The 57671-nt window shown below is 42.0% G+C and carries 57 protein-coding genes (1 of these 57 running past the window's edge); 30 read left to right on the top strand and 27 right to left on the bottom strand.

Annotation, left to right across the window (positions count from 1 at the left end; genetic code table 11):
* Positions 1 to 1240, bottom strand: the 5' portion of a protein-coding gene (locus Q0037_RS09030; protein WP_297517335.1) for a TonB-dependent receptor. The gene continues 1130 nt to the left of window position 1, outside the view; the window shows 1240 of its 2370 coding nt (coding positions 1-1240); it begins with the start codon at positions 1238 to 1240; the stop codon falls past the left edge of the window.
* Positions 1241 to 1367: 127 nt separating this feature from the next.
* Between Q0037_RS09030 and Q0037_RS09025 the strand changes: the two genes are divergently transcribed.
* Positions 1368 to 2075: a hypothetical protein gene (locus Q0037_RS09025; RefSeq protein WP_297517333.1), complete on the top strand. Its 708-nt coding sequence runs from the start codon at positions 1368 to 1370 to the stop codon at positions 2073 to 2075.
* Positions 2076 to 2121: 46 nt separating this feature from the next.
* On the opposite strand, the gene Q0037_RS09020 is transcribed toward Q0037_RS09025, so the two are convergent.
* From Q0037_RS09020 to trmD, 3 genes are all read right to left on the bottom strand, one after another.
* A complete protein-coding gene (locus Q0037_RS09020; RefSeq protein WP_297517331.1) occupies positions 2122 to 3345 on the bottom strand; it encodes an NADP-dependent isocitrate dehydrogenase in 1224 nt (407 codons plus the stop codon).
* A gap of 217 nt (positions 3346 to 3562) precedes the next feature.
* Positions 3563 to 3913, bottom strand: coding sequence for a 50S ribosomal protein L19 (gene rplS / locus Q0037_RS09015; protein WP_073364894.1), 351 nt, complete (start codon positions 3911 to 3913; stop codon positions 3563 to 3565).
* A 159-nt stretch (positions 3914 to 4072) separates the two neighbouring features.
* Entirely contained in the window at positions 4073 to 4750 is a 678-nt protein-coding gene (trmD, locus tag Q0037_RS09010; protein ID WP_297517328.1) for a tRNA (guanosine(37)-N1)-methyltransferase TrmD, read from the bottom strand.
* 106 nt (positions 4751 to 4856) lie between these two features.
* Here trmD and Q0037_RS09005 point away from each other — a divergent pair, with 106 nt between their 5' ends.
* Both Q0037_RS09005 and Q0037_RS09000 read left to right on the top strand, forming a co-directional pair.
* A complete protein-coding gene (locus tag Q0037_RS09005; RefSeq protein ID WP_297517325.1) occupies positions 4857 to 5789 on the top strand; it encodes a peptidylprolyl isomerase in 933 nt (310 codons plus the stop codon).
* 59 nt (positions 5790 to 5848) lie between these two features.
* Positions 5849 to 6151 (top strand): cytochrome c, encoded by a 303-nt coding sequence (locus Q0037_RS09000; protein ID WP_297517323.1) that lies wholly within the window; start codon positions 5849 to 5851, stop codon positions 6149 to 6151.
* A 36-nt stretch (positions 6152 to 6187) separates the two neighbouring features.
* Here the strand turns inward: Q0037_RS09000 and Q0037_RS08995 are convergent, their stop codons facing one another.
* Complete coding sequence (locus Q0037_RS08995) at positions 6188 to 6562, bottom strand: PUR family DNA/RNA-binding protein (protein WP_297517349.1); 375 nt, start codon at positions 6560 to 6562, stop codon at positions 6188 to 6190.
* 67 nt (positions 6563 to 6629) lie between these two features.
* Positions 6630 to 8393: an ABC transporter ATP-binding protein gene (locus tag Q0037_RS08990; RefSeq protein ID WP_297517321.1), complete on the bottom strand. Its 1764-nt coding sequence runs from the start codon at positions 8391 to 8393 to the stop codon at positions 6630 to 6632.
* A 194-nt stretch (positions 8394 to 8587) separates the two neighbouring features.
* Here Q0037_RS08990 and Q0037_RS08985 point away from each other — a divergent pair, with 194 nt between their 5' ends.
* The 3 genes from Q0037_RS08985 to yajC all read left to right on the top strand — a co-directional run bounded on the left by Q0037_RS08985 (position 8588) and on the right by yajC (position 11005).
* A complete protein-coding gene (locus tag Q0037_RS08985; RefSeq protein ID WP_297517319.1) occupies positions 8588 to 9691 on the top strand; it encodes a Glu/Leu/Phe/Val dehydrogenase dimerization domain-containing protein in 1104 nt (367 codons plus the stop codon).
* A gap of 117 nt (positions 9692 to 9808) precedes the next feature.
* Positions 9809 to 10711, top strand: a complete 903-nt coding sequence (gene nusB, locus Q0037_RS08980) for a transcription antitermination factor NusB (protein ID WP_297517317.1) — start codon at positions 9809 to 9811, stop codon at positions 10709 to 10711.
* Between the two features lie 18 nt (positions 10712 to 10729).
* A complete protein-coding gene (gene yajC / locus Q0037_RS08975; protein WP_297517315.1) occupies positions 10730 to 11005 on the top strand; it encodes a preprotein translocase subunit YajC in 276 nt (91 codons plus the stop codon).
* 407 nt (positions 11006 to 11412) lie between these two features.
* On the opposite strand, the gene Q0037_RS08970 is transcribed toward yajC, so the two are convergent.
* The 9 genes from Q0037_RS08970 to Q0037_RS08930 all read right to left on the bottom strand — a co-directional run bounded on the left by Q0037_RS08970 (position 11413) and on the right by Q0037_RS08930 (position 25076).
* Positions 11413 to 12399, bottom strand: coding sequence for a hypothetical protein (locus tag Q0037_RS08970; RefSeq protein ID WP_297517313.1), 987 nt, complete (start codon positions 12397 to 12399; stop codon positions 11413 to 11415).
* Between the two features lie 314 nt (positions 12400 to 12713).
* Positions 12714 to 13961: a peptidase T gene (gene pepT, locus Q0037_RS08965; RefSeq protein WP_297517311.1), complete on the bottom strand. Its 1248-nt coding sequence runs from the start codon at positions 13959 to 13961 to the stop codon at positions 12714 to 12716.
* Positions 13962 to 14078: 117 nt separating this feature from the next.
* Entirely contained in the window at positions 14079 to 17420 is a 3342-nt protein-coding gene (secA, locus tag Q0037_RS08960) for a preprotein translocase subunit SecA (RefSeq protein ID WP_297517309.1), read from the bottom strand.
* 100 nt (positions 17421 to 17520) lie between these two features.
* Positions 17521 to 17742: a DUF2795 domain-containing protein gene (locus tag Q0037_RS08955; RefSeq protein ID WP_073362738.1), complete on the bottom strand. Its 222-nt coding sequence runs from the start codon at positions 17740 to 17742 to the stop codon at positions 17521 to 17523.
* Positions 17743 to 17887: 145 nt separating this feature from the next.
* A complete protein-coding gene (locus tag Q0037_RS08950) occupies positions 17888 to 18457 on the bottom strand; it encodes a cob(I)yrinic acid a,c-diamide adenosyltransferase (RefSeq protein WP_297517307.1) in 570 nt (189 codons plus the stop codon).
* Between the two features lie 99 nt (positions 18458 to 18556).
* Complete coding sequence (locus Q0037_RS08945; RefSeq protein WP_297517347.1) at positions 18557 to 21475, bottom strand: pitrilysin family protein; 2919 nt, start codon at positions 21473 to 21475, stop codon at positions 18557 to 18559.
* A 52-nt stretch (positions 21476 to 21527) separates the two neighbouring features.
* Entirely contained in the window at positions 21528 to 22217 is a 690-nt protein-coding gene (locus tag Q0037_RS08940) for an ABC transporter ATP-binding protein (protein ID WP_297517305.1), read from the bottom strand.
* Between the two features lie 84 nt (positions 22218 to 22301).
* Entirely contained in the window at positions 22302 to 23087 is a 786-nt protein-coding gene (locus Q0037_RS08935; protein WP_297517303.1) for an O-methyltransferase, read from the bottom strand.
* A gap of 123 nt (positions 23088 to 23210) precedes the next feature.
* Positions 23211 to 25076, bottom strand: coding sequence for an ABC-F family ATP-binding cassette domain-containing protein (locus Q0037_RS08930; RefSeq protein WP_297517301.1), 1866 nt, complete (start codon positions 25074 to 25076; stop codon positions 23211 to 23213).
* Between the two features lie 112 nt (positions 25077 to 25188).
* Here Q0037_RS08930 and Q0037_RS08925 point away from each other — a divergent pair, with 112 nt between their 5' ends.
* Together Q0037_RS08925 and Q0037_RS08920 are read left to right on the top strand one after the other, a co-directional pair.
* Positions 25189 to 26316, top strand: coding sequence for a glycosyltransferase family 2 protein (locus tag Q0037_RS08925; RefSeq protein WP_297517299.1), 1128 nt, complete (start codon positions 25189 to 25191; stop codon positions 26314 to 26316).
* Positions 26317 to 26400: 84 nt separating this feature from the next.
* Positions 26401 to 27720, top strand: coding sequence for a dihydrolipoamide acetyltransferase family protein (locus tag Q0037_RS08920; RefSeq protein WP_297517297.1), 1320 nt, complete (start codon positions 26401 to 26403; stop codon positions 27718 to 27720).
* A gap of 38 nt (positions 27721 to 27758) precedes the next feature.
* On the opposite strand, the gene Q0037_RS08915 is transcribed toward Q0037_RS08920, so the two are convergent.
* A complete protein-coding gene (locus tag Q0037_RS08915; RefSeq protein WP_297517295.1) occupies positions 27759 to 28169 on the bottom strand; it encodes a hypothetical protein in 411 nt (136 codons plus the stop codon).
* A gap of 9 nt (positions 28170 to 28178) precedes the next feature.
* Positions 28179 to 28565 carry a hypothetical protein gene (locus tag Q0037_RS08910; RefSeq protein ID WP_297517293.1) on the bottom strand — a complete coding sequence of 129 codons (387 nt, stop codon included), beginning with the start codon at positions 28563 to 28565 and terminating at the stop codon, positions 28179 to 28181.
* Between the two features lie 675 nt (positions 28566 to 29240).
* Here Q0037_RS08910 and Q0037_RS08905 point away from each other — a divergent pair.
* From Q0037_RS08905 to Q0037_RS08865, 9 genes are all read left to right on the top strand, one after another.
* The gene (locus tag Q0037_RS08905) at positions 29241 to 30014 is read left to right on the top strand and encodes a 3'-5' exonuclease (RefSeq protein WP_297517291.1); all 774 of its coding nucleotides are present in this window, start codon (positions 29241 to 29243) and stop codon (positions 30012 to 30014) included.
* A gap of 46 nt (positions 30015 to 30060) precedes the next feature.
* Complete coding sequence (locus Q0037_RS08900; protein WP_297517289.1) at positions 30061 to 30672, top strand: fumarylacetoacetate hydrolase family protein; 612 nt, start codon at positions 30061 to 30063, stop codon at positions 30670 to 30672.
* Between the two features lie 24 nt (positions 30673 to 30696).
* Complete coding sequence (locus Q0037_RS08895) at positions 30697 to 31041, top strand: Hpt domain-containing protein (RefSeq protein WP_297517287.1); 345 nt, start codon at positions 30697 to 30699, stop codon at positions 31039 to 31041.
* Positions 31042 to 31059: 18 nt separating this feature from the next.
* Positions 31060 to 32310 (top strand): CinA family nicotinamide mononucleotide deamidase-related protein, encoded by a 1251-nt coding sequence (locus Q0037_RS08890; protein WP_297517285.1) that lies wholly within the window; start codon positions 31060 to 31062, stop codon positions 32308 to 32310.
* Positions 32311 to 32383: 73 nt separating this feature from the next.
* Positions 32384 to 32617, top strand: coding sequence for a 50S ribosomal protein L28 (rpmB, locus tag Q0037_RS08885; RefSeq protein ID WP_073362759.1), 234 nt, complete (start codon positions 32384 to 32386; stop codon positions 32615 to 32617).
* A 25-nt stretch (positions 32618 to 32642) separates the two neighbouring features.
* Positions 32643 to 32825 (top strand): 50S ribosomal protein L33, encoded by a 183-nt coding sequence (gene rpmG, locus Q0037_RS08880; RefSeq protein ID WP_073362761.1) that lies wholly within the window; start codon positions 32643 to 32645, stop codon positions 32823 to 32825.
* A 46-nt stretch (positions 32826 to 32871) separates the two neighbouring features.
* Positions 32872 to 33024 carry a DUF4295 domain-containing protein gene (locus tag Q0037_RS08875; RefSeq protein WP_073362763.1) on the top strand — a complete coding sequence of 51 codons (153 nt, stop codon included), beginning with the start codon at positions 32872 to 32874 and terminating at the stop codon, positions 33022 to 33024.
* A gap of 97 nt (positions 33025 to 33121) precedes the next feature.
* A complete protein-coding gene (gene ftsY, locus Q0037_RS08870; RefSeq protein ID WP_297517282.1) occupies positions 33122 to 34075 on the top strand; it encodes a signal recognition particle-docking protein FtsY in 954 nt (317 codons plus the stop codon).
* A 1-nt stretch (position 34076) separates the two neighbouring features.
* Positions 34077 to 34274 (top strand): hypothetical protein, encoded by a 198-nt coding sequence (locus Q0037_RS08865; protein WP_297517281.1) that lies wholly within the window; start codon positions 34077 to 34079, stop codon positions 34272 to 34274.
* Between the two features lie 9 nt (positions 34275 to 34283).
* Here the strand turns inward: Q0037_RS08865 and Q0037_RS08860 are convergent, their stop codons facing one another.
* The gene (locus Q0037_RS08860; RefSeq protein WP_297517280.1) at positions 34284 to 35366 is read right to left on the bottom strand and encodes a serine hydrolase; all 1083 of its coding nucleotides are present in this window, start codon (positions 35364 to 35366) and stop codon (positions 34284 to 34286) included.
* 102 nt (positions 35367 to 35468) lie between these two features.
* On the opposite strand from Q0037_RS08860, the gene Q0037_RS08855 reads away from it, so the two are divergent.
* Positions 35469 to 35888: a lipocalin family protein gene (locus Q0037_RS08855; RefSeq protein WP_297517279.1), complete on the top strand. Its 420-nt coding sequence runs from the start codon at positions 35469 to 35471 to the stop codon at positions 35886 to 35888.
* Between the two features lie 2 nt (positions 35889 to 35890).
* Positions 35891 to 36184 (top strand): DUF721 domain-containing protein, encoded by a 294-nt coding sequence (locus tag Q0037_RS08850; protein ID WP_297517278.1) that lies wholly within the window; start codon positions 35891 to 35893, stop codon positions 36182 to 36184.
* A 191-nt stretch (positions 36185 to 36375) separates the two neighbouring features.
* On the opposite strand, the gene Q0037_RS08845 is transcribed toward Q0037_RS08850, so the two are convergent.
* The 3 genes from Q0037_RS08845 to bshC form a co-directional block, all read right to left on the bottom strand.
* Positions 36376 to 36795, bottom strand: coding sequence for a nucleoside-diphosphate kinase (locus Q0037_RS08845; RefSeq protein ID WP_297517277.1), 420 nt, complete (start codon positions 36793 to 36795; stop codon positions 36376 to 36378).
* A 126-nt stretch (positions 36796 to 36921) separates the two neighbouring features.
* Entirely contained in the window at positions 36922 to 38079 is a 1158-nt protein-coding gene (locus tag Q0037_RS08840; protein ID WP_297517276.1) for a T9SS type A sorting domain-containing protein, read from the bottom strand.
* Positions 38080 to 38179: 100 nt separating this feature from the next.
* Entirely contained in the window at positions 38180 to 39775 is a 1596-nt protein-coding gene (gene bshC, locus Q0037_RS08835) for a bacillithiol biosynthesis cysteine-adding enzyme BshC (protein WP_297517275.1), read from the bottom strand.
* A gap of 97 nt (positions 39776 to 39872) precedes the next feature.
* Between bshC and Q0037_RS08830 the strand changes: the two genes are divergently transcribed.
* From Q0037_RS08830 to Q0037_RS08790, 9 genes are all read left to right on the top strand, one after another.
* Entirely contained in the window at positions 39873 to 42053 is a 2181-nt protein-coding gene (locus tag Q0037_RS08830) for a radical SAM protein (RefSeq protein WP_297517274.1), read from the top strand.
* A 118-nt stretch (positions 42054 to 42171) separates the two neighbouring features.
* Positions 42172 to 42960, top strand: coding sequence for a T9SS type A sorting domain-containing protein (locus tag Q0037_RS08825; protein ID WP_297517273.1), 789 nt, complete (start codon positions 42172 to 42174; stop codon positions 42958 to 42960).
* Positions 42961 to 43350, top strand: a complete 390-nt coding sequence (locus Q0037_RS08820) for a hypothetical protein (RefSeq protein WP_297517272.1) — start codon at positions 42961 to 42963, stop codon at positions 43348 to 43350.
* A 2-nt stretch (positions 43351 to 43352) separates the two neighbouring features.
* Entirely contained in the window at positions 43353 to 44210 is an 858-nt protein-coding gene (locus Q0037_RS08815; protein WP_297517271.1) for a DUF5777 family beta-barrel protein, read from the top strand.
* An 11-nt stretch (positions 44211 to 44221) separates the two neighbouring features.
* The gene (locus Q0037_RS08810) at positions 44222 to 44581 is read left to right on the top strand and encodes a hypothetical protein (RefSeq protein WP_297517270.1); all 360 of its coding nucleotides are present in this window, start codon (positions 44222 to 44224) and stop codon (positions 44579 to 44581) included.
* Positions 44582 to 44592: 11 nt separating this feature from the next.
* Complete coding sequence (locus Q0037_RS08805) at positions 44593 to 45126, top strand: YceI family protein (RefSeq protein ID WP_297517269.1); 534 nt, start codon at positions 44593 to 44595, stop codon at positions 45124 to 45126.
* A gap of 137 nt (positions 45127 to 45263) precedes the next feature.
* Positions 45264 to 45752, top strand: a complete 489-nt coding sequence (locus Q0037_RS08800) for an acetyl-CoA carboxylase biotin carboxyl carrier protein subunit (RefSeq protein WP_297517268.1) — start codon at positions 45264 to 45266, stop codon at positions 45750 to 45752.
* Between the two features lie 5 nt (positions 45753 to 45757).
* Positions 45758 to 47200, top strand: a complete 1443-nt coding sequence (accC, locus tag Q0037_RS08795) for an acetyl-CoA carboxylase biotin carboxylase subunit (protein WP_297517345.1) — start codon at positions 45758 to 45760, stop codon at positions 47198 to 47200.
* A 10-nt stretch (positions 47201 to 47210) separates the two neighbouring features.
* Complete coding sequence (locus Q0037_RS08790; RefSeq protein WP_297517267.1) at positions 47211 to 48752, top strand: acyl-CoA carboxylase subunit beta; 1542 nt, start codon at positions 47211 to 47213, stop codon at positions 48750 to 48752.
* A 92-nt stretch (positions 48753 to 48844) separates the two neighbouring features.
* On the opposite strand, the gene Q0037_RS08785 is transcribed toward Q0037_RS08790, so the two are convergent.
* On the bottom strand, positions 48845 to 49534 hold the full coding sequence (locus Q0037_RS08785) for a response regulator transcription factor (RefSeq protein WP_297517266.1): 690 nt from the start codon (positions 49532 to 49534) through the stop codon (positions 48845 to 48847).
* Positions 49527 to 50792 carry a sensor histidine kinase KdpD gene (locus Q0037_RS08780; RefSeq protein WP_297517265.1) on the bottom strand — a complete coding sequence of 422 codons (1266 nt, stop codon included), beginning with the start codon at positions 50790 to 50792 and terminating at the stop codon, positions 49527 to 49529. The genes Q0037_RS08785 and Q0037_RS08780 overlap by 8 nt, the downstream gene beginning before the upstream one ends.
* A gap of 173 nt (positions 50793 to 50965) precedes the next feature.
* Here Q0037_RS08780 and Q0037_RS08775 point away from each other — a divergent pair, with 173 nt between their 5' ends.
* The gene (locus tag Q0037_RS08775; RefSeq protein ID WP_297517264.1) at positions 50966 to 51382 is read left to right on the top strand and encodes a DUF1573 domain-containing protein; all 417 of its coding nucleotides are present in this window, start codon (positions 50966 to 50968) and stop codon (positions 51380 to 51382) included.
* A gap of 65 nt (positions 51383 to 51447) precedes the next feature.
* Here Q0037_RS08775 and Q0037_RS08770 read toward each other — a convergent pair whose 3' ends face one another.
* The 4 genes from Q0037_RS08770 to Q0037_RS08755 all read right to left on the bottom strand — a co-directional run bounded on the left by Q0037_RS08770 (position 51448) and on the right by Q0037_RS08755 (position 55925).
* Complete coding sequence (locus tag Q0037_RS08770; RefSeq protein ID WP_297517263.1) at positions 51448 to 51897, bottom strand: hypothetical protein; 450 nt, start codon at positions 51895 to 51897, stop codon at positions 51448 to 51450.
* A gap of 28 nt (positions 51898 to 51925) precedes the next feature.
* Entirely contained in the window at positions 51926 to 53227 is a 1302-nt protein-coding gene (gene rimO / locus Q0037_RS08765; protein WP_297517262.1) for a 30S ribosomal protein S12 methylthiotransferase RimO, read from the bottom strand.
* Positions 53228 to 53336: 109 nt separating this feature from the next.
* Positions 53337 to 54869, bottom strand: a complete 1533-nt coding sequence (locus Q0037_RS08760; protein ID WP_297517261.1) for an OmpP1/FadL family transporter — start codon at positions 54867 to 54869, stop codon at positions 53337 to 53339.
* 33 nt (positions 54870 to 54902) lie between these two features.
* Positions 54903 to 55925, bottom strand: coding sequence for a hypothetical protein (locus tag Q0037_RS08755; protein ID WP_297517260.1), 1023 nt, complete (start codon positions 55923 to 55925; stop codon positions 54903 to 54905).
* A gap of 101 nt (positions 55926 to 56026) precedes the next feature.
* Here Q0037_RS08755 and proS point away from each other — a divergent pair, with 101 nt between their 5' ends.
* On the top strand, positions 56027 to 57505 hold the full coding sequence (gene proS / locus Q0037_RS08750; RefSeq protein WP_297517259.1) for a proline--tRNA ligase: 1479 nt from the start codon (positions 56027 to 56029) through the stop codon (positions 57503 to 57505).
* The last annotated feature ends 166 nt before the right edge of the window (positions 57506 to 57671 follow it).

The raw sequence follows: 57671 nt of genomic DNA, 5'->3' as shown, positions 1-57671 counted from the left end.
TGCCTGAGTCCTCCCGTGAGGGTTCGATAGTCCCAGGGTTAAAATCGTAGTAAATTCCATTAACGCCATAATACAACTTAATTTTATCATTGACATAATGACGAAAGTCGTATTTGATGTGGTAGTTTTTGATGCCTGATTCCCAGTTGAATCCTACGAAATCCAAATTTAAACCGTAGTAATAATCGCTATAAATAAGGGATAGATTGGAAAACAGTTTGTCTGAATACAAATGGTTCCAACGCAGATTTAAGGTCGAGTTGCCATACGTGTTTTGAAAACTCTGATTGATATCAAAGACATCGCGTCCAAAATAACCCGAGAGGTAAAGGGTGTTGTTTTTATTGAACTTGTAATTGAGTTTTGTATTCAAATCATAGAAATACGCTGAATTGGGATTGTCGGCCAATTGTAAAAACAAATGCGCATACGAAGCACGCCCTCCAATAAGAAAGGACCCTTTGTCTTTTTTCAACGGTCCTTCGGCCAAAAGGCGTGAGGAGATCAAACCGATACCGCCATTTACTTGAAAGTTTTTGTTATTTCCTTCTTTTTGATAGATGTCCAACACTGAGGCGGCTCTCCCTCCAAATCGCGCAGGGATTCCGCCTTTATATAATTTTAAGTCTTTAATCGCATCGGGATTGAATACCGAGAAAAAGCCAAAAAGGTGCGAGGAGTTGTAAATTGTTGCCTCATCCAATAAAATTAGGTTTTGGTCGGCGCCTCCCCCCCGCACATTAAAGCCCGATTGTCCCTCACCCGCATTGGTTACCCCGGGCAAAAAAAGGAGCGATTTGATGATGTCGACTTCGCCAAGTACCACTGGGATTTTTTTAATGGTGGCGACCGATAGTTTATTGACGCTTATTTCGGGTTTTCGTATGTTGGTTTTGGTTTCTTGGGTGGAAATGACTACCTCCTCCAAAAGTTCCCCTTCCTCTTTCAATTTCATGTCCATTTTTTGGTCTTGATTGAGGTTAATGGCGACATTTTGGGTTTCATATCCCATATAACTAATGACTAGCGTATACTCACCACGAGGTAGTGTAAGGGAAAAAAAACCATATTCATTAGTCACAGCAAATGACTTGGTCCCTTTTACAGCAAGATTCACTCCAATTAAGGTTTCATTGTTTTTTTGGTCGGCGATGGTTCCACTGAGGGTAAACTTTTCTTGGGCAGATACCAATGCGGTGAAGCATAGAAAAAGTAAGGTGAATCTAAAAAGTTTAGGCATGGTCTTTGTTAATTTTTTTGCAAATTTGACGATTCAAAGTACAGGTTGTTAGGTGACGAGTGTTAATGTAAGGTTAAACTCGCTGTGGCCCAACAAAATCCAAATAATTTTAACCCAAAATTACGACATGAAATTCCGCATCATTCTCCTATTATTTCTGGTCACCTTCTCGGGGTGGTCTCAGTTGGAGTCGCGTCGTAAGAAAATCAAAATCAAAGCGGTTCCAGACAAATTAGCGCAAAAAAAAGCCGAGGTTGCGACAACGCCTACCGTGTTGCCTGCCTTTAAATTTGATGCTCCCAAAGCGCGAACCTCCGATGACATCATCATGCAAAGTTTGCCCCAGTTACCCAAAGTAGGGGATACTCCCGATGTACAATATCCCGTGCGCAATCCTGCTGAATTGTATACGGATCAATTCAATAATAAGTTGAAGGAGGAGGGCGTGAGTCCCGAATTATTTAATCGTGATATGGATTTGGGACGGGTAATTGTTTTTACCCAAACGATTCACTTAGCTACGCGGGATTACGGTTTGATTGATGGCGATAACATTCGGGTATGGCTCAATGGTGTTTTGGTTAATCCCTCAATTGTGTTGCGTGACGATTTGCAACAATTTAGTGTGCAACTCAATCCGGGTATGAATATTATTGAAATTGAAGCCTTGAATTACGGGCAAATTTCACCCAATACCGGTCAATACGATTTTAAAGATGCCAATGGCGTGCTGTTTTCCCAAAAGTATTGGAATTTAGGGATTGGATACAAAGCGCGACTGCAAGTGGAGTATGTTGAAAAAATGGATAAATCCAAAACGGAACCCCAGAAATAAAAAAAGACGGTCATTAAGAACCGTCTTTTTATGTTTAGGAATTTCTTTACGCCAATTTGCGGTCGAGATTTTCTTTCAAGGTTTGTAAAAAATCTTCAGTTGTAAGGTAGTCAGCCTCGGTTAGGCCTTTGGGTTTAACGAGCATGGCCAAGTCTTTCGTCATTTTTCCACTTTCTACCGTTTCAATACACACGGCCTCCAAGGCATGGCAAAAATCGATTAAGGCTTGATTGCCGTCTAATTTTCCGCGGTGTTCCAAGCCTCGTGTCCATGCAAAGATAGACGCTATCGGATTGGTGGAAGTTTTTCTCCCTTGTTGGTGTTGACGGTAATGACGGGTAACGGTTCCGTGAGCTGCTTCTGCTTCTACGGTTTTTCCATCGGGTGTCACTAACACCGAAGTCATCAATCCTAACGAACCAAATCCTTGTGCTACGGTATCCGATTGCACGTCGCCATCGTAGTTTTTACAAGCCCAAACAAATCCTCCATTCCATTTCATCGCGGATGCCACCATATCATCAATCAAGCGGTGTTCGTAAACGATGCCTAAGGCTTCAAACTGACTCTTGTAATGTTGCTGATAAACTTCTTCGAAAATATCTTTGAAACGACCATCGTAGGCTTTTAAGATGGTGTTTTTGGTAGAAAGGTACAACGGCCATTTTTTGGTCAACGCCATTTGAAATGAAGAATGTGCAAAGCCGTAAATCGATTCGTCGGTGTTGTACATGCACATGGCTACCCCGTCGCTTTTAAAATTGAACACTTCCCAAGAGGTAGTTTGTCCGTTTTCATCGGTAAAGGACATGGTGAGCTTTCCTTTTCCTTTAATTACTTTATCGGTGGCTTTGTATTGATCGCCAAACGCGTGACGGCCAATGACAATCGGTTGGGTCCAACCTTGTACATAACGCGGCACATTTCTCATAATAATCGGCTCCCGAAATACCGTTCCTCCTACAATATTACGAATGGTTCCGTTGGGAGATTTCCACATTTCTTTGAGTTTGAACTCCTCTACACGGGCTTCATCGGGAGTTATGGTGGCGCATTTAATACCCACATTGTAGGTTTTAATTGCTTCTGCGGCATCAATAGTTACTTGGTCATTGGTAGCATCGCGGTGTTCAATGCCTAAATCAAAATATTTAATATCAATATCCAAGTACGGTAATATCAATTGTTCTTTAATAAAACTCCAAATAATGCGAGTCATTTCGTCGCCATCCAATTCAACCACAGGATGGGCCACTTTAATTTTTGCCATATAATCAGTATTAGTTTGTGTAAATAAACAAAAGCCCACAAATATATAAAGATGCTAGCGACATTGGGCAAGTTTGGACTTCGAAATCGATTGAATTATCAAATTGCTAATTAAACGATTACAAAAAATAAGATTACAAATTTTAAGCTTGTTTTTTTTTCAAAAAAAAGTCCCGAAAATAAGATTCGGGACTTTTTTATGGTACATCGGGAAACGATTAATAACGTCTCTCTTTGATTTTTGCTTTTTTACCAGTCAATTCACGGAAGTAGAAGATACGTGCACGACGTACTTTACCACGTTGATTCACTTCGATTTTTTGTAAAGCAGGCATGTTCAATGGGAAGATACGCTCTACCCCAACAGCACCTGACATTTTACGGATGGTGAATGTTTCAGTAACACCAGCGCCTTTACGTTGGATAACGACCCCTTTAAAAAACTGGGTTCTTGTTTTTTCACCTTCTTTAATTTCGTAATACACCGTGATCGTATCACCAGCTCCAAATTCAGGGAAGCCTTTTTTTGCTACGAATTCGTCTTGTACGAATTTTAATAAATCTGCCATTGTAACTAACATTAAGTGTTTTCTCAGAGCAACATTCACGATTCTCGTCAGAGGTTGGTCCAATGCGGGTGCAAATCTAATTAATTATTTTAAATTAGGAATGATGAATTTTAAATTTTTTGCACACACTCCTTTTTGCAATCAAAAAAAGGTAAAAGCTTATCGATCAAGCAAGTCGGGGCGACGGTTTTTGGTGTGTTCAAAGGCTTTCTCTTCGCGCCATTGGTCGATTTTGGCGGCATGACCACTCAACAATACGTCGGGAACTTTCCACCCTTTGTAGTCGGCGGGTCGGGTATAAATAGGAGGGGAAAGCAAATTATCTTGAAAGCTATCCGTCAATGCCGAAGTTTCATCACTCAATACGCCCGGAATCAGTCGAATCAAAGCGTCAGCAAGAACCAAGGCGCCAAGTTCACCGCCTGAAAGTACATAATCGCCAATTGAAATTTCTTTCGTGATAAAATGGTCACGTACGCGTTGGTCTACTCCTTTATAATGTCCACAAAGAATAATGATGTTTTCATACAACGACATCGCATTTGCCATCCCTTGGTGTAAGGTTTCGCCATCGGGCGTCATGTAGATGATTTCGTCGTAGTCGCGCTCGCTTTTTAATTGGGTAATGCATTTATCGATGGGTTCAACCATCATCACCATCCCCGCGCCACCACCATAAGGGTAATCGTCAACACTTTTATATTTATTGGTGGTATAATCCCGAAGGTTATGAAAATGCACTTCAACCAATCCTTTTTCAATAGCGCGTTTCATAATCGAAGCTTCAAAGGGACTGCGAAGAAGTTCAGGAACTACAGTGATGATGTCAATGCGCATGGGCCATTTTTTGGACAAAGGTAATAAAGCAATTGGATTGGAATGGGTATTTTTAAAGTTGGCAGAATAAGTTTACCTTTGCCGCTTTATTTTTAATAGTTATACAATGGAAAATGGTATATATGCTAAATTCAACACCTCTCGCGGTACGATTTTAGTAAAATTGACACACGAATTAACGCCCGGTACCGTAGGTAATTTTGTAGGTTTGGCAGAAGGACAACTAGAGAATGAGGCGCGTCCCATGGGGAAACCCTATTACGACGGATTTAAATTTCACCGCGTCATTCCCGATTTTATGATTCAAGGAGGTTGTCCGCAAGGCATTGGTTCTGGCGGTCCAGGCTACCAATTTGATGATGAGTTTCATCCCGATTTAGTACACAGCGGTCCCGGTGTGTTGTCGATGGCCAATGCGGGTCCAGGCACCAACGGCTCTCAGTTTTTTATTACGCATGTGGCGACTCCTTGGTTAGACGGCAAACATACGGTTTTTGGTCATGTCGTGGAAGGACAATCGGTAGTCGATGCCGTGCAACAAAACGATGTAATCGATAGTATCGAAATCATTCGTCAAGGCGACGAGGCGCAACAATGGAATGCCATTGAGGCGTTTCGTACGTTTGAAGGATCGCGTGAAAAGCGTCTTGCCGAGGCTAAACGTCAAGCGGAAGAAGCGGTAGAAAAATTAGCAGCCGGTTTTCAAAAAACGGACAGTGGATTACGTTACCAAATCATTCAAAAAGGGACCGGTAAAAAAGCCGAAAAAGGAAGTACAGTTTCGGTACATTATACAGGAGCATTAGACAATGGAAAAGTATTCGACAGTTCCTACGGACGCAAAAAACCTATTGAGTTTCCGCTCGGAAAAGGGTATGTAATCGAAGGATGGGACGAAGGGATTGCTTTGCTTCATGTAGGCGATAAGGCTCGTTTTGTCATTCCGTCCTATTTAGGGTATGGTGCAGCAGGTGCTGGAGGGGTGATTCCTCCCGATGCTACCTTAGTCTTTGATGTGGAATTGATGGATGTAAAATAAAAAAGGGAAAAGCGGTTTTATAGCCGCTTTTTTTGTAGTTTTAGGGTATAATGTAGAGTATGATGAAAACAAAAATTTGGCTTAGTGCCCTTGGATTGGCGCTGCTGTATGCGTGCAGTTCCACACCCAAACCAACCGTTGCCCCCGAAGTAACGGTGGTAAAAAAAGAATTGACTCCCGAATTGGCTGAAGGGAAAAATTTGTATGAAGGCAGTTGCGGACAATGCCACCAATTGTACAAACCCAACAGCTACAACGCTGAGGCATGGAAACCGATTGTAGCCCGGATGCAAAAGAAAGCCCACTTATCGGACGAGCAAGGGATGAAAATTTACAATTACCTGACTTCAGGCGCAGAATAAAAAAACCGAGAGGATTTTCCCTCTCGGTTTTCTTTTTTAGATATCATCAAAATCGATATCGGTATATTTTTTATCTCCCGTAGTTTCTTCTTGGTCCTCCGCGTAATATTCTTTCTTGAAGTCTTTTTGGTGACGCTCAGAAATTACTTCTTCGCCTTTGGATTTTAAAATGAAATTGGTCATCTCTTCCAAAATGTCATGGAACGCTGCAAAATCCTCCTTATAGAGGTAAATTTTATGCTTTTTAAAGTGGAAGGAACCGTCTTCCTCCGTAAACTTTTTACTTTCCGTAATGGTAATGTAATAGTCGTCTGCTTTGGTTGATCGAACATCAAAGAAATACGTTCTTCTACCGGCTCTTAATACTTTGGAAAATATTTCGTCTTTTTCCAACATGTCATTTTCTCTCATAATATGCGCTGTCATTTACAAGTTTTCTCTTCACGAAAATCAAAAAAAAATAGAAAATATGCAAGTATTATTCGACTTCTTTTTCAGAAAGTTGTTTGTCGTAAAGGGCTTTATAGTGTCCGTTTAAGGTTAGTAATTGATTATGAGTACCTTGTTCGATGATACGTCCTTCCTCCAAAATCAAGATGTAATCCGCATTTTTGGCCGAAGAGACCCGATGACTCACAATCACCGTCGTTTTGCTCTTGGTATAGGTAGCCAAATGATTCAAAATTCGTTCCTCTGTTTCCGTATCCACCGCCGAAAGACAATCGTCGAGTAACAGGAGTTTCGGATTCTTTATCAACGCCCGCGCAATCGAAACGCGTTGTTTTTGACCTCCCGACAGCGTAATCCCACGTTCGCCCAAGACCGTTTCATAGCCTTGGTTGAATTGTATAATATTGTCGTGCACTTCGGCGTGTTGCGCGGCTTGTTGAATTTCACTCATCGACGCATCTTCTTTGCCAAAGCGAATGTTGTTGGCGATGGTATCCGAGAATAAAAAGGCATCCTGCGGCACAATCCCAATGCTGTCGCGTAACGAGTACAAGTTCAATTCCTGAATCAATCGATTATCAACGCGAATCCTACCCGCCGTAGTATCGTATAAGCGCGTGAGTAATGCAAGTAAGGTCGATTTCCCAGAACCCGTTTTCCCCAAAATCGCCAACGTCTTGCCTTGTTCTAGCGTAAACGAAACGTCTTTTAAGGCTTGGATTTGGGTGTCAGGATAAGTGAAACTCACGTTTTCGAAGACAATTTTTCCTTCAATTGGCGTCGGCTCGGGTTGGGTGTTGCGAATTTCTGGCTCCGACTGTAAAAATTCATTGATTCGTTTTTGCGAGGCTTCGGCTTCTTGTACCAAAGAGGAGACCCATCCGATAGAAGCCACGGGCCACGTGAGCATGTTGACGTATAAAATAAACTCTGCAATTACCCCAATTTCTTTGATGTCGGGATCGCCTTGGATGTACATCATCCCGCCAAAGAAAATCACCACCAAATTACTAATGCCAATCAAAGTGATCATCAAGGGTCCGAAGAGCGAATTCACGCCTGCCAAGCGCAAACTTTTGGTTTTACTATCTTCAGCCAATGCGGCCATTTCTTTTTGGGTTTTACCTTCCAAAGCATAGGCTTTAATCACCCGAATGCCCGAAAACACTTCTTGGTTAAAGCTCGAAAGATTGGAAAGATTTTCCTGAAAACGGGTACTTCGTTTGTTGATTTCTACACTGAGTTTAAAAATGATGAAAGAAAGAATGGGCAAAGGGAGTAGAGTGTATAAGGTCAGTTTGGGCGAAACATGGTACATATAGATAATCACCACACCAAAACGAATCAGTGTGTTAATGGTATACATTACGGCGGGTCCCACGTACATGCGCACTTTTGCCACATCTTCGCTGATACGACTCATCAAATCCCCGGTACGATTGCGTTTGTAAAAACCTTGGTCTAAAACTTCATAGTGCTGGAACACCTCATTTTTTAGGTCAAATTCCACATGGCGCGACATCACAATCAAGGTTTGTCGCATTAAAAACGTAAGAAAACCCGCAATCAGCGCCGTGCCAATGACGAGCAAGATATTGGTGACCAATTGTTCCCGCACCGCCGAAGCTGATAAACCATTTTCGGGGTAATTCTCAATGATTTTAAAGGAAGCGCTAATTAATTTCGGCGTGTAGGAAAAGAAAATTTGGGCGACAATCGTAATACAAATACCGGCCAAAAAGTGGTATTTGTATTTTATAAAATATTTATTCAAATAACGAAGTTCTTTCATTGTTTCGGGACGATGTCTTTATTTTTATTTTTATTACTGTTAAAAAAATAAAATATATATAATTTTAAAAAAAATCAGTATAAATGAATTTTATTAACAATATGCTAATTAAACCATAACAGAGTGAGTTTTCTTGAATAAAACGTTAAATTTGCCTCGACTTATTGACAAAGTCGCAACGCAAATTCGTACTTATGACTGCAGAAATCACCACGCCTCAGGAGTTGCAGAAAATGGACCCCGTTTTCGGTCAACTTTCATTTGACAATCATGAACAAATTGTGTTTTGTCACGACAAAGATACAGGTTTAAAAGCAATAATCGGGATACACAACACCGTTTTGGGTCCGGCTCTTGGCGGTACTCGTATGTGGAAATACAACAACGAGTGGGAAGCCCTCAACGATGTATTACGTCTTTCTCGCGGGATGACGTACAAGTCCGCAATCTCAGGGTTAGACCTCGGTGGAGGGAAAGCCGTGATCATTGGAGATGCCAAAACCGATAAGAATCCGGAGTTGATGCAAAAGTTCGGTGAATTTGTGCATTCACTTTCTGGAAAATACATCACCGCTGAAGACGTAGGTATGGTCACTGCCGATATGGATACCGTGCGCGACGTGACGCCGTATGTCACCGGAATCTCAGAAGCGCGCGGCGGATCAGGAAATCCTTCGCCCGTAACCGCTTTTGGAGTGTACATGGGAATGAAAGCGGCGGCCAAATACCAATTTGGTTCGGATAGCTTAGCCGGTAAAAAAATATTGGTGCAAGGCATCGGACACGTCGGGGAAACCTTAGTGAGTCATTTATGCAACGAAGGCGCTTTAGTACAAATGGTTGATTTGAGCGAACAACGTTTGGAAGAAGTACATAAAAAATACGGTGCCCAAATCTTTACGGGCGACGATATGTACAGTGCCGACGTTGATATCTATGCGCCTTGTGCGTTGGGAGCGACCATCAATGACGATACAGTATATAAAATCAAAGCCAAAGTCATCGCGGGAGCGGCCAACAACCAATTGGCCAACGAAAATGTTCACGGACTGATTTTGCAAGAACGCGGCATCGTGTATGCGCCCGACTTTTTGATTAATGCGGGAGGAATTATCAATGTATACGGTGAAATCGCGCACTATGGCAAAGAGGAAGCCTTACGTCGCACCGAAAACATTTACAACACCACTTTGGAAATATTTGATTATGCGGTAAAACACAACCTCACGCCTCAAAAAGCGGCCATGGCGATTGCCGAAAACCGCATCGAACAACGCCGAAAAGAAAACGCAAAATAAAAGACGTTTCCAAAAAATAGTACTATTTTTGCAAAACGAAAGAGCATTTCTTTCGCTTTGTTTATTCTAAAAAGTTCTTATTCCGTGCTCAACCGAAGACATATTCGCATCAAAGTAATGCAGACCATTTATGCCATGCATCAAAGTGGGAGCGATGATTTAGCCAAACAAGAGAAATTCTTGAAGGCCAGTTTGGACAATATTTTGGACTTGTACCTGATTCTATTGTCGGCCTTGATCGAACTTCGTAAAAAAGAAGCACAATACCTGGAAGTTGCCAAAAACAAACACTTAGCGACGCCCGAAGAACGAAATCCCAACACTCGATTTATCGACAACCCCATTTTGGTGGCGTTAGAAAATAATGTTACCCTAGCACAAGCCTTAGAGTACCATCGCATTTTGAATTGGCAGCACAACGACGATACCATTGTTTATTTGTTGCAAGACATTAAAGCGAGCGCCTTGTACCAAAAGTATATGGCCAAACCCCGTGTGACTTTTGAAGAGGAACGCTTTTTTGTGGTCGACGTATTCAGTGCGCTTATTGCGCCCAACGAAAAGTTGTATGCCTATTTGGAGGATTTCAAACTCACCTGGGTGGATGATATTCCGGTGGTCAATACGTTGATTCAAAAACAATTGCGTCATTTTGAAGCCGATGCGTTTCAGGTGCCGCGCGTATTCAAGGATATGGAAGATGCCGATTTTGCGGTCGATTTGTTGCGCAAGACCTTGCTCAATGAAAAGGAATTGCAAAAAGAGTTTGAAGACAAAACGCCCAATTGGGACATGGAGCGCATTGCAGAGTTGGATACGATTATGTTGAAAATGGCCATCTGCGAATTTTTGAAATTTCCTTCCATTCCCGTCAAGGTGACCATCAACGAGTACCTTGAATTGGCCAAAGAATATTCAACCCCCAAGAGTAGCCTGTTTATCAACGGGATTCTCGATAGTTTAGTCAAAACCTACCAAACCCAAGGCCGTTTAAACAAATCGGGCCGTGGCTTGTTGTAACCTTTAAAATTTAACTGTATGGAACAATTAACTTCGATGTTACCCATTTTGCTGATGTTTGTCGTGATTTATTTCTTCATGATCCGTCCGCAGCAAAACCGTTTGAAAAAAGAAAAAGAATTTGAAACTGCCTTAAAAGTAGGCGACCGCATTGTTACCAAAAGCGGCATCCATGGCAAAGTAGCCGAATTGGCCGAGACCACCGTAGTGATCGAAACCATGGCTGGAAAGTTAAAAATGGAACGCACCGCCATCTCATTGGAATTAAGCGCCGCCCTAAACAAAAAAGCATAACTTACAAATCCCGAGGCTCTCGGGATTTTTTATGACCCAGCGCTAAGGAGGGAGCGGTGAATTAGTCGTAAGTCATCAGTCATTATTTAATTTGAAATAGTAATTCTCCCACATTGGGGGCTGAGGGGCTAGCAATTAGATACCTTGATTCCCAAAGCTAATCTTTCCTTTTGCTTCTTTCTTCTTTTCTCTATATGGTTGAGCGAAAAGGGTGGAGACGTTTACGCTCCGTGCTGTGGTGAAGTAAATTTTTGGGAGGGCACGAATTGCACCCGAGGCTTTTGCCGAACAGACGAAGTAAATCCGCGATCGGGCAACGAAGTCAGGAGACTTCGCAGAGCGGGGGGTAGAATGTTAAATTAACCACTGAACCCGCCATTTTGCCAAACTGCTGTTGTGTGCTATTTTTATTGAAGACCTTTGAAAAAAATCCAAACTTCCTCCGCATATTCTATATCTCTATTTTGTACTCCACTTGCCGGTGAAGAATTGGTGTAAACTGTCTTACTTGGTACAGCGTGTCCTGCGTTATTAAGAACAAAATATACCAAAGGTTTTGCACCATCATAAATTCTTTTTTCTACGTTTCCTGCATCTATTGTGTTCACATTAAAGGTTGATATGGTTGGATTAATATTTTGTAAACCGTTTCTTTCTAGCCAATAATTTAAGGTTGCAGTTTGAGATATTACTTTTCCACGATTACAATTGCCACCAATATCTGCAACACAACCACCATTTGCAGGCATTGCAGGGTCGCCTGTTCCGTGAGTTATCAAGATTGGCAACGGCAGATTAGAACCATTTGTACAAAGTCCACTTTCAGGAAACTCAGGTAAATTCCCACTTGAAACGGCTATCGCTTTAATAGTTTCAGGAAATTGAAAAGCATAAGAATAAGTCATTAAAGCACCATTACTTGTCCCTGTCAAGAACATTTTGTTTGAATTAATATTTAATTCTGAAATTAATTTTGAATTTAATTGTTTCAAAAAGGTAATATCGTCACCTTGACTTCCTGATTGATCATCACTTCTACAATCATTCCACCCAGGATTTCCTTGAATGTCGAGTAAACCTTCTGGATAAATTACTAAAAACTTTTCATTGTCTGCAATTGTCCGAAAAACGGAAAGAGGGTGAGCACCTATTTCTGAAACTCCAATACCAAGTCCACCACCACCGTGCAAAACTGTTACAACAGCATTTACAGTTGTCATTCCTGTTGGTCTATAAACTAAATATTTCCGTGTTATATTGTTCACGGTTATGTAATTTGTTGTCAAACCTTCTTGGTAAGGAATAACATTAGGATTTGAAGAATTTGGATTGTCGTCATCCTTGTTACAACCAAGAGTAAAAATCACGACAAAAAATAAAAATGTTCTAATCATATTTAATTTATTTAGATAGTATACTTGGTTAGATGTTATTTTTATTGAACGGTTTAATCTTTGAACGTTCTTTTTAAAATAGCACACAACGTCTAGCTAAGTACTTTAAAGTACTACTTATCCCCCCAAAATAAAAAATACTTCATTACCTAACTTCAGGGTTTCAACTGTTTTTTGAGGTATTTTTCCGCGGCGTTGGGGGTGTTTTACCTAAGAGCTTGAAATACAAGGGGTTCCACTGGGAGCTGCGGTACGGCATGGGGATAAAAAAGCGGCGCTGTGGGGCGCCGCGTTGCTTATTTGTAGAAATGTTCTTACTTAAATTTTGTAGTAGCGGTCAACTCCGCAATCTTGACAATCACGTCTACTGCTTTTTGCATGCTTTCTACGGGTACGTATTCGTATTTGCCATGAAAGTTGTGGCCGCCCGCGAAAATGTTGGGGCAGGGTAGCCCCATGTACGACAAACGCGATCCGTCGGTACCGCCACGAATGGGTTTAATCAAGGGTTCAATGCCCAATTTGCGCATCGCCTGCTCGGCCAAGTCCACAATAAAGTACATCGGCTCGACTTTCTCCCGCATGTTGTAGTACTGGTCTTTCACCACGGCAATACAAATGTCCTCGCCAAACTGTGCCGCAAAACGGGCGTTAATGTCGGCAGCAATTTGAAGGACCAATTCCTTGCGGGCTTCAAACTTCGCCCGGTCATGGTCGCGGATAATCAATTCCAAATGGGTTTCCTCCAAACTGCCTGTCAAGCCCGTCACATGGAAAAAGCCTTCATAGCCTTCGGTCTCCTGCGGGATTTCGTTTTTCGGTAAGGCGTTGATAAAATCGTTGGCAATCAACATCGAGTTGATCATCTTGCCCTTGGCATAGCCCGGGTGTACACTTTTGCCTTTGAACGTGATTTTCGCCCCTGCCGCATTGAAGTTCTCGTATTCCAATTCGCCCAACTGACTTCCGTCCATGGTATACGCCCATTGTGCGCCAAATTGGTCTACATCAAAAAAGTCCGCCCCACGGCCAATCTCCTCGTCGGGGGTAAAGCCTACGCGAATTTTCCCGTGTTTGATTTCGGGGTGTTGCACTAAGTATTCCATGGCCGAGACGATTTCGGTTAACCCCGCTTTGTCGTCGGCGCCCAACAAGGTGAGTCCGTTGGTGGTAATCAAGGTTTGCCCTTTGTACAACAACAAATCCTCAAAATAAGAAGGCGAAAGCACAATATTCTTTTCAGCATTTAATACGATATCGCCGCCGTCGTAATTGTGCACAATTTGCGGGGTAACCCCTTTTCCGGTAAAGTCGGGCGAAGTATCGTAATGCGACACAAACCCAATGGTGGGCACCTCGTGATCTACGTTGGAGGGAAGCGTTCCCATCACATAGCCTTTTTCGTCGATGGTGACTTCGGTGAGTCCGATGGTTTGTAATTCTTGCACCAGTAGGTTAGCCAAATTCCATTGTTTGGCGGTACTGGGTGTGGTCGGGGAGTTGGCATCCGACTCGGTATCGATGGTGACGTAGCTGATAAAGCGGTCAATAAGATGTTGCATAGGTGCGGTTTTTTGTGTCACAAATATAGCAAATCGGGGAGGAGCTGCGGTGCGTTTTTTCCAAAAAAAATCCCCGAATCATACGACTCAGGGAGGTTTTTTAGCAGCGGTTGGGTTTTATTCTTGAACCAAAACCCATTCGCCCGTGGCCAACATCGATTCGGCTTTTTTGTACTTCATCGATTCGGTTTTGCCACTCAAAATATGTTTAATCGTTACGGTATCGTTGCGATTGATTTTGGGCGTTTCCCGCACGATGGTTTCCGTGCGCTGGGGCATTTCTTGTGCCGCTTGGTTGGATTCTGCCACTTCGTTTTCATTGCGGGATTCCGTATACTGTTCCCGTGGGCGACTTTCTTCTCGTGCCTCGTGAATGTTTTGGGCCGCTTGTTGTTGGGGCAAATCGCCTTTAAACAAGAACGAAATCACTTCTTTATTTACGGCATTCAACATGTTTTTGAACAAGTTGTAGGCTTCGAGTTTGTAAATCAACAACGGATCTTTTTGCTCGTGAACGGCCAACTGCACCGAGGTTTTCAACTCGTCCATTTTGCGCAAATGCTTTTTCCACGCCTCGTCTACAATGGCAAGGGTGATATTTTTCTCAAAATCAGCAATCAATTGTGCGCCTTGTGTGTCATAGGCTTTCTTCAAGTCGGTTACCACATTCAACGATTTGATGCCATCGGTAAACGGCACGATGATGCGTTCAAACTGGTTTCCGGGATTTTCATACACGTTGGCGATAATCGGAAATGCTTCCCGTGCCGAGCGTTCGCATTTCTCGTTGTAGTATTGGTAGGCCGCTTTGTACAAACGTCCGGTGATTTCCATGGGGTTGCCTTTTTCAAACTCACTCGCCGTAATTGGGGAAGTGATTGAGAAATAGCGGATAACTTCAAACTCAAAGTTTTTGAAATCGTTGACGGCTTTGTTTTCGCCCACAATGTTTTCGCAGGTGTCATACAACATGTTGACGATATCGAGTTTCAAACGCTCTCCGTGTAAGGCATGGCGACGACGTTTGTACACCACTTCCCGTTGGGCGTTCATTACGTCGTCGTATTCCAACAAACGTTTACGTACGCCGAAGTTGTTTTCTTCCACTTTTTTCTGGGCGCGTTCGATCGATTTGGTCATCATCGAGTGCTGAATCACTTCGCCCTCTTTCAAGCCCATGCGGTCCATGATTTTGGCCACACGATCCGATCCGAACAAACGCATTAAGTTATCTTCTAGGGAAACATAAAACTGCGAACTTCCGGGATCCCCTTGACGACCTGAACGACCGCGCAACTGACGGTCCACACGTCGCGAGTCATGACGTTCGGTACCAATGATCGCCAAACCACCTGCCGCTTTCACTTCAGGGGTAAGTTTGATGTCGGTACCACGACCGGCCATGTTGGTGGCAATGGTTACCACGCCTGCCTTACCGGCTTCAGCGACGATATCGGCTTCTTTTTTATGCAATTTCGCGTTCAAAACATTGTGCGGAATGTTGCGAATTTTCAACATACGACTCAACAATTCCGAGATTTCTACCGAAGTCGTACCAATCAATACGGGGCGACCCGCTTGGGAGATTTGCACCACATCTTCGATAATCGCATTGTATTTTTCACGAACCGAACGGTAAATTAAATCGTCTTTGTCGGCACGAGAAATACCACGGTTGGTCGGAATTTCAACTACGTCTAATTTGTAGATTTCCCAGAATTCACCCGCTTCCGTCACGGCTGTACCCGTCATCCCCGCCAACTTATTGTACATACGGAAATAGTTTTGCAGCGTGATGGTCGCAAAGGTTTGGGTAGCCGCTTCAATGGTTACATTTTCTTTGGCTTCGATGGCTTGGTGTAACCCATCGGAATAACGACGGCCGTCCATGATACGCCCCGTTTGCTCGTCGACGATCAAAATCTTGTTGTCCATGATTACGTATTCCACGTCTTTTTCAAACAAGGTGTACGCTTTGAGCAATTGCGTTAGGGTATGGATTCGTTCGCTTTTCACCCCAAAATCTTGGAACAAACGTTCGCGGGCTTCGGCTTCTTGGTCTTTGTCCAAGTTCATCTTCTCGATAGCGGCAATTTCAGTTCCGATATCGGGCAACACGAAAAAGTCGTCAGCGGTATCTTGCGAAAGATATTTGATCCCGTTGTCGGTCAATTCTACCTGGTTATTTTTTTCATCAATTACAAAATACAAAGCTTCATCCACTTTATGCATGTCGCGGTTGTTGTCTTGCATGTATTGATTTTCGGTTTTTTGCAACAGTTGTTTTACCCCTTCTTCACTCAAAAACTTGATTAAGGCTTTGTTTTTGGGTAACGAACGGTAAGCGCGCAACAATTGGAAGCCTCCGTCTTTGGTATTGCCTTCTTTGATTAAGCGTTTGGCTTCGGCGAGGAAACCGTTGGCCAACTGCCGTTGCAAATTGTATAAATTTTCAATTTTGGGTTTCAATTCCGTAAACTCATGACGGTCGCCATCGGGTACGGGTCCCGAGATGATCAAAGGCGTACGGGCATCATCAATCAATACTGAGTCGACCTCATCGACAATCGCATAATTGTGTTTGCGTTGTACCAAGTCGTCGGGCGAGTGCGCCATGTTGTCGCGGAGGTAGTCGAAACCAAATTCGTTGTTGGTACCATAGGTAATATCGGCTTCGTAGGCTTTACGGCGTGCGGCGGTATTGGGCGAATGGTTGTCGATACAATCCACCGTCAAGCCGTGGAATTCAAACAACGGGGCTTTCCAAGTGCTGTCGCGTTTGGCCAAATAATCGTTGACGGTCACCAAGTGTACACCGTTTCCTGTGAGGGCATTGAGGTAAAGCGGCAGGGTAGCCACTAAGGTTTTTCCTTCTCCCGTTTGCATTTCCGAAATTTTTCCTTGGTGCAAAACGATACCCCCAATCAACTGAACATCGTAGTGGATCATGTCCCAGGTAATTTCTTTCCCAGCGGCATTCCACGAGTTGGCCCAAACGGCTTCGTCGCCTTCGAGGGCAATGTATCCTTTGGTAGCGGCCAATTCACGGTCTAATGCTGTTGCTGTCACCCGTAAAGACGTATTTTCTTTGAAGCGTTTAGCCGTTTCTTTCACCACGGCAAAAGCTTCGGGTAGAATTTCGTAGAGTGTTTTTTCAGAGGCTTCGTAGGCTTCTTTTTCGAGGGCGTCGATTTGGTTGTACAATTCTTCGCGGGCATCGATATCTTGTGTCGCTTCCGATTCGGCTTTAAGGCGTACGATATCGGCATCAAATTTGGCGCGAGACGCTTTGATTTTTGCTTTGAATTCGGTGGTTTTCGCCCGCAATTCATCGTGACTCAATCCGGTCAGCGACCCTTCTAAGGCTTTGATTTTATTGACCAGCGGTTGGATAGCTTTGATGTCCTTTTCGGACTTGTCGCCGACAAAAATTTTAAGTATACTATTGATGATACTCATGGGAAATTCAGTTTAATATTAGCCCTAACAGGGTGTGCAAATTTACATAAAAAAAAAGCCCCAAAAGAGACTTTTTTTTCAGTTGTGATAGGTTTATTTTTTAGTATTCGTCCTCATTCCACAGATAATCTTCGTCTGTGGGATAATCTGGCCAAATTTCTTCCATCGACTCGTAGATTTCTCCCTCATCTTCAATGGATTGAAGGTTTTCAACCACTTCCAAAGGAGCTCCGGTTCTGATGGCAAAATCGATTAATTCATCTTTAGTAGCAGGCCACGGTGCATCACTTAAATACGATGCTAATTCTAATGTCCAATACATCTTCTTCCGATTTTAAATTACTGCAAAAATAAATTTTTAACTGAGAAAGTCAAGTAAAAATTGATTTATTTTAAGTTTAAAGTTAAGAACGTTTTTACTTTCGAGAAATCGCTCATTTTTTCTGCGAAAATGGCAACTCAAAAGTTTATTTCCTAGGAATCCAAGGGGTTTCCGTAGCGTTTAAGTCTTGGGTCAACTTCCGTGCCAAGACGAAAAGGAAGTCAGAAAGTCGGTTCAGGTAAGTAATGACTAGCGGTTCCGTGGGTTCGATGTCATTCAAATGTACCGCCAAACGCTCGGCTCTTCGGCATACACAGCGGGCAATATGACAATATGACACGGTAGGATGGCCTCCGGGCAAAACAAAGTGGGTCATCGGTGGCAGTTCGGCATCCATTTTATCCATTTCGGTTTCCAAATAGGCGACATCCATTTCGGTGATTCCAAGATTTTGCAGACGTTTTTCGCCATTTTTCAATACCGTTTTTTCGGGAGGTGTGGCCAAAATTGCGCCTACGGTAAACAAACGGTCTTGCACTTCAATCAAAATGGCTTGGTATAACGGATTGATGGCTTGGTCGCGCAACAAACCGATATAGCTATTGAGTTCATCTACGGTGCCATAGCTCTCGATGCGAATGTGGTGTTTGGGCACGCGATCGCCGCCAAAGAGGGAAGTGGTTCCGGCGTCACCGGTTTTAGTATATACTTTCATAAGGGATGCTCTTGGAGGTCAAAAATAGAAAAACCGTTTGGATAATAACGCAGAAAGCAGCCTTTTTAGACTGCTCTCTATAAATTATGTTGGGAACGATTAATACCCAAAAAGTTCTTCCAAGCTCAGTTTTTTGAATTGTCCAAGTTTGGAAAGGGTTTCGGGACTCAAGCGTTTTTCCGATCCTAGAATCACATACGTATAAGGTTTATGGGCTAAATGAGCATCGTGATAGGCTTTGATGTCCTTCATGGTGATTTGATCCACTTGGTTGTAGACTTGTTGGCGCAGGTCTTGGGATACGCCCAATTCTTTGGCATTCAAATAGGTGTATAAAATACCATCTTGGGTAATGCGCTCGGTTTGAATGTCTTTTTTGATTTGCGTTTTCGCCAATTCCAAATTGTCGCTCAATTCGGGCATCGTTGTTAGCAACGCATTCATGGCCACTACGGCTTCTTCAAATTTATCGGCTTGACTGCCCACGTAGGCCAACATTTGGTAGTGATCCTCCGCTTTTTGCGGTTCGACACAATAGCCATACGTGCTGTACGCAAGGGCTTTACTTTCACGAATCGTTTGGAATACGAGCGAACTCATACCGCCACCAAAGTAGTTGTTGAACGCAGCAATAATGGTTTTTTGGTTGGGATCAAAGCGTTCCAAATTGCGTATCCAACGGGTTTCCGCTTGCACCATATCGTAATCGGTAAACAAGACTTGGTTGCTGTTTTGTTCGGTTCGCACAAAGGTTTTCGCTGGTGAAGGCGTTAGGGTTGTTGCCGGCACAGGATGTAATTTTTTGAGTGATACGGTCAAAGCGGTCAATGGTTGTGGCCCGTAATATAAAATGGTTTGCGCGCATTGGGTTACATTCTTGATTTTGTCAATCAGTTGCTGTGCCGTAAGCGCTTCAAGCGTTGCATTGCTATAGGTATTGTTGAATTTGTTGTTGGCACCGTACGTGGCATAGCTTGTTAAGGCTTGTAGAATGGCGCCTTTATTGGCTTTTGTGTCTTTACGCGACTTGGCAATTCGGGCTTTCATCGCTTGCAATGCAGTTTCGTTGGGCTGCATGTTGGCCATCACCTCTTCATACAATTTGACTGCCGCTTCAAAATTTTCTTGTAAGCCTTCGATGGTAACGGTAGTGTAATTTTCACCCGTGGAAACGTTAAAACTACAGGCGATTTTATAAAACGCTTTGGTGATTTGTTCAGCGGTTTGGGTGTTGGTTCCTAGGAATTGAACGTATTGCGCAGCAAGTCCCAAGGTATTATCATTGAGTGTCCCGATGTTGTAACGGTAGCGTAAACGGAACAATGAATTGTCTTTGTTGGGGACATACAGCACTTCGGCATTGCCTAGTTTGGCTTTTTGAATGTCTTTGTCAAAATTCATGAATACGGGGGTCGCTGGCGTTGCTGGCATGTCGTTTACCATTTTTACAAATGCCGATTGCTTGTCGGGGTTGGTAGCGACGGGAGTGATTTGAGGTTTTTCAATTTTTACCGATTGGGGCGCATCGCCTTTACGTTTGAAAATGCAAACATAATTGTTGCCTAAGTATTTGTTGGCAAAAGCAATAAGGTCGGCTTTCTTGATTTTCGAAAGATTGTTTACATAGGCTACTTGATCCTTCCAATCCAATTCCGACGTGAAGGCATCCATTAAGGCACTCGCGCGGTCGCCATAACTTTCAGATTCATTGATTTTACCCTTCTTTATATTGTTGATGATGGAAACAATCAATTCTTCATCAAAATTTCCTTTTTTCAAGTTTTCAATTTCACCCAACACCAAGGCTTTCACTTCTTCAAGCGATTGGCCATTGGTAGGGGAAGCCGAGAAGTATAAAACGCCATGATCGATTAATGCATAGGTAAACGCATTGGCGCGCAACAATTTTTGCTTTTTTACCAAATTCAAGTCCAATAATCCCGCACGGCCATTGGTCAACACTTGGCCCACCAAATCGGCCAACAAAGCATCTTTATCTTTATTACCAGGCAAGCGGAAACCGATCGTCAAACTCTCGGCATCGGGACCAACGATTTCTTTTTGAATCGGGGCTACTATAGGATCTTCTGAAACGAAGGTGTATTTTTTTATCGGTTTCGATTGCATATAGCCAAACATGCGGTCGATGGTAGCAATTACTGTATCGGGATTAAAATCGCCCGAAAGGATAATTCCCATATTGTTGGGGACATAGTACGTGTTAAAGTACTTGCGAATTTCAACCAACGACGGATTTTTCAAGTGTTCTACGGTGCCAATGGTGGTTTGCAATCCGTAATTGTGTTTTTGAAATAATGCGGCGAACAAGGTTTCAAACACTTTGCGGCCATCGTTGTCGAGGGAACGGTTTTTTTCTTCATAAACGGCTTCCAATTCGGTATGGAAAATGCGCAAAATCGGATTGCGAAAACGTTCGGCTTGCACGGTGAGGTATTTGTCGATGGCACTGGCAGGCACATCGTCGGTATAAACGGTTTGTTCAAAGGAAGTGAATGCATTGGTTCCTTGAGCGCCCATGGCCGTCATCATTTTATCGTATTCATTGGCAATGGCATAGGTACTAGCAACGCCTGAAATCGAGTCGATTTTTCGGTAAATGATTTTGCGTTGGGCTTCGTCTTTCGTGGTATTGTATTGTTCGTATAGGGCATCAATTTTGTCCAGTTCCACTTTTTCTTTTGCCCAATCCAAACTGCCGTATTTGTCGGTTCCTTTAAACAGCATATGTTCTAGATAGTGCGCCAATCCAGTGTTGGTCGCTGGGTCGGTTTTGCTCCCGGCTTTCACCGCGACATACGCTTGAATGCGTGGGTCTTTGGGGGTTGGACTCAAAATCACCGTTAACCCATTTTTTAAGGTGTAAAACCGGGCTTTCATGGGGTCGTTGGTCACGTACTTGTAGCGGTAGCCAGCAGCTTCAGCTTCTTTCCATTGGTGATCGGTTTGTTGTGCTTGGGTTGTAAAAACCGAGGTGACAACAAAGAATAAAAACAACATTGATTTTTTCATGGATGTAAATTTGATGCGTAAAGGTATAAAAAAACCCAACTTATCGGTTGGGAGTATCACTTTCGATGATGCCGTCTCTTAAACGGATAATCCGGTGCGCATATTGTGCAATGTCTTCTTCATGGGTAACCAAAATGACGGTATTCCCAAGGGCATGAATATCATCAAACAATTTCATGATTTCTTCAGAGGTTTTACTATCCAAGTTTCCTGTGGGTTCATCGGCCAAAATAATGGAGGGTTTGTTGACTAAAGCACGTGCTACGGCTACCCTTTGGCGTTGTCCCCCCGAGAGTTGGTTGGGCTGGTGGTCCATACGATCGGCGAGTCCCACTTGCGTCAAAACTTCTTTGGCACGCGCATGGCGGTCGGTTTTATTGTACCCGGCGTAGACCATTGGCAACGCGACATTATCAAGCGCGGTGGTTCGCGGTAAAAGGTTGAATGTTTGAAAGACAAATCCGATTTCTTTATTGCGCACTTCGGCCAAATCGTCGTCGTGCATTTGCGAAACATCTTTCCCGTTAAGGATATAGGCGCCCGAAGTAGGAGTGTCCAAACAGCCCAAAATATTCATCAAGGTCGATTTTCCCGAACCCGACGGTCCCATCAAGGCGACATATTCTCCTTTATTTATTTGGAGGTCAATTCCTTTGAGCACATTGATGGTTTCACTTCCTAATTGGAAATCGCGTTTGATTTCGGTGATGTTGATGAGTGATTCAGCCATAATTGTATAATTCAGCAAGCGGCAAAAAAGCCTATGTCCTTATAAGTAAACTTCTTTGTGAAAATGTTACAGCAGCGAGTAAATTTAAACCCGTAGGGTAAAATGTTCTTTGGCCATGCGTTGTTCCTTTCGAAAAAAAACAATCCCCCATTGAAAAGTATCGATACTGACGGTAATTTCGGGATGGTTTTTGATGTTTTCCCAAGCTTCCTCCATGCCTTTTGACCAATGAATATCGTCAAAAATCCACACGGAATTGTTGGTGGCTGTGGGTAATAACTGTTCAAAGTACGCTAATGTTGCTGTTTTTGAATGATTGCCATCAAAATAGATGAGGTCAAAAGTGTTTGCTGTTCCTAGATTGGACAAGGCTCCCGAAAATTCGGTAGTGATAAATTCGATCGAACGGGTGGCAGGTTCCCATTTTTGGAGTTCCGATTGGGCGATGGTATGCGTGTTGGGGCATCCTTCGAGGGTGGTTATTCTTGCTTTCGGATTTCCCAAATGCAAGGCTGCGGTCGCTAATCCCAAGGAGGTCCCAATTTCTAAAATCGATTGGGGTTGACAATACTGCACTAGGCGGAAGAGTAGTTGTGCTCTTTTGGGTGAAATTCCTGCGTTTTGAGCAATGGCGTTAATCGCTCGGGTATTGGATTTAAAAACCCTTGAACCTGCTCCAAAATCAGTGACCTCAATGGTTTCCTTATTGTTTAAAAGTTGGTGTCGGTAGGCCGAAAGTTGTAGGTAAGCGGGGTATTTTTTTTTATCATAAAAACATTTTGTCACCAAATCAAACACAAAAGGCGAATGCACCCCATGTTCGTTTTTGGAGTGCCATACGAATTGTATATAGGCTAAAATTTGATGCATGTTGTTTCTTTTTTTCTAAATCACGACCCACCGAGACCACCTGCTAATCCCGACTCCTAAGGGCTGCCCACTGTATACTGTATACTGTCTACTGTCTACTGTTTACTGAACACTGCACACTGCTCACCCCTCCATCTTTGCCGAAAGTTCAAACCAGCGTTCTTCTTTTTCTTCCAACGTTTTAATGATTTTTTGCAATTCCAAAGCTTTGGTTTCAATAGCGTCGGGGGCTAATGTACCAGCGGTAAACTGCTGTTCAATTTGTTTTTTTTCGTATTCCAAATCTTTGATTTCGCGTTCTATTTTTTGGAATTCTTTTTGTTCGTTGAAGGAAAGTCCTTGTTTTACCTGCTTTTCTTTCCAGTTTTTGGAGGTGTTCCCCTCGGATTTTTCCTCTTTTTCAGGGGCTGCACTGTCTTCATAGGCACGGAAATCGGAGTAATTTCCGGGAAAATCTTCTATCACCCCTTGCCCACGAAACACAAACAAGTGGTCAACAATTTTATCCATAAAATAGCGGTCGTGTGAGACTACCAATAAACAGCCTGGATAATCTAACAAAAAGTTTTCCAACACATTCAACGTGACAATATCCAAATCGTTGGTGGGTTCGTCGAGAATCAAAAAGTTGGGATTTTGAATGAGTACGGTACACAAGTACAAGCGTTTTAATTCGCCACCACTGAGTTTTTCGACATAATCGTGTTGCTTTTTTCGGTCAAAAAGGAATCGTTCCAACAACCCGCCGGCAGAAATGGTTCGTCCTTTGGTCAGTGGAATATATTCGCCGTATTCTTTAATGATATCGATAACTTTTTGCTCGGGTTTGGGGTTGATACCGCTTTGGGTGTAATAGCCAATTTTTATGGTATCGCCAATGACTACTTTTCCGGCATCGGGGGCGAGGGTTTGTGTGAGAATGTTCAAAAACGTCGATTTTCCGGTGCCATTTTTACCAATAATACCGATGCGTTCGCCCCTGTTGAAGGTATAGTCAAAACCGTCGAGGATCACTTTATCTTGGAATTTTTTCGATACTTTATGCAGCTCGACCACTTTGCTCCCCATGCGTTCCATGTTGATTTCCAATTCCATAACGTGTTCTTTCCGGCGGGAGTGTGCTTTTTCCTTAATCACATAAAAGTCGTCGATACGCGATTTGGATTTGGTAGTTCGTGCTTTGGGTTGCCGGCGCATCCAATCCAATTCTTTGACAAAAAGGTTTTTGGCTTTTTCCACGGAGGCGTTTTCACTAGCAATGCGCTCCTCTTTTTTCTGTAGAAAATAAGAGTAGTTGCCTTTGTATTGGTAGAGTTTTCCGTTGTCGAGTTCGATGATTTCATTGCACACCCGCTCCAAGAAAAAGCGGTCGTGCGTTACCATAAACAGGGTCATGTTTTCTTTGGCAAAATAATTTTCCAGCCATTCAATCATCTCTAGATCGAGGTGGTTGGTGGGTTCGTCCAAAATCAATAAATCGGGACGGTTGATGAGAATAATCGCGAGGGCTAATCGCTTTTTTTGTCCCCCCGACAAACTCTTTACTTTCAGCTTTAAATCATCAAGTTTGAGTTTGAATAAAATCTGCTTGTATTGCGTTTCAAAGTCCCACGCATTATGCCGTTCCATGTTTTCGAACGCTTTTTGATAGGCTTCTTCGTCTTCAGGATTTTCAAGGGCTTTTTCGTATTGTTCGATTATCTTCAGCGTGTCATTATCGCTGGCAAATATGCTTTCTTCGATGGTGAGTTCGGGTTGCAATTGCGGTTCTTGGGCCAAAAATGCCATTTTGATATCCTTACGCATTACGATCTGACCCGCATCAGGGGTGTCTTCGCCGGTAATCATTTTGAGTAAGGACGTTTTTCCCGTGCCGTTTTTGGCTACAAAGGCAATTTTTTGGTCCTTGTTTATTCCAAACGATAGGTTTTCAAAAAGGGTGCGTTCTCCGTAGGATTTGGCGATATTTTCAACCGATAAATAATTCAAAATTGAGGGAATTTTAAGTTGTCATTTGAAGGAACAAAAGTAACGGATTCAGGGGCAATCACCAATTTTATTTCCGCATCAATAAATCAGGGGCAATCCCTATCTTTGTGGCATGCAACTCTCGGTCGTTATTTTAAATTACAACGTTAGGTATTTTTTGGAGCAGTGTTTATACAGTGTTCAAAAGGCTATTGTATCATTGGAGGCCGAAATCATCGTGGTTGATAATGCTTCTTCTGATGACAGTTGCGCGATGGTTCGGGAGCGTTTTCCGGATGTGAAATTAATTACAAACACCGAGAATTACGGTTTTCCAAAGGGAAATAATGTGGGCGTTGCTGCGGCAAAAGGGGAATATATCTGTATTTTAAATCCTGATACCGTCGTGGCAGAAGATACATTTCAAAACGTTTTAGTCTTTGCACAACAACAAAACGCGTTTGGAATTGTAGGTTGCAAACTCATCGATGGAACCGGTCATTTTTTATCCGAAAGCAAACGTGGTATTCCCACGCCATGGGTGGCATTTACCAAGATTTTTGGGTTATACAAAGTGTTTCCAAAATCAACCCGATTTACACAATATTATGCTGAGCATCTTACAGAAAATCAATCGGGAGCGGTCGATATTTTGGTTGGTGCTTTTATGGTTATGCAACGGGAGGTATATCTCGAATTGGGAGGCTTTGATGAAAACTGTTTTATGTATTCCGATGATATTGATTTGAGTTATTTGAGTTTGAAGTCGGGACGAAAAAATTACTATTATGCGGATACTTCGGTAATTCATTACAAAGGTGAGAGTACCGTTCGCGATGGGTTGTATATGAAGCGCTTTCGGGAGGCTATGCAGTTTTTTTACCAAAAACATTTTCGAAGGTCTTTATTTTTTGACGTCATAATGTATGGGGGAAGTTTTCTTTTTTCGTTGATCAAAAGTACCCAACAAAAGAAACGGACCTTTCTCTTTAAGGAGATTATTGTTTTTACCAAACACCATTTGCAACTCCAAACAATTTTCCCGGTCACTTATTTGAGTGCGTTGAGTGATTTTTCTGACCGGGATTACAAGGCCGTTCGAATCATTTTTGATACCCGTTCGTTCTCGTTTCAGGAGATTATAGCGTTCATGCAACAACACAAGGGTTCAGGTCGCAGCTTTCGCAACTATATGTCCCAATATGCGGGTTTGATTGGAAGTGATCACGCAAACGATGTAGGTGGGGTAGAATTTTTGTGAAATTTTATACAATGAACTGAAACGACACGTAAGAATTAGTATTTTTGCAATCCAAAATAGCATACACAACGATATACTACGAATATGGCAAAGTTTGAATTGAAATTACCTAAAATGGGGGAGAGTGTTGCAGAGGCAACCATTACCAATTGGTTAAAAAACGTGGGGGATACCATTGCTGCTGATGAAGCGGTTTTGGAAATTGCCACCGATAAAGTCGATAGTGAAGTGCCCAGTGAAGTTTCGGGTACGCTATCCGAAATTTTATTTCAAGTCAACGATGTCGTAAAAGTAGGACAAACCATTGCCATTATCGAAACCGAAGGCGGGGCTGTTGCTGAACCCGTTGCGCAAGCCGTAGCTGCTGCTCCTGTAGTTGAAGCTGTAGACGCTGCTGTGGAAGTGGCAAAAGAAATTGCGGCACCTGCGGATTTTTCGGGTTCGGATAAATTTTATTCCCCTTTGGTCAAAAACATTGCCAAGGAAGAAGGTATTTCCGTGGCTGAGTTGGATACGATTGCCGGTTCGGGTAAAGACGGCCGTGTCACCAAAGAAGATTTGTTACAGTACATTAAAAATAGAGGAAATCAACCAGCAGTTCCTGCAGCAACTACGGCTCCTGCATCGACTCCAGCACCAGTAGCCGCTCCTGTCGCTGCCCCTGCAACACAAGCGGTACCTGTTTCAGTAAACGGTGCTGACGAGATAGTGGAAATGGACCGTATGCGCAAGTTGATTTCAAAATATATGGTCGAGTCGGTGCAGACTTCGGCTCACGTCCAGTCGTTTATTGAGGTCGATGTAACCAATATTGTGAAATGGCGCGATAAGGTGAAAAACGAGTTTGAAAAGCGCGAAAGCGAGAAGCTCACCTTTACACCGATATTTATGGAAGCGGTGGCGAAAGCGTTGAAAGATTTCCCGATGATGAATATTTCTGTTGAGGGTGAATATATTATCAAGAAGAAAAATATCAATCTGGGAATGGCTGCGGCTTTACCCAATGGCAATTTGATTGTTCCCGTAATTAAAAATGCCGATCAGTTGAATTTGGTGGGCATGGCTAAAGCCGTAAATGATTTAGGAAACCGTGCTAAAGCAGGGAAATTAAAACCCGATGATACCCAAGGAGGAACCTATACGGTAACCAATGTGGGAACGTTTGGGTCGGTCTTTGGTACGCCGATTATCAACCAACCCCAAGTGGGTATTTTAGCCTTGGGAGCTATCCGCAAAGTGCCCGCCGTAATTGAAACGCCCGAGGGGGATTTTATTGGCATCCGTCAGAAAATGTTCTTGTCGCACAGTTATGATCATCGTGTAGTCGATGGCGCTTTGGGCGGAAGCTTTGTGAAGCGTGTCGCCGATTATTTGGAAGCGTGGGATAGTAATCGTACGATTTAAAATACATACAAAACCCGACCATTGTGTCGGGTTTTTTCTTAATTTTGAGGTTTGATGGTTATCACCATGGATTCCTCAAATCGGTATTCTCCTTTCTTATAAGTTTCTTTGTTCGAGAGTATTACCTCATAGGTGTAAATCCCTTTGGGGAGTTCCAACAAACACTCTTTTCCGTCGTTTTGGACAACAAGTTCTTTCTTGATTTCCTCACCATCTTCTCCTTTTCCAGTTATTCGGAACGTAATTTTTTCGGTTAATTTGTTTTTAATACATACCTGCTCAAGGGTCGCTTTGGACGTGTTGGAATCTCCTTTTGCGATTTTTAAAATCGTAAGTCCGTTTAACAACAATTCACCTCCTCGAATCACCGTTTGTAAATCAGCTTGGGCTTGGGCACCCGAAAAACAAATTATCCAGAAAAAAAGTCCCATTGTACGAAATTGAAACATCCTAAAGTCTTAACTCGTTATGGAAGCGATGAGCATTTTTCGTAATCGGCTAACGGTGGCTGCTACTTCAGCGCAGCCCACGGTAGCCGTGGCTGTAACGGTAACACTCGCCACACCTACAGACATGGTGACACTAACTTCAAGCGATACTTCGCATTTCCCTGCATTGCGTTGCGTTTCGGTGTTGACAAGGGCACCTTCTTTGAGAATAACTTCAAGCCCTTCATCAAACTCAGCTAGGGATTTAAATTGGTAGGCTACTTTTTCGGTATTCGTTTTACTTACCAAAGTAATGGATTGCACAATCGCTTTTTCAGTTAGCGTTTCATTGTTTTGTGCTTGAGAGGGAATTCCGAAGAATATTGTGGCGATAAGGCCAAAGATTAGATTTTTCATAATTTTGAATGGCTTAAAAATAAGGTCCAAAGACCGGTTTGATTCGTTAGTTCTGTCCTTTGAAGTATAACAAATCGACTAATTTCTTCAAAGATTCCTTTCCTAAAAGCAATGCGCGGAAACAGCATTACAGGGTCACAGTTGGGGGTTGGCCACGATTTAACCGTCTTTTAATTAGTATTAATAGTTCATTTATATGCTTTCATTTACCATTTAAAAATGTTTCCTCTGAATTTTTTAGTAATGACTATTCAAAACGTGATTATTTTATTTCATTACCATAAAAATCTAGTAAGAGAATGGAAATGTGAATGTGAAACAGTAACGTGTAATAATGCAATAGAAAATGAAAAAGAGTATACTCCATTGACAACAATCATAGAGAATGATGTTTAATTTTTCTATTCTTTTTTTTGGTTTGGCGTATACTTGACATCATTTAAACTGTGTTTTTTGTTGAGGTAAAACTATCTCTTTTTTTCAAAATACCTTTACACAAAAAGTGTACTATTTGTTAAAATTTACGATTCTTGCCGCTGTAAATCCTTGATAATAATTAGAATACAACATCCTTTTGCCCGCATAAAGCATCTGTGTGGAATGAGGTAAATTATGCTGTATAATCGATAAACGGTACATGCAATCCCGTATATTTGTCCGCTTGAATTGTAAAAAATGGAATTAAAATTAAACCGACCCCTTTGTTTTTTTTTTTTTTTTTTAACCGGAATTGATGTAGCGCGCGATCGTATTGTTGAAATTTCAATAGTAAAGGTATATCCCAACGGGAATCAAGAAAGTCGAACTTGGTTGGTGAATCCCACGATTCCTATTCCTCCTCAAGCTACGGCGGTGCATGGGATTTCCAATGAGAAAGTCGCTAACGAGCCTACATTTAAAGAATTAGCCCCTCAAATTCATGTGATGATAAAGGATTCAGATTTGGCCGGATACAATTCCGATCGTTTTGATATTCCGTTGTTGGCGGAGGAGTTGTTACGCGCTGAAGTTGATTTTGATATGAAAAATCGAGTAGCTGTGGATGTGCAGACCATTTTTCATAAAAAAGAGGAGCGAACCTTGAGTGCAGCGTATCGTTTTTATTGCAACCAAACCTTAGACAATGCCCACAGTGCGGAAGCCGATACCAAAGCAACTTATGAAATTCTCAAAGCGCAATTGGACCGCTATCCCGATTTACCCAACGATGTAAAAGCGCTTTCAGAGTATACCACACGAAAAAAAGCGGTTGATTTCGCAGGATTCATTGCGTTGGACGATAAAGGTCGGGAAATATTTACCTTTGGCAAACACAAAGGCGCTTTGGTAGAGGATGTTTTTGATAAAGAGCCAGGATACTTTGGTTGGATTCAAGGGGCCGATTTTCCTTTGTATACCAAAAAGGTACTTACGGGTATAAAATTACGGAAGTTAAACACCAAATTGTAATTAAAAATCAAGATCGGGTAGGGTAAATCCGCTTAAAACTGTTACCATGAAAATCATTTGTATCGGAAGAAATTATGTGCAGCATATCGTTGAGCTTCAGAATGAGCGTCCTGAAGCCCCAGTAGTATTTTTAAAACCTGATTCTTCGATTTTATTGAAGCAACATCCTTTTGTGATTCCGGAGTTTTCCGATGACGTACATCATGAAGTGGAGGTTTTGGTTAAAATCAATAAAGTCGGAAAATACATCGATGTAAAAATGGCACATCAATATTACGATGAGATTGGATTAGGTATTGATTTTACAGCCCGCGATCTTCAAGAACAACTCAAAAAAAAGGGATTGCCTTGGGAAAAAGCAAAGGCATTTGACGGTTCAGCGGTTATTGGTGAATTTTATCCGAAATCTGATTTTGAATCAGTTGAAAATATTAATTTTGAGTTACATTCCAACGGGAACGTCGTTCAAAAAGGGAATACGGAGCAGATGTTGTGGAAAATAGATGAGCAAATTGCCTATGTTTCTCAGTATTTTACGCTCAAAAAAGGCGACATCTTATTTACGGGTACTCCCGAAGGTGTCGCCAAAGTTCATCCCAATGATAAATTGGAAGGATTTATAGAAGGAAAAAAAGCATTTCGAATACACATTAAATAAAGGCAAATAATCGAATATCTACGAATGGCAATTAATTATAACCTCGCAAAAGTATATGCACTATCGGACAATGATCCGGAGTTTGTCATGCAAATCATTACCTTGTTTGTTACTGAAGTTCCACAAGACTTACAACAAATAGAGTTGGGTATCAAAACCAAAGACCACAAATTGGCCTATGCGTATGCCCATAAAATAAAACCCACACTCGATTTGTTGGGGATGACCATGGCCCATGAAGAAATTCTTCAAGTAGAGGCTTGGACCAAAGCAGAAGGAAAACGCAAAGAAATTGAAGCTACTTTTGAAAGTATTCAAATTCAAGTTGAAAAAGCGGTAAAAGAAATAAAAAAAGATTTCGAAATTTAATCGAACATTTAGTTACCCATGAAAGCTGCCATTGTTACCATTGGAGATGAAATCCTTATTGGGCAAATCGCTGATACCAATTCAACATATATCGCTAAGGCCTTGGATCGAATTGGGGTGCAAACAGTGGAAATGCGTTCGATAAGTGATCAACGGGAAGCTTTACTACAAACCTTTTCGGCCTATCAGAATCAAGTCGATTTTGTAGTGATGACAGGAGGTTTGGGTCCTACCAAAGATGACATCACCAAAAAAACCTTGGCTGACTATTTTGAAGACACATTGGTGCGCAACACCGATGTTGAACAGCATGTAGTTGCACTCATCGAGAAAGTACTGCAACGACCTGCTTCACAGTTGAACAAGGATCAGGCTTTAGTTCCTTCAAAGGCGCAAGTGCTTTTCAATGCTGTAGGTACGGCTCCGGGCATGTGGATTCAAAAAGAGCAAACGGTATTTATCTCGATGCCTGGCGTACCCTATGAGATGAAACATTTGATGGAACAACAAGTAATACCCAAGATTGCCGCCGAATACCAACGTCCTTATATTCTTCACAAAACCTTATTAACGTATGGCTTGGGCGAAAGTGTTATCGCAGAGCGCATTGAGGCCTGGGAAAATCAATTGCCTGAATCCATAAAACTAGCTTATTTACCCGCTCCAGGGCGCGTACGCTTGCGTCTTACCGCTCGAGGAACCGATTTAAAACAATTGGAAGAAGCGGTGGCTCTAGCAGTGGCAGCGGTTAGCCCACTGATTAGCGATATATTGGTTGGATTTGACGAAGAGGAAACGATAGAAGTGGTGGTAGGCCGATTGTTAAGTCAAAGGGGACAAACGTTGGCTACCGCCGAAAGTTGCACAGGAGGGAAAATAGCCCAGCTGCTTACGTCAGTTTCTGGGGCCTCTACGTATTTTAAAGGAAGTGTAGTGAGTTATGCGACCGAAATAAAAACAAAGCTCTTGGGTGTCGATCCTCAGCTGATTGCTGCCCATACTGTTGTAAGTGCCGAGGTGGCGCAAGCGATGGCTTTGGGAGTGCAAGCGCAAATGCAATCGGATTATGCTTTGGCAACAACCGGTAATGCCGGACCCCAAAAAGGTGAATCGGATGCCGAAGTGGGAACCGTTTTTATTGCGTTGGCTACCCCACAAGAGGTTGTCGTTGAGCGCTTTAATTTTGGTCAACCCCGTGAAAAAGTAGTGGACCGAGCCACCGTTAAAGCCTTGGAAATGCTGCAAAAAGAAATTTTAAAAAATCTCTAATTTTTTTTTTTTTTAATGTTTCTTTTTTGTTTCTTTGCACCCTGATTTTGAATAACGATAAAAGAAAAGCATAATGTCAAGAGTTTGTGACCTTACAGGTAAGAGAGCGATGGTTGGAAACAACGTTTCTCACGCGATGAACAAAACGAAACGAAAGTTTTCTGTGAACTTAGTTAAAAAACGTTTCTACCTTGCTGAAGAAGATAGATGGGTTACCTTACGTGTAGCTGCATCAACGATTAAAACAATCAACAAAAAAGGCATTGCAGCTGTATTGAAAGATGCAAAAGCAAAAGGCTTTATTTAATCGGTAATCCTTAATATTAAAGACAATGGCAAAGAAAGGTAATAGAATCCAAGTAATCTTAGAATGTACTGAGCACAAAGAATCAGGTATGCCTGGTACGTCTCGTTATATCACGAAGAAGAACAAAAAAAATACGCCCGATCGTATGGAATTGAAAAAATTCAATCCGATCTTAAAGCGAATGACTGTACATAAAGAAATTAAATAATACGAGATTTTTATTGTTTTAAAAATTTCAAATACCCTTTTGAATCATGGCAAAGAAAACCGTAGCAACGTTACAAACCGCTTCAAAGAGATTAACTAAAGCCATTAAAATGGTAAAATCTCCTAAAACAGGTGCTTACACTTTCGTAGAGGCGATCATGTCTCCTGAAGAAGTTGATGAGTATTTGAAAAAGAAATAGTCAGAAGTGAACCCGAATATATTAAAGCTACTTTCTCTTGAAAGTAGCTTTTTTATTTATATTTGTCAAACAAAATTCACCGTAGTTGTAGTTCCGTATGAGCTTTTTTAAACGCATATTTTCATCCGAGAAAAAAGAAACCTTAGACAAAGGTTTAGAAAAAACGAAAACAAGTTTTTTTTCTAAACTTACCAAAGCCGTTGCGGGAAAGTCTAAAGTCGATGATGAGGTATTGGATAATTTGGAAGAAATTCTTGTTTCCTCCGATGTTGGCGTCAATACAACCCTTAAAATTATCGAGCGTATTGAAGAACGTGTGGCCCAAGACAAATATCTTGGAACCGATGAATTGAATCAACTTTTACGCGAAGAAATCGCAGGCTTGCTTTCCGAAACACAATCGGGTGAAGAAACCGAGTTTGTCATACCCATAACCTCACGGCCCTATGTTATCATGGTCGTTGGTGTCAACGGGGTAGGAAAAACTACCACTATTGGAAAATTGGCTCATCAATTCAAAAAAGCCGGTCACCAAGTTGTACTCGGAGCTGCCGATACTTTTCGCGCTGCGGCTATCGATCAATTGCAAATCTGGGCCGATCGGGTTGGTGTCTCTATTGTAAAACAACAAATGGGTTCCGATCCAGCCTCCGTGGCATTTGATACGTTACAATCGGCTGTAGCTCAAAAAGCGGATGTGGTCATTATCGATACTGCGGGACGTTTGCACAATAAAGTAGGCTTAATGAACGAATTGTCCAAAGTGAAAAAAGTAATGCAAAAAGTTGTTCCCGATGCCCCACACGATGTACTTTTAGTATTGGATGGCTCCACAGGTCAGAACGCATTTGAACAAGCCAAACAGTTTACGGCTGCCACCGAAGTGAGTTGTTTAGCGGTCACCAAATTGGACGGTACCGCCAAAGGAGGCGTAGTCATTGGTATCTCCGATCAGTTTCAAATACCGGTAAAGTATATTGGAGTAGGCGAAGGGATCAATGATTTACAAGTGTTCAATAAATACGAATTTGTAGATAGTTTTTTCGCATAACATGAAGAAAGTCATTTATTGGTATCGTAATGTACCTTTCCTAATTCTGATTCTCTTGAGCTTCGGGATTGGACTGTTATCCAAACTCGTGGAAGGACATTTTACCGATATCGCCATGGGGATGCAACTCATCGCCTTCTTTTTCCTGATTTCAGGTTTGATTCGTTTTTTCGATCGCGTTCTTTTTAAAACCAAATAAAAAATGCGCCTAAAAAAGCGCATTTATTTTTGTCCATAACGTATCATCAAAATCCGATAAAGCCATATTCACCGCATCTGCAGCCTCTCCCATTCGTATGACCACCATCTTTTTACTTGGAACCACATATATTTTTTGATCGTTTTTCCCCAACGCACAATACATGTCAGTAGGGCCGTTGGGAATAATCGAACCGTTAAATACGAATTGGGTTTGCGGCAATCGATACGTTGATTTTCCATTTAACCACCACATATAGCCGTAAGCCTGATTTAAATTTTGGGACGTATTCACCGCTTCATTAAAAAACGCTTCATTGACGACTTGCACGCCATTCCATTTTCCTTTATTTAACGCCAAAAGACCAAACCGCGCCATATTTCGCGTAGTACTCCAATACACACTTAAATCATCACCACTGGCAATCCAAGCGCCACCGGTCATTCCGATACGGTCCCGAAGTTTGGTGTTAAAATACGTACTCCACGATTGGCCACTCACGGCAGCAACCACATCCTGTAATTTTATATAGACATTGTGATAGGCCCACCGCGTTCCCGCATCGGCGACGTACAATAAATTGGACGGATTCACACTATCACCCATGCTGTCATCCAAGCCCGAATTCATCGATAACAAATTTTTGCATGTAATCAAATTCTCTTTGGCCAATGGAGCACTCGTCCAGCCTGTCCCCAAATAATCAGATACTTTATTATTAATGTTGAGCAAACCCTCTTGTTGTGCAATCCCTGTAACAGCTGCCGTCAGCGTTTTCCCTGCACTTGCCCAATACCATGGCGTGGTAGCGCTGTGACCGTTCAAATAGTACTCCATGACAATGCGACCGTTAACCAAAATAATAAACGATTTGGTGTTTTTCAAAGTCAAATAATCGACCAATGGTTGCACCGCCGCTTGATTCCAACCCAAACCGGCCACCGATTGCGTTTCCCACGTATTACTTCCGTCACTGGGCGGAAAATACATGGTTTCCTCGGGAGGCGTTTGACTGGTACTGTCCGAATCCGAACACGAAACGGTCAATAACAAACTGCTGAAAAGCAACGAAACGCAGGCTATTTTTTTCATGGTTAAAGATTTTTAAGGTTAGAGTCTTTTTGGCGAAAAAGGTTTAATCAAAGGTATTAGAATATTGCATAAAATCGATACCTTTAGGTTTTTAGAATGATTATGAAAAAAAGCTTAATTTTAGGGGTAATTGGCGTGTTTTTGTCCGCATGTTCCTCTCCCATTCCCGAAAAAGATTTAGTTAAATTAAATGGCTATTGGGAAATTACCAAAGCCGAACATCCAGAAGGAGAACCGATTGACTATAAAGCGAGCACCACAGTCGATTATATTCAAATCAAAGGTAAATCGGGTTTTCGTCAAAAAGTGATGCCGCAACTCGACGGAACATTTCGCACCAATACGTTGCAAGAAAAAATTACACTAAAGGACTCCAATGCTACCTTGTACCTGCATTATCAAACCGATTATGGGCGTTGGAAAGAGGCTCTAGTCAAACTTACTGACTCGGTGCTTGTGCTTAAAAACGGCGATAATATCGAATACCGATACAAGAAATTCAAACCCTTCTCTCGAAAGTAACAATGAAACGTCAAAGTAATGAAAATTCACTTGCCGAAGTGTTAAAAGCCTTCGTACAGACGCATAAACTGGAGGCGGGACTCGATCGCGTCGATGCCGAGCAGGTGTGGCGCAGCCTTTTGGGCAACGGAGTGAATAGCTACACCCGCGAGGTCGTTCTTAAAGGTAGTACGCTCTATGTTACACTTTCCTCCGCCGTATTACGCGAAGAACTAAGCCACGGCAAACAGAAAATTATATCCATGCTCAACGAAGCCTTAGGTAAAGAATGTATTAAAGAATTGGTGTTGCGTTAATGGTTAAGAAGCATCAACCTCACCTTCATAACAACTTCCTTCCTGCAATCCGCTTTATCTCCCGAAGGGTCGGGAGGATGACGTGCTACCTGTCTGCCGATAGGTAGTTCAGGGCTAGAACGAACCTAGGTATTTCAATACAAAAAAAGCCGATGAAAAATCATCGGCTTTGTCTTGTAATCTGTTTTGAATTAAAACTGCTCTCTTCCTGCAAAGTGGAAAGCCCCTTCAATTGCTGCATTCTCATCCGAGTCCGAACCGTGAACGGCGTTCTCCCCGATAGAGGTTGCATATTTTTTACGGATGGTTCCTTCCGCAGCCTCCGCTGGATTGGTCGCTCCAATCAAGGTACGGAAATCTTCAACCGCATTGTCTTTTTCTAAAATTGCTGCCACAATCGGACCGCGTGTCATGAATTCTACCAATTCCCCAAAGAACGGACGCTCTTTGTGAATGGCATAGAATTGTTGCGCATCGGCTACCGTCAATTGCGTTAACTTCATCGCTACGATTCTGAATCCACCTTCAGTAATCATATTTAAAATCCCACCGATGTGGCCTTTTTCAACCGCATCCGGCTTAATCATGGTAAATGTTCTTGTACCTGCCATTGTGTAAGTATTAATTTTCGGGTGCAAAAGTAGTGTTTTGATTCAGAAATCGGAAATCATTTCACCATAAAATAAAAAATCCCCAACAGTTGCCCGTTGGAGATTTTTTCTAACGTAACTCAATATTTAATTTTTGATCGATTTCAATGTTTGTGTTCCTTGTGCGCTTACCATTTTAAGTAAATACATTCCCGTAACCAAATGAGAGGCTTCTATCGAAAAAGAAGTAGCATTCGGACGGTATATACCAACTTGTTTACCGCTTAAATCCATTACTTCTACCATTTCCACTACGGTATTGCCTTCTACATTCCAGGCCGTTGAAGTAGGATTGGAGGTCAATTGGAAACTTGGCGTAACAAAAGTCGGTTGACTCAACAAGTCCGTAAAACTGTAGGCACCTGTCAACGGTTCAAACTGCACCAAATAGGTGCTCGCTGTGGCAATATTGATATCGTTTCCATTATTTGTAGCTGTTCCAGAAGGGAAATCATTGCCACCCCAATTCACATCCCAAGTATTGTTTTTACGGAATTTTACAGCGCCAGTCGTTAAAGCCACTTGCAACGAATAATTAAATCCATCTGTGGTATTCATATCGACATCTGTAGTCCAACCGTTTAAGGCAGAGCCCAATAGCCCAACTAAAGGGAATTCAAAGTTGTATTGCCCAGTCGTACGGTTAAACGTAACATACCACTCTCTTCCAATTACTGGAATAGTTGGTCCCGAGGCTACAGCCAATCCTGAAGGAAATGCAGTGCTGCCGAAGGTTAGGTTGTTGTTGCCATTCAAACGGAAATAGGCATTACCCGAAGTAAATACAAAGTTTGATAAAGTATAGTTCACTTCATTAGTCGTAGCCATGGCCACACCAGGACCTCCAAAGCCCAATTGCGCATTAACAGCTGGACCCCACAACTCTACCAATGGAGCTGTTGTGTTGCCTACAAAAGAGTACGCACCTGTTAATCGGTTAAAGGTAACATTGTACGTTCCAGCTAATGTTGGAATGTCTTGCCCGTTTGGAGCACCATTTCCATTCGGAAACGTCGAACCGCCCCAGTTATTGGCCCAACCAAAATCTTGACGAAATTTAACTGCTCCTGTGGTAACCACCAAATTATTGATCGTGTAAATAATATTGTCGGTACTGGCCAAGGTAATTTCTGGGCCATTGGTTGGAGGCCATCCATTGACTCCAGTTCCCACAATAGAAATGGTTTGTGCTGAAGCACTTAAAGCAGCAACAAGCAACGTTGTAAAAAGTAGTTTTAGTTTCATCTAGATTTTGTTAAATATTTTAACAAATTTAAAGCAAAATGCTGATTTACAAAATCTAAAAGTTGGGATTTACCCACGATAACGTTGTAGTGTTTATAAATTAATCCCAAACCATCACACTAAAGTAGGGGTAAAGCGGATCCAGTTCTGTATATAAACGGGACGCCCACTCGGGACCATAAGCGAGATAAAAAGTACTAAAATTAGCCGTGCGTTCTTGCAATCCTCGACTGGGGAATAATTCCCATTGTAGCGCCTCAACCGAATTGAGGTGGGTTTCATGCTTCTTTTTTTCTGCTCGAAGTAATCTTTTTTCAAGATGTTCCAATCCTTTGAGCTGCTTATGGGTTTGAGCTTTTACAGCGCCCAAAAAAGAGGGGTCAGTTTGTACAGCCAGTTTCTCTAATGCGGCAAACTGTTCCTGCAACAAGTTCTTTTGTGCCGTAAAGTCGTAATAGACGGTTTGAATTTTTTGAACCACACGGGTGCGAAGATCCGAAGTGCTGAGAAACAAATCGGTAAAGGTAACGCCCAGTTTGCCTGCCTTTTTGGCTTGCTTCGCCGTGGCATGAAGTACGGAATTACGTAAAATCAATATAGGGAAGGGAACCTCAAATTGGTGAAATTGCTTTTTTAATTGCAACCAGTACGCAATTTCTCCACCTCCACCAATATAGGCCAAATTGGGCAATACGATTTCTTGATAAAGTGGTCGTAGCAACACATTCGGACTCAAACATTCGGGTTTTTCTTGGCAAAGGCGTTTGAAATCTTCAAGTGAATACCGTATGCCACTATCGTGACGAACAATCCAATCGCCTTCTCGTGTGAGTCGCTCCCGAACTCCTGACTCCAAATAAAATAAATTGAGTTCTCTAGGATTCACTTGTGCTTTGTAAGGTGTCATAAGTTCGAGTGTTTCCTGAGTGGCTTGATACGTGATTTGCTCTTGAATTTCCCGCAAAGCGTAGGGTAGAAAGGCTGTTTTTCCCCAGGTTTGATCCCCATCAAAAATGAGCAATCCTTCCTGATCAAAGAGTTGGTGCACCAAGTAGCGGGTAGCTTCTGCCAAGGTGCGACCCTCAGCATACGATTCATGAAATAAAGCTTTCAAAAATTGCCCTCGTTCGCCATCGGGAAAGGAGGCATTTATTCTATTTCGAACCTCTTCAAAAGAGGCATCAAGTACAAAACGACCCACAGCACCTTGTTGCGAAGTCTGCCACGTTATCTTCACTTCTCCCAATCGGAAAGATTGAATTTCCTCAAAATCATGGTCTTCCGTAGCCATCCAATAGACAGGGACAAACCGATAGTGGGGATAGGTTTTTTGTAAGCTTTTACAAAGATTGATGACAGAAATAATTTTATACCAAAAAAACACAGGACCCGTAAACAAATTTAATTGGTGTCCGGTCGTAATCGTAAATGTAGTGGGTTCATGCAGGGCATTCAAGTGCGCTTCAGAAGCTTCCGAAAGCCTAAATCCCTCGTATTGCCGACGCCACTCGGTGACTAAACCTTCACGTAGGGCTGTGCTGAAATGCGCTCCTTTTTCTTGGCATTGCGCTTCAAAATGAGGAAGGCTTGGATAGCGATGGTATAACGGTTGTACCGATGCCTTTTGATCCAAATAATCCCGAATAAGTTCGGAAAATTGGGGCAATTCACGGTATTCGATACAATCGGTGGGCATGAGATAATTTTTGTCAAATGTAAAGAATTTTAAAAATAGCCTTCTTTTCAAATTCCTAATTGTGCGTTAAATTCTATTTTTGTACAAAATCATAACCGTGGCTGCACTGCTTCTTATCACGCCCCCATTTACACAACTCAATACGCCGTATCCTGCGACGGCGTACTTGAAAGGGTTTTTAAATACCCGTTCGATTTCGGCGTATCAAATGGATTTGGGACTCGAAGTGGTGTTGGATTTGTTTTCCCCCAAGGGATTAGAAGCCATTTTTGAAGCGTCAAAGGTTCAAGAAACAATGTCCGAAAATGCGCAACGGATTTTCCAGATGCGCTCGGTGTATATGCAAACTATTGCCGCTGTAGTTGGTTTTTTGCAAGGTAAGCAACCTAGTTTGGCGCGACAGATTTGCTCAGGAAATTTTTTGCCTGAGGCCTCCCGTTTTTCGCAGTTGGATGATTTAGAATGGGCGTTTGGCGCTATGGGATTACAAGATAAGGCCAAACATTTGGCTACCCTGTATTTGGAGGACTTGTCCGATTTTATAGTAGAATGTGTCGATCCCAATTTTGGCTTTTCACGCTATGCAGAACGTTTGGGTAGAAGTGCCAACAGTTTTGATTTACTCTACCAAGCGCTGCAACAAGCACCAACTTTTGTCGATCAATTTACGTTACAACGCTTAGCTGCGACCATGCACCGAGAGCAACCTGCACTGGTCTGTTTTTCGGTGCCATTTCCAGGCAATTTATACAGTGCTTTTCGCTGTGCACAGTGGATAAAGTCCAATTATCCAGACACTAAAATTGCTATGGGCGGTGGCTTTCCCAACACGGAGTTACGTCAACTGACCGATTCCCGTGTTTTTGATTTTTTTGATTACATCACCCTCGACGATGGAGAGCGCCCTATCGAACTTTTACATGCTAATCTTCAGCTTCCTGAGGCGGAACAGGTATGGAAACGAACCTACCTTCGAGTAGCAAGTGAAGTGATGTACAAAAACGATGCTGCCGTTGGTGATTACAAGCAAACGGAAGTGGGTACTCCTGACTATTCCGATCTATTGTTGACGGAGTATCTTTCGGTGATTGAAATTGCCAATCCTATGCATAGTTTGTGGAGTGATGGACGATGGAATAAACTAACCATGGCGCACGGTTGCTATTGGGGCAAATGTACTTTTTGCGATATTTCACTCGATTATATCAAAGTCTATGAACCCATTCATGCCCGAATGTTGGTCGATCGTATGGAAACGTTAATTGCACAAACGGGCGAATCGGGGTTTCATTTTGTAGACGAAGCAGCTCCTCCTGCGTTGATGCGCGAAGTGGCCCTTGAGATTTTACGCCGCAATTTGGTGGTGACCTGGTGGACCAATATACGGTTTGAAAAGAGTTTTACCCGCGACCTCTGTTTGTTGCTAAAAGCTTCGGGGTGTATTGCGGTATCGGGGGGACTCGAAGTCGCTTCCGATCGGTTGTTGGCGCTTATTCAAAAAGGAGTTACAGTAGCGCAAGTAGCACGAGTGACCCGAAATTTTACCGAAAGCGGTATCATGGTTCATGCGTATTTAATGTATGGGTATCCTACTCAAACGGTTCAGGAAACCATCGATAGTCTAGAAATGGTTCGGCAATTGTTTTCTTTAGGGATTGTACAATCGGGTTTTTGGCATCAATTTGCACTCACGGCTCATAGTCCCATTGGATTAGACCCCGAGGCTTATGGTATCGTTCCTCAAAAGCAACCCATTTCGTTTGCCCACAATGATATCGAGTTTACTGATCAAAAGGGTATCAATAACGACCGTTTTAGCTTTGGATTGCGAAAATCGTTGTTCAATTATATGCACGGACTTTGTTTGGATGATCCGTTGCAAAATTGGTTTGATTTTAAAATTCCGCATCCCAAAGTTGCGCCCAATTATATGATGTCTGCCCTTGATGACGAGCGAATTCTCTTACCTAAATCATCGGCTAAAATTATTTGGGGGGGACTTCAACCGGAATGTTCATTTTTTCAAAAACAAAAAAAAGGAAAAACATGGCCCATGCTTCACATACGAGTGCATGCGCTCCATGGAGAGATTGAAACGGTATTGCCCGAAGCAGAAGGGCGATGGCTTATGGAGCAAATAACACGACTAACGCCAAGCCATTCGCTACAAACATGGGGAGCTTTGCAAGAGTCTTTTGAAAAGGAATTTGAAGATTTTGCGATGTTTTGGACCTCAAAAGCTGTTTTACCCTTACGGGAAATGTTATGGGTTTTGTAGTATTTTTTCAATTTTTGGAGTAGGGGAAAAACCTTTTTCATTGTTTTACGAAAATAGAATTTAAAGGGCATTTGTTTTGTTCGGACATTTTTATTTATATTTAAACAAAAAAAACACTATGAAAAAAATTACTCTTTTATTGTTGTGTATAGGTGCTTTTCAAGCCTTTGGGCAACAAAAAGCAACAGGGGTTGTTAACCTTTCAACCAACGTACGTGCCAATTTTTTATTGGATAGCAGCACATCAACAGTAACCTTGACTATGATCGGGCCCAATGACCGCTGGTTTGGATTACAATTTGGATCATTTACGGGAATACAAGGAATGGCCGTGGGGCAAGATTTGGTGTACTGGAACAATACTTCAAATGTAGTTGACGCGCGTTTCAATGGCGAAGGTTTCTCTCCGATAACCGATACTACTAATAATTGGACCTTGGTTTCAAATACCAATAATACACCTATTGCAGGTTTACGCACCATTATATGTACACGTGCCTTGAGCACAGGGGATAGCAGTGATTATACTTTTAATTTTGACGATACTACCCTAGATATTGCTTGGGCAAGAAGTAATACGGCCAATTATACAATGAATAATCATGGTGGAGCCAATCGCGGGTATGCTATCGACACTCCTTTTACCAATTTAAGTACGCAAGAAATAGCTCCAGTGACCGTTAGTGTTTATCCCAATCCTTCACGCGGATCGGTATCAGTTAGTGCTACTTGGGGTATTGAAACGGTAAGTGTTTATACACTTTCAGGGCAGTTAATTCGTACGCTTTCTTTTTCCAATACTGAAAATGCTAAAGAAATTCAAGTAGAGGGTTTAGCTGTAGGTTCCTATCTTTTGGAAATCCAAGGAGAAGGACAAAAAGCTTGGAAAAAGATTATCGTCGATTAAATGAAAAAATCCTTTAAAATAGGACTAATAGGCTTACTTCTTGTAGCTTTCGCTGGTTACTTTGGGTATCGTTATGTCTATCATTCAGAACGACGTGATGTTCAAAAAGAGGCTGCTGCGTTTACACTCAAAGCCCTAGATTTACATCAAGCTTTTGTGGCTAACACTGAAAAAGCGAATGCCACCTATTTGGAAAAAGCCACTGAAGTTTCGGGAATAGTAACCGCTTTGGAAGGCACTCAACTTATACTCGATGAAAAGGTAGTGTGCATCAGTCAAGTTCCCTTTTCTATTAAAGTGGGGGCTACAGTTACTGTAAAAGGGCGTGTCATCGGATACGATGATTTTCTCGATGAAATAAAAATGGATCAATGTACTTTAATTCCTTAACTATGAAAAAAATAGTAGCCTTGGCGTGGATTGCAATGGGTTGTTACACAACAAACGTGCATGCGCAAGACGATTTGTTAAACGAACTCAATCAAGATCAAAATAAAAAAGAAACGGTCAGCGCAGCATTCAAAGGACAACAAATTTGCACCATGCAGTCGACCAAAATGGCGGCAAAAGGGGAATGGTATTTCTTGGTCGCCCACCGGTTTGGAGATTTGACCAATGGTTTCGATAACTTTTTTGGATTGGACAATGCACTCACAAAACTAGGCGGATTATATGGCGCAACCGAATGGCTTACTTTGGGCTTTTCACGGCATACTTTAGCAAAAACCTATGAATTGTCGGGTAAATACCGACTCATGGCACAAGAGGTTGATGGTTTTCCTGTTACCATTGTAGGATACCATACCATGGATATTAATTCCCAATTGGAAAAAGAAGAATATCCCGAATTATCCGGTACTGACCGCTTTGCCTTTTCCAATCAGTTATTGATCTCGCGTAAGTTTTCGGAGAACTTTTCTTTACAGCTTACCCCAATGTACATTCATAAAAACTTATACGACCCCGTTCTGGAAGAAAAAAGTCAGTTTTTAGTGGCTTTGGGCGGACGTTATAAGTTTTCAAAACGCTGTAGTTTCAACTGGGAATATGCCCAGCGTTTCAATACCGTTTCCAATGACCCGTATCAAAATCCGCTTACCGTAGGCGTTGATATCGAAACGGGTGGACACGTATTTCAGTTGGTACTTTCCAACAGTCAAGCGATGAATGACGTTAGCTATTTTACCACAGCGACTGGGGATTTTAACCGAGGAATTTTCTTCGGATTCAACTTATACCGTGTATTTTAATTGCAATTGCTATGAAAACGAATTTTTTTAAATTGTCCCTAATCACATTCTTGTTCCTGGGACTTATAGGGTTACAATATGCTTGTGAATCGTCAACGTTTGAGGAAGCCTCAGGTATAGTTGCTAATCCTTCTTACAACAAAAATGTCAAACCTATTATGGAAAATAATTGTACAGGTTGCCATGACGGTGTTGACGAGTTTTCGTTGTTGACGTATGAAGAAGTAAAAGACATTACGCAAAATGGTACTTTATTGTGCCGAATTAAAGGGACAGCCTGTGGCGAAATCATGCCTCCCACTGGGAAAATGAATACCACCCGTATTGCCATTATCGAAAACTGGGCAACCAATAACTACCCATTGGATTAATATACATGGCTATGAAAAAGAATTTACTGTGTTTGCTATTCTTGCTCAGCGGAATGCTGCACGCCCAAAAAATGATTACGCGCACAGGTGTCGTTAAGTTTGATGCCACTGTCAATGGAGCTACCGACCAAGTGGCCGCGACCAACAATGCCGTTTCGGCGCTCTTGGATAAAAATAACGGCGACTTAGCCATCCAAGTGATGATTAAGTCTTTTCGTTTTAAAATTCCGTTGATGGAAGAACATTTCAACGAGAATTATATGGACAGTGATAAGTTGCCCAAAGCCACTTTTAAAGGAAAAATCGTTGGTTTTCAACCTCAAAATGGAACGTATGAAGTAGAAGGTGATTTGACGATTCATGGAGTGACTCAGAAAGTCAAAACCAAAATGACGCTGAAAGTAGAAGGAGCAAAAATTCATTTGGACGGAGCCTTCACGGTAAAGCTCAAGGATTACGATTTAACTGTTCCCGCCTTGGCTAAGAAAACCTTGTCCGAAACAGCTAAACTCACCGTAGATTTGACGCTTGAAAATAAAGCTTAAATAAACTACACTACAATGGTAAGGCGAACATCGGTTCGTCTTTTTTTTGACTTATACGTAATAAACAAATTAATTTTTTTTGTCATAGCGCAATCGATTTCGATTCCCTAAATTTACAATCCTAAAATGACAGCACTATGCAAAAATCCTATACCCTTTCTGTGCACACTGGGGCAACATTTGACCTTGACGAAAGTTCGTTGCAACACCTCGATGCCGTGGCCACGGGAACTCATTCGTTTCATATCTTAAAAAACAATCAATCCTATACTGTTGAAATTGTAGCTGCCGATTTTGTCGCTAAAAAATATACGATTAAGGTCAATAACAATACTTATGAAGTATCCATTGCCGATGGATTAGATCAATTGATCGGTCGTATGGGTATTGAACGCGGACGCCATAAAGTGGTTAATGCCATCAAAGCCCCAATGCCCGGTTTGATTTTGGAAATCAATGTGGAGGTTGGCGATGAAGTTCAAGAAAACGATCCACTTTTGATTTTGGAAGCCATGAAAATGGAAAACAGTTTTCTATCACCACGGGAGGGTAAAATTAAATCCATTGCTGTGGTGAAAGGACAAGCGGTGGATAAAGGCCAACTTTTAATTGAATTTGAATCATGAAAAAAATAACCAAACTATTAGTGGCTAACCGCGGAGAAATTGCGATTCGTGTGATGAAAACCGCCAAAAAGATGGGAATAAAAACGGTAGCTGTATTTTCGGAAGCCGATCGTAATGCACTCCATGTCAAATTTGCGGATGAAGCGGTGTGTATCGGACCCGCACCTTCAGCACAATCGTATTTAAAAGGAGATAGAATCTTGGAAGTAGCGCAATCGCTAGGTGTTGATGCCATTCATCCAGGCTATGGTTTCTTGAGTGAAAATGCGTCATTCTCCGCTTTGTGTGAGGAAAAAGGGATCATTTTCATCGGACCCAAACCCAAAGCCATCGAAATGATGGGAAGTAAGTTGGCGGCCAAAGAAGCCGTAATGCATTATGATATTCCGATGGTGCCTGGGGTTGACCATGCGATTGTGGATGTGGAAGAAGCGAAAAAAACCGCCAAGGAAGTGGGCTTCCCTATTTTAATCAAAGCCTCTGCTGGAGGTGGTGGAAAAGGAATGCGGGTAGTAGAACGCGAAGCCGATTTTGAAGCCCAAATGGAACGCGCCATCAGTGAAGCAACGTCAGCTTTCGGTGACGGATCGGTTTTTATTGAAAAATATGTGTCCAAACCCCGCCATATCGAAATCCAAGTAATGGCGGATAGTCATGGTAATGTGGTTCATGTATTCGAACGCGAATGTTCAGTACAACGCCGTCACCAAAAAGTAGTTGAGGAAGCGCCTTCTGCAATACTAACTCCTGAAAAACGCAAAGAAATGGGCGAAGCTGCCGTAAAAGTGGCCAAGGCTTGTGACTATCTTGGCGCTGGTACCGTAGAATTTTTACTTGATGAAAATCTGAATTTTTATTTTTTGGAAATGAATACTCGTTTGCAAGTCGAACATCCCGTGACCGAAATGATATCGGGTTTGGATTTGGTCGAATGGCAAATTCGGGTTGCCCGCGGTGAAGCCTTACCCATGAAGCAAGAAGACTTGCAAATTCAAGGTCATGCGATGGAATTACGCGTGTATGCCGAAGATCCCATGAACGATTTCTTGCCCAATGTGGGGAATCTTGAAGTATATCGCTTGCCTGAAGGGGAAGGAATTCGAGTGGATAACGGTATTGCCGAAGGAATGGATGTACCGATTTATTACGATCCAATGCTGTCGAAGTTGGTAACCTACGGTGAAACGCGTGAGGAGGCCATAGAAATAATGATTGAAGCAATTGACAATTATAGTGTAAAAGGAGTTGCCACGACGTTACCTTTTGGAAAATTTGTGATGCAACATGAAGCATTCCGTTCGGGGGAATTTGATACGGGTTTTGTGAAAAAATACTATGATGCCGAAAAGTTGAAATTACAATTGGATACTGAGGCCGAAATTGCAGCCTATTTGGCCTTACAACATTATTTGAACGATAAAAAAGTCTTACGCATTCCCAACGCTTAGTTACGATATTATGGAAGATAAAATACAACTATTGAATGAGAAAATCGCCTTGGCCCAATTGGGTGGAGGTGCCAATCGAATTGCCAAACAACACGAAAAGAAACGTTTAACAGCCCGTGAACGCGTGGAGTATTTGTTGGATGAAGGTTCGTTTGAAGAAATTGGATTGTTGGTAACCCACCGTACCACCGAGTTTGGGATGGATAAAGAGGTGTATTATGGTGATGGTGTAGTAACGGGTTACGGTACAATTAATCGCCGATTGGTGTATGTGTTTGCCCAAGATTTCACCGTTTTTGGGGGATCACTTTCTGAAACCCACGCGGAGAAAATCTGTAAAGTGATGGATTTGGCCATGCGTAATGGTGCCCCTATGATTGGCTTAAACGATTCAGGGGGCGCCCGTATTCAAGAAGGTGTGCGTTCGTTGGGAGGGTATGCCGACATTTTTCACCGTAATGTTCAGGCGAGTGGGGTGATTCCTCAGATTTCAGCGATCATGGGGCCCTGTGCAGGCGGTGCCGTGTATTCACCAGCGATTACCGATTTTACCATTATGGTGGAAAATAACAGCTATATGTTTGTGACGGGTCCGAATGTGGTGAAAACTGTAACGAATGAGGAAGTGACTTCGGAAGAATTAGGAGGAGCAAGTACCCATTCGACCAAGTCAGGTGTGGCCCATTTAACCTCACCCAATGGGGTGGAATGTTTGGAAGACATCAAACGCTTGTTGAGTTATATGCCACAAAACCACAAAGAGAAAACACCAAAGTTACCGTATACCTTAGGGGAAGAGTTGCGCGAACAGTTGGATACCATTGTGCCCAATAACGCCAACAAGCCCTATGATATGCACGATGTGATTAACGGACTTATTGATGAGGATTCCTTTTTTGAAATTCATAAAGATTATGCCGAAAATATTGTCGTTGGATTTGCCCGTTTGGCGGGACGAAGCATTGGTATTGTTGCCAATAATCCGATGTATTTGGCCGGTTGTTTGGATGTAAAGAGTTCGATTAAAGCCGCTCGTTTTACCCGTTTTTGCGATTGTTTCAACATTCCTTTATTGGTGTTGGTTGATGTTCCCGGATTCTTACCTGGAACGGACCAAGAATGGAATGGGATTATTGTTCATGGCGCTAAATTATTGTATGCCTTGAGTGAGGCGACGGTTCCGAAAGTGACTGTCATTACCCGAAAAGCCTATGGGGGAGCCTATGATGTAATGAATTCCAAACATATTGGTGCCGATATGAATTTTGCATGGCCTGGCGCAGAGATTGCCGTAATGGGTGCAAAAGGAGCATCGGAAATTATTTTCAAAAAAGAAATTAGTGAAGCCGCCGATCCCGCAGCAAAGTTGTTGGAAAAAGAAGCGGAATATGCCGAATTGTTTGCCAACCCTTACACGGCAGCGCAACGCGGTTTTGTCGATGAGGTAATTGTGCCCCGCGACACCCGTAGAAAGTTGATCAAAGCCTTTGCGATGCTGGAACATAAAGAAGTTATAGTACCAAACCGAAAACATGGAAACATCCCGTTATAAAAGAAAAACCTGCCAATTGTGCAGGTTTTTTTTTGAGTCTAATGAAATAGTTTTTGGCTTTTACAATAAATTAGTATTCAAAAACATTTCCCTTACGCCTCACAATTAAATTTAAATCCGATGCCGTGTAAGTTTTCAATGGTAATGCCGTCTTGTCCAGCAAATATTTTACGCAAGCGAGAAATGAAAACATCCAAACTTCGGCCCATAAAGTAATCGTCTTCGCCCCACAAGGCTTTTAGGATTTCTTCACGTTTAAGGACTTGATTTTTATGGTCTAAAAAAAGTTTTAGTAAATCCGATTCCCGTTGGGTGAGCGAAATGGTCTCCGTATCATTGAATACGCGATAATTGGCGGCATCAAATTGATAGGTTCCCACGGTATAAAATGGGCTTGGCGGTGGCGCTGCTTTTTTATGAGAACGACGTAAAAAAATATCGATTTTCAACATTAATTCCTCAATACTAAAGGGTTTTACCAAATAGTCATCGGCACCAATTTTTAGTCCCCGAATACGATCTTCCTTCAGGGTTTTGGCGGAAAGAAAAATAATGGGAATTTCTTGATTCTTTTTTCGAATGGCCTCTGCCAATTCAAAACCATCCATTTTGGGCATCATGATGTCTAAGATGCACAAATCGTATTCGCTCGAAAGGAAACCCTCCAAGGCCGCAGCTCCATCGGCAAAATGGTCTACGGCATAGAAATTTTCTAGATGATCTTTTGTAAGAAACGCAATGGTTTCATCATCTTCCGCATAGAGAATTTTGAAGTTATGCATAGTGTTTTTTTGGAATTTGAATCGTTATCGTCAGTCCGTGTTCTTTGTTATTTTGAGCGCTAATCTTCCATTGGTGTTGGATGCAAATTTTTTTAACATAAAACAATCCCAAACCAAATCCATTTACTTCATTGCTTTTTTGGTCCGCGACGCGATAAAATTTATCAAAGATTAAATTTAAATTTTTGGGTGCTACTCCAATTCCATTGTCTATAAATTGCAAACGTAACCCGAAGCGGTCTTCGTCAACTTGAATTTGTATTATCGGTTGTAAGTTGCAGTATTTAACAGAATTATCCAACAAATTATAAATGATGTTGGAAAAATGAAACCGATCAGCTTCAATAGTATAATCGCGTTCCGCTTGAATCGTCACGCTAACCTGTTCGTTTTTTAATTTAATGGTTTCAGCGGCTTCTTCTAAAAGCGGGAGTAAAGCCAATTTCTCGGGTTGAAGGGCTAGAGGGGATTCATCGCTTTTGGCAATGTTTAAAACTTTTTCGATATGGTGATTTAGTTTTTTACTTTGATTGATGATGATTTCGGTGTAGTCGTGTAATTTTTTTTGCTCGCGGATCACCTCTTGCTTGTTGAGGTAACTCGAAGCGAGTAGGATAGAGGAGAGGGGCGTTTTGAATTCATGGGTCATGTTGTTGATGAAGTCCCGTTGCAATTCGGAGTATTTTTTTTGTTGGATAATGGTATAAATGGAGTACACATACACCAAGAGTACAACCATTAAGGCGAAGGATAATACAAACCAAAACCGTAGCGAGCTTAATAAATACGACGTTTCATTGGGAAACCGCACGGCAAAATAATAAACGAGATTTTTGTGTTTCGGAAAATAGACATTATGGGTACTCGGTTTTTTATCGCTCATCGCTACGTAATTGCCATACACCATTTCATCGCTATTGCAGTTGTACATGGCATATTCAAAGTCGGTTGTGATGTTCATTTTGGCGAATTCTGTTTTCAGATAATATTCCAAAATATCGGGTTGAAAATCATTTTCAACATTCACAATGTAGTAGTCATTGGCTACTTTCTCTACGGGATTGTTGGGCGGTAATTCGCTATCTTTACCCTCATAGAGTTTTTTGACGACTTCCAAGAGTGCAATGTGGGCTTTTTGGGTGAATTTTTTTTCCTCCAAGCTAAAGGCTTCCCGTGTCCAAAGCAACTGAGCAATCAGAATGCCTAAGGTAGCAATCATGCCAAGAACGATGACGATATTGAGTTTTTTGGTCTTCAAAAGCAAAATATTGAGTCTCAAAATTACTTAAAAAATGGGTGGATACCGACTGTTAACAAGTCATTAACAAAGATTCGAGAGCGGTTAACAACCTACTATCGAAATTGGATTTACATTTGTATCATAGCAATTAGAAAACTTACTTTAATTATAAAACCAAAAATTCATTTCGTATGAAAACAGTAAAAATTACTTTAGCGGCTTTAGCCTTCGGATTGATGTCATTCACAACAGCGACCGTAATTGAGCAACCCACTACCGTTTCGGCCAAAGAGGCTTCTCCTGTAGTTTGGAAATCAGAAACTGTAGATGTAGGTGAAATTCCACAAGGAACTCCTAAAACAATCGAGTTTTCATTTAAAAACACAGGGACTAAGTCGGTATTGATTACCAATGTAAAACCTTCTTGTGGATGTACTGCAGCCGATTATACCAAAGAAGCCGTAGCACCTGGGAAAACTGGGTATGTAAAAGCTACCTACAATGCAGCTGCTGCTGGAGCGTTTGCCAAAACTATTACGGTAACCACCAATGCTGAAGAAACGCCAAAAGTGTTGACTTTTAAAGGAACTGTGATTGCAAAATCATAAGTTTTCGATATAAAGGTGATTAAGAAGAACGAAAAACTCCTGAGGTGACTCAGGAGTTTTTTATTTTAGGATCTAGTTTTCATAGCTTCCATCCTCTTTTGACGGTCTAATATGATTTCCTTAAATTTTTTCTTTTGTTCGTCATTCAGGAAGTTCATCACATTGCGTTCAGCCGTTTCATTAATGGCGCTAATTTCGCTCAGCTTTTCATCCTGTGCCATGTTTTCTTTTTTCATGATGGCATTGATTTTTTTGGAGCTGGCATCAAATTCTTTTTGAACAATGATCACTTGTAATTCGTCCAGTTTCAAATCGGTTTTTAATTTATCTACCGTTTTTTGGACCGATTCTAACCGTTCTTTTTCAAGTTGTTCCGGTGTCTTTTCACGAGACATTGGCGGTTGCATTCCCATACCAGAGCGACCCATGCCCCCCATACCGTTATTCATCATGCCCATTTGTGCCCAACCGGTGAGCGTTACGGTGCAACAAAATAGCAAAGCGATTTTTTTCATAATAACTTCGTTTTCGTAAAGATACAAATTATATCGGTTCTCCGTAAAGGTCAAATTCACTGGCGTCAAAAATACGTACCGTTGTAAATTCTCCTGTTTTTAAATAGTGTTGTGAGGCGTCAATCAATACTTCATTATCGACATCGGGACTATCAAATTCTGTGCGTCCTACGAAATAGTTCCCTTCTTTTCGATCGATGACACAACGAAACGTTTGACCGATTTTTTCTTGATTTAATTCAAAAGATAGTTGCGATTGAATATCCATGATTTCTTGTTGACGCGCCAATTTTATAGCTTCAGGGACATCGTCTTCTAGCGCATATGCTCCCGTATTTTCTTCGTGTGAATACGTAAAACAACCCAAACGTTCAAAGCGCATTTCGCTAACCCAGTCTTTCAAAATTTGGAAATCTTCTTCCGACTCGCCGGGATATCCTACAATTAATGTTGTACGAATGGCAATACCCGGAACAGCCTCTCGAAATTCTTTCAACAATCGCGTTGTTTTTTCCTGTGTCGTTCCACGTTTCATCGATTTTAAAATGGCATCAGAAATATGTTGCAATGGAATATCGATGTAATTACAAATTTTTGGTTCCCGTCGCATAACCTCCAAAACATCCATGGGGAATCCTGAAGGAAAGGCATAATGCAACCGAATCCACTCAATACCTTCAACGTTCACTAAGGCTTCCAAAAGTTCGGCTAAGTTTCTTTTCTTGTATAAATCCAATCCGTAATAGGTGAGGTCTTGGGCAATTAAAATCAATTCTTTAACACCATTTTTGGCCAATCCTTCAGCCTCTTTTACCAATTTTTCAATCGGTTGTGATATATGTTTTCCGCGCATCAATGGAATGGCACAAAAACTACAAGGCCGGTCACATCCTTCGGCGATTTTTAAATACGCATAATTTTTAGGAGTCGTAGTGAGTCGTTCTCCCAAAAGTTCATGCTTATAATCGGCACCCAAAGCTTTTAATAAAAGAGGCAATTCAGTAGTCCCAAAATATTGGTCAATGTTTGGAATTTCTTTCTCCAAATCAGGGCGGTATCTTTCAGAAAGGCAGCCAGTGACAAAAACTTTATCAACCACGCCGCGTTCTTTTTTGTCGGCGTATTCCAATATAGTATTTACCGATTCTTCTTTGGCATTATCAATAAATCCGCAGGTGTTGATAACCACAATATTGCCTTCTTGTTCATGTACCACCTCTTTACCGTTGGCACGCAATTGTCCCATTAAGACTTCACTATCATACGTGTTTTTTGAACACCCTAAGGTGATTACGTTGATCTTATTTTTTTTGACCGATTTGGTTCTCATAGTTTTTGAAAAATGGACTGCAAAATTAGGCTATTTATTTCAGTCTCAAAAAGGAAACAGCATAAAAAAAAAGCCATCGAACCGACGGCTTTTGTAGGGTATAGTAGAATTATAATTCAAAAAGAAGGGTCACAGAAATGTTGTCAAACACGGCACGACTGCGCGCTGTATCGGTCAATCCACGGTTGAACATTTGTTGGTTGAAATTTCGCCATCCGTGACTGTAAGATACATCCAAGCGTGTATCGCCAAAATTGTACCCTAACCCTCCCGAATAGGTCGTTAAGTTGCCCATCGTATAGTGGTTTTTATAAGGACTTTCAGACCAACGATACCCTCCACGAAGACTCCATTGTTTGTATTTGTATTCGGTTCCTAAGCGAATTTCTGTGGCCGCCTGTAATTGATTATCGATGATAGCATTTTCAGCACTAAAATCGCGTTGCGGTGTAAAGGTGTTGCCTTGGTAAAACTGTTGCGAGATATCCGCACTGATTAAACCGCGTTTGCCAAACAAAAAGACACCCGATGCCGTAACTCGATCGGCTGTACGCAAACGATAGGGCTCGAAAATCATGGTTACATTGGGATCCACAACAACTGAATTATACTGTGTGTTGTTGGCATCTGCATTGAGACCAAAACCCGAGGTAGCGATGTACTGACGTAATTCATCATTCAAGCGAAACCAAGTAGGGGATTGATAGGCAAGTCCCAAACGAGCATTTTTGTGTACTTTAAAAATGGCACCCAATTGTATTGAGAATCCGTTCCCGTAAGTGTACAAATCATTGTTAAAACGCACACGATCTACAGTGGAACCGGTGGGATAGCGGGGATTTGAATTGGCTTCAAAAAACGAAGTACTTTGGCGATAATCGACAAAATGAAAGTTCAAATTGATTCCGAGCATCAACCAATCTTGATATTGAGCTGACCCATTCACCGATAATTTACTTGAATATCCGGAAGAGTTGAGCAAAAAGCTTTGGGCATAATTTCCACCCGGAGCAATATTGGTAAAATAGGAAGTATTATTCGGATTATTACTTACGGGGTCAATGATGTAGGAGTTATACCCAAGATAGGCTTGTTGTTCGTTAAAAAATAACTCATCGAAGGAGAAATCATTTAGCGCCCCAAATGGAACTGCTTCAGAGGGATTTCTACCATTGGCAAAACTTAGGAAGTATTGGTCAATTGAATTATTGGGATTTACACCGCTAAGAAAAACAGAATTGTTCAAATTTTGCGTATTCTCATAATTTAAAGCTACAGCAAATTTATTCCAATCTGATTTTTTAAGAGGGTCTACAAAAACTAACACACCTCCCGCTTGATTGATATCAAAATGGTTATTATTTTCCCGTTGTTGGGTGCCAAAATAATTGGTGCGGTTGGTAGTGTTAAAATTGGTTAGGGTTGCTCCTGCTTGATTATTGCTGAAAATCACGGAGCCTGCTGGATTGACAGAAATGGCACTTAAATCACCACCTACAGCACCAAAAGCACCTCCCATAGCGCGAAATCGCGCCGTACCATTAAGGTCTTGCACCGAATATCGCAAGGCATCTTGAATGTCTTGGCTCCATCCAGAGGTCATTACCAATCCAGTGAAGCATAAGGCAAATATCTTTTTCATAGAAAACTAGTCTTTGTTTGTAAATGGAATATATTAACGACGACCACCGCCACCGCCACCAGAACGACCGCCACCGCCAAAGCCGCCACCGCCACCATAGCTACCGCCACCACCATAATTTGATCGAGAAGGAGTATAGCTTCGTGTGTTAGATTCACTACGCGTGGGTGTATTATTTTGAGTACTGTTGTTGCGCACGGAACCCGAATTTGTTGAGTTGTTGGGTCGTGTGTTGTTCGTAGAGTAATTTTGACGTACGCCACTATTCCCTCTAGTAATGTTTACAGGACGTACCCCATTGGTGTAATCTGCACGTCCGTTACGAACGGTATTGCCTCGGGTAAAATTATTGCTTCGGGTGAAACCATTATTGGTGCGTCCAATTCCACTATTACGGCCGTTAAGCGCAGAAGGGTTGCGGTAAATGGTATTGCGACGACCCCCATTGTAGGCAAAGTGGTTATTCCAACCTCCACCCCAGCCCCATCCGGGTCCGTACCAAGAGTTCCAACCCCAACCCCAACCGGGACCGTACCAGGAGTTCCAACCCCAGCCGCCCCAGCCGCCCCAGCCCCAGCCGGCATTCCAACCGAGACCCCAGCCGCCGTTCCAACCCCAGTTGTTCCAGCCCCAGCCGCCCCAGCCAGCGTTCCAACCAAGACCCCAGCCGCCATTCCAACCCCAGCCGTCATTCCATGAGTCATAGTAGTTGACGGTGACATTGGTAGCATTATTTCCCCAACCATTATAGTTGGAGGAAGCGGTGCGTGCCGCAGTGGTTTGTGTACTGTCTTGTGGCGTAGTATAATTTTCAACATCAGTAATTAATTCTTGACTCTCTTCGTTTAGAGAGCTGAAATAATTACGGTAATATTCATTGTTGCTATTGTCCTGTTGAGGAGCATTAGTACGAGTGGTTCCAGTACTACCATATACGCCATCGTTGTCGTAATAGGAAGAATTTTGATAGGAACCGCAAGAAGTGACCAAAATTCCCAAAGTGACTACTGGGAGCCAACGGAAATTACGGATTTGGGAAAGGAAATTAGTTTTCATATCTATAGCATTTTTATTGTCGGTCATTACAAAAATAGTTAGTTTTGCCGAACTAATTAGTTAAAATTTGATTAAACAATTTTTGTGCCAAACTGTTCATTATGAGTAAGAACTTAACAAAGCGAGAAGAGGATTATTCCAAGTGGTATAACGAGCTGGTGGTGAAAGCCGATTTGGCTGAAAACTCCGGTGTACGGGGCTGTATGGTGATAAAGCCCTATGGGTATGCCATTTGGGAAAAAATGCAGGCCGAGTTGGATCGGATGTTTAAAGAAACCGGTCACAGCAATGCGTATTTTCCTTTGTTTGTTCCCAAAAGTATGTTCGAAGCTGAAGAAAAAAATGCAGAGGGATTTGCGAAAGAATGCGCCGTAGTAACGCATTACCGTTTGAAAGCGGATGAAACCCAAAAAGGAAAACTTATCGTTGATCCACAAGCTAAACTAGAGGAAGAATTAGTCGTTCGTCCTACTAGTGAAGCTATTATTTGGTCTACGTACAAAAATTGGATTCAATCGTACCGTGATTTACCGTTGCTTATTAATCAATGGGCGAATGTAGTGCGTTGGGAAATGCGTACTCGTTTGTTTTTGCGTACGGCTGAGTTTTTATGGCAGGAGGGACATACGGCACATGCTACCCGTGAAGAAGCTATTGCCGAAACCGAACAAATGATGCAAGTGTATGCCGATTTTGTCGAAAATTTCATGGCAATTCCCGTAATTAAAGGAGTGAAAACAGCCAACGAGCGTTTTGCTGGGGCTGAAGAAACCTATTGTATTGAAGCGTTGATGCAAGATGGAAAAGCATTGCAAGCAGGGACTTCACACTTCTTAGGTCAAAATTTTGCACAGGCATTTGATGTAAAGTTTGCTAACAAAGAAGGTAAACAAGAGTATGTGTGGGGAACCTCCTGGGGTGTCTCAACCCGCTTGATGGGAGCATTGGTAATGACACATTCGGATGATAATGGGTTGGTTTTGCCACCTAATTTAGCGCCGATTCAAGTGGTTATTGTTCCGATTTACAAAAGCGAAGAAGAATTAGCTGCCATCAGTGCAGTGGCTCATGAAATATTGGCGGCTTTACGCAAATTGCGTATTTCGGTTAAGTTTGACGATCGTACTACGCAAAAGCCAGGCTTTAAATTTGCTGAATGGGAGCTCAAAGGAGTGCCTATTCGTATGGCAATTGGCCCCAAAGATTTAGAACAAGGAACGGTGGAATTGGCTCGAAGAGATACGTTAACCAAAGAAGTGGTTCACCGCGATGGGGTAGAAGCCTACCTTGTTGATTTAATGGAAACTATTCAGCAAAGTTTGTATCAAAAAGCGTTTATGTACCGCGATAGTCATATTACTAAGGTGGATAATTTTGATGAATTCAAAATGGTTTTGGAAGCAAAAGGAGGCTTTTTGGCTGCCCATTGGGATGGTACACCAGAAACGGAAGAAAAGATAAAGGAATTAACCAAAGCAACCATTCGTTGCATTCCTCTGGACCAAGAAAAAGAGGCTGGAAAATGTGTGTTTTCAGGGGCGCCATCTAGCGGTCGTGTCTTGTTTGCCAAGGCCTATTAAAAAATATAAAAAAGTTTAAAAGCGGACTTGCACGTGTAAAAAATAGTTGTATTTTTGCATCCGCATTTGAGCAGTAGGCCCGTTCGTCTATCGGTTAGGACTCAAGATTTTCATTCTTGCAAGAGGGGTTCGATTCCCCTAAGAGAAACAAAAAAAACAAGTTTAG

The sequence above is a fragment of the Flavobacterium sp. genome (assembly GCF_027482425.1).
GTDB lineage: Bacteria > Bacteroidota > Bacteroidia > Flavobacteriales > Flavobacteriaceae > Flavobacterium.
The sequence above is the reverse complement of the archived record's forward strand: the minus strand, read 5'-3'. Positions and strand labels throughout refer to the sequence as shown.

Coding starts and splice junctions, on each gene's coding strand:
- Q0037_RS09025 (WP_297517333.1), top strand. CDS start 1,368: ATGAAATTCCGCATCATTCTCCTATTATTTCTGGTCACCTTCTCGGGG.
- Q0037_RS09020 (WP_297517331.1), bottom strand. CDS start 3,345: ATGGCAAAAATTAAAGTGGCCCATCCTGTGGTTGAATTGGATGGCGAC.
- rplS (WP_073364894.1), bottom strand. CDS start 3,913: ATGGCAGATTTATTAAAATTCGTACAAGACGAATTCGTAGCAAAAAAA.
- trmD (WP_297517328.1), bottom strand. CDS start 4,750: ATGCGCATTGACATCATCACTGTAGTTCCTGAACTTCTTCGCAGTCCC.
- Q0037_RS09005 (WP_297517325.1), top strand. CDS start 4,857: ATGGAAAATGGTATATATGCTAAATTCAACACCTCTCGCGGTACGATT.
- Q0037_RS09000 (WP_297517323.1), top strand. CDS start 5,849: ATGATGAAAACAAAAATTTGGCTTAGTGCCCTTGGATTGGCGCTGCTG.
- Q0037_RS08995 (WP_297517349.1), bottom strand. CDS start 6,562: ATGAGAGAAAATGACATGTTGGAAAAAGACGAAATATTTTCCAAAGTA.
- Q0037_RS08990 (WP_297517321.1), bottom strand. CDS start 8,393: ATGAAAGAACTTCGTTATTTGAATAAATATTTTATAAAATACAAATAC.
- Q0037_RS08985 (WP_297517319.1), top strand. CDS start 8,588: ATGACTGCAGAAATCACCACGCCTCAGGAGTTGCAGAAAATGGACCCC.
- nusB (WP_297517317.1), top strand. CDS start 9,809: ATGCAGACCATTTATGCCATGCATCAAAGTGGGAGCGATGATTTAGCC.
- yajC (WP_297517315.1), top strand. CDS start 10,730: ATGGAACAATTAACTTCGATGTTACCCATTTTGCTGATGTTTGTCGTG.
- Q0037_RS08970 (WP_297517313.1), bottom strand. CDS start 12,399: ATGATTAGAACATTTTTATTTTTTGTCGTGATTTTTACTCTTGGTTGT.
- pepT (WP_297517311.1), bottom strand. CDS start 13,961: ATGCAACATCTTATTGACCGCTTTATCAGCTACGTCACCATCGATACC.
- secA (WP_297517309.1), bottom strand. CDS start 17,420: ATGAGTATCATCAATAGTATACTTAAAATTTTTGTCGGCGACAAGTCC.
- Q0037_RS08955 (WP_073362738.1), bottom strand. CDS start 17,742: ATGTATTGGACATTAGAATTAGCATCGTATTTAAGTGATGCACCGTGG.
- Q0037_RS08950 (WP_297517307.1), bottom strand. CDS start 18,457: ATGAAAGTATATACTAAAACCGGTGACGCCGGAACCACTTCCCTCTTT.
- Q0037_RS08945 (WP_297517347.1), bottom strand. CDS start 21,475: ATGTTGTTTTTATTCTTTGTTGTCACCTCGGTTTTTACAACCCAAGCA.
- Q0037_RS08940 (WP_297517305.1), bottom strand. CDS start 22,217: ATGGCTGAATCACTCATCAACATCACCGAAATCAAACGCGATTTCCAA.
- Q0037_RS08935 (WP_297517303.1), bottom strand. CDS start 23,087: ATGCATCAAATTTTAGCCTATATACAATTCGTATGGCACTCCAAAAAC.
- Q0037_RS08925 (WP_297517299.1), top strand. CDS start 25,189: ATGCAACTCTCGGTCGTTATTTTAAATTACAACGTTAGGTATTTTTTG.
- Q0037_RS08920 (WP_297517297.1), top strand. CDS start 26,401: ATGGCAAAGTTTGAATTGAAATTACCTAAAATGGGGGAGAGTGTTGCA.
- Q0037_RS08915 (WP_297517295.1), bottom strand. CDS start 28,169: ATGTTTCAATTTCGTACAATGGGACTTTTTTTCTGGATAATTTGTTTT.
- Q0037_RS08910 (WP_297517293.1), bottom strand. CDS start 28,565: ATGAAAAATCTAATCTTTGGCCTTATCGCCACAATATTCTTCGGAATT.
- Q0037_RS08905 (WP_297517291.1), top strand. CDS start 29,241: ATGGAATTAAAATTAAACCGACCCCTTTGTTTTTTTTTTTTTTTTTTA.
- Q0037_RS08900 (WP_297517289.1), top strand. CDS start 30,061: ATGAAAATCATTTGTATCGGAAGAAATTATGTGCAGCATATCGTTGAG.
- Q0037_RS08895 (WP_297517287.1), top strand. CDS start 30,697: ATGGCAATTAATTATAACCTCGCAAAAGTATATGCACTATCGGACAAT.
- Q0037_RS08890 (WP_297517285.1), top strand. CDS start 31,060: ATGAAAGCTGCCATTGTTACCATTGGAGATGAAATCCTTATTGGGCAA.
- rpmB (WP_073362759.1), top strand. CDS start 32,384: ATGTCAAGAGTTTGTGACCTTACAGGTAAGAGAGCGATGGTTGGAAAC.
- rpmG (WP_073362761.1), top strand. CDS start 32,643: ATGGCAAAGAAAGGTAATAGAATCCAAGTAATCTTAGAATGTACTGAG.
- Q0037_RS08875 (WP_073362763.1), top strand. CDS start 32,872: ATGGCAAAGAAAACCGTAGCAACGTTACAAACCGCTTCAAAGAGATTA.
- ftsY (WP_297517282.1), top strand. CDS start 33,122: ATGAGCTTTTTTAAACGCATATTTTCATCCGAGAAAAAAGAAACCTTA.
- Q0037_RS08865 (WP_297517281.1), top strand. CDS start 34,077: ATGAAGAAAGTCATTTATTGGTATCGTAATGTACCTTTCCTAATTCTG.
- Q0037_RS08860 (WP_297517280.1), bottom strand. CDS start 35,366: ATGAAAAAAATAGCCTGCGTTTCGTTGCTTTTCAGCAGTTTGTTATTG.
- Q0037_RS08855 (WP_297517279.1), top strand. CDS start 35,469: ATGAAAAAAAGCTTAATTTTAGGGGTAATTGGCGTGTTTTTGTCCGCA.
- Q0037_RS08850 (WP_297517278.1), top strand. CDS start 35,891: ATGAAACGTCAAAGTAATGAAAATTCACTTGCCGAAGTGTTAAAAGCC.
- Q0037_RS08845 (WP_297517277.1), bottom strand. CDS start 36,795: ATGGCAGGTACAAGAACATTTACCATGATTAAGCCGGATGCGGTTGAA.
- Q0037_RS08840 (WP_297517276.1), bottom strand. CDS start 38,079: ATGAAACTAAAACTACTTTTTACAACGTTGCTTGTTGCTGCTTTAAGT.
- bshC (WP_297517275.1), bottom strand. CDS start 39,775: ATGCCCACCGATTGTATCGAATACCGTGAATTGCCCCAATTTTCCGAA.
- Q0037_RS08825 (WP_297517273.1), top strand. CDS start 42,172: ATGAAAAAAATTACTCTTTTATTGTTGTGTATAGGTGCTTTTCAAGCC.
- Q0037_RS08820 (WP_297517272.1), top strand. CDS start 42,961: ATGAAAAAATCCTTTAAAATAGGACTAATAGGCTTACTTCTTGTAGCT.
- Q0037_RS08815 (WP_297517271.1), top strand. CDS start 43,353: ATGAAAAAAATAGTAGCCTTGGCGTGGATTGCAATGGGTTGTTACACA.
- Q0037_RS08810 (WP_297517270.1), top strand. CDS start 44,222: ATGAAAACGAATTTTTTTAAATTGTCCCTAATCACATTCTTGTTCCTG.
- Q0037_RS08805 (WP_297517269.1), top strand. CDS start 44,593: ATGAAAAAGAATTTACTGTGTTTGCTATTCTTGCTCAGCGGAATGCTG.
- Q0037_RS08800 (WP_297517268.1), top strand. CDS start 45,264: ATGCAAAAATCCTATACCCTTTCTGTGCACACTGGGGCAACATTTGAC.
- Q0037_RS08790 (WP_297517267.1), top strand. CDS start 47,211: ATGGAAGATAAAATACAACTATTGAATGAGAAAATCGCCTTGGCCCAA.
- Q0037_RS08785 (WP_297517266.1), bottom strand. CDS start 49,534: ATGCATAACTTCAAAATTCTCTATGCGGAAGATGATGAAACCATTGCG.
- Q0037_RS08775 (WP_297517264.1), top strand. CDS start 50,966: ATGAAAACAGTAAAAATTACTTTAGCGGCTTTAGCCTTCGGATTGATG.
- Q0037_RS08770 (WP_297517263.1), bottom strand. CDS start 51,897: ATGAAAAAAATCGCTTTGCTATTTTGTTGCACCGTAACGCTCACCGGT.
- rimO (WP_297517262.1), bottom strand. CDS start 53,227: ATGAGAACCAAATCGGTCAAAAAAAATAAGATCAACGTAATCACCTTA.
- Q0037_RS08760 (WP_297517261.1), bottom strand. CDS start 54,869: ATGAAAAAGATATTTGCCTTATGCTTCACTGGATTGGTAATGACCTCT.
- Q0037_RS08755 (WP_297517260.1), bottom strand. CDS start 55,925: ATGAAAACTAATTTCCTTTCCCAAATCCGTAATTTCCGTTGGCTCCCA.
- proS (WP_297517259.1), top strand. CDS start 56,027: ATGAGTAAGAACTTAACAAAGCGAGAAGAGGATTATTCCAAGTGGTAT.